Origin of the sequence: Flavobacterium sedimenticola (assembly GCF_030053345.1) — a bacterium.
GTDB lineage: Bacteria > Bacteroidota > Bacteroidia > Flavobacteriales > Flavobacteriaceae > Flavobacterium > Flavobacterium sedimenticola.
Window position 1 is genome coordinate 749,730 of the sequence record NZ_JASGBP010000001.1, and the last position, 57,671, is coordinate 807,400.

Below are 57,671 nucleotides of genomic sequence, written 5' to 3' on the forward strand. Positions count from 1 at the left end.
TCAAATTTTCAAATCTTTCAATTGGCTATATTTGACGGATGAAGATTGAAGCACAAAAAGAACTCGTTTCCGGATTTAAGCATTTGGAATTGCTGGCCAACCAAGTCGTGGAAGGCTTTATCTCGGGCATGCACAAATCGCCTTTCCACGGATTTTCCGCCGAGTTTGCCGAACATAAAGTATACAACACCGGTGAGAGTACCAAGCACATCGATTGGAAACTGTATGCCAAAACCGACCGTTTGTATACCAAGCGATTCGAGGAAGAAACCAACTTGCGGTGTCATCTTATTATCGACAATTCGTCTTCCATGCATTATCCGAAGTTGCAATCCCATGAGCCGTTTTACCACAATAAAATCGGTTTTTCGGTCTTGGCTTCCGCAGTATTGATGAACTTGCTCAAAAAGCAGCGCGATGCGGTCGGACTCAGCGTATATTCGGACACGTATGAATATTATGCGCCCGAAAAAGGCAGCGACCGTCACCATCGGATGATTCTCAATAAACTGGAAGACTTACTCGAAAATCCCAAAGTAGCCAAGTCGACCGATACCATTACGTTTCTGCATCAAATTGCCGAAAAAATGCACCGTCGCTCCATGATTATTTTATTTACGGATATGTTTAATCCCGGAATGCAAAACAAGGAAGCCTTGTTTAATGCGCTGCAACATTTAAAACATAACAAGCACAAAGTAGTGGTTTTTCACGTCATTGATAAGCAAACCGAAATTAATTTTGATTTCGACAATGCACCGCGTAAATTTATCGATCTGGAAACCGGTGAACAAATCAATATTTTTGCCGATTCGGTTAAAGAAGCCTATGAAGCAAAAGTGAACGACTATTTTAAATCGCTTGCTATGACTTGCGCTCAAAATAAAATTAAGTATGTTCCGGTAGCGGTAGAAGAATCCTTTGAAAAAATTTTAACCACGTACTTAGTTGAAAAACAAATGTTTGGTTAGCCTCGAAAAAAACTGTTGATTTTTTTAGAAAAAAAAGTTGCAGGAATCAAAAACGGTTGTATATTTGCAACCGCAATTAAGCGATGGTTTGGTAGTTCAGTTGGTTAGAATACATGCCTGTCACGCATGGGGTCGCGGGTTCGAGTCCCGTCCAGACCGCTAAAATTGGGAAAGGATTTCAGAAATGAAATCCTTTTTTGCCCAAAAAAGGATTTTGAAAAAATACTTTTTCAGGCTCCCAAAAAAGCAAAAGAAATGCATCCGAAAGGTTGAAAATCGGAATCGGGTCATTCAAAATTAGTTGTGTTGTTTCGATACGAATTTGTAACTCGTATCAAGGTTTAGTAGTTAGACCAATGAAAAGCTTTCCCTTTTTAGGGATGGCTTTTTTGCTTTTATACCTTTCGATTTTTTTCTCCGTAATTAATTGAAAATTTGTACCTTGCATTGCTTTATTGCTTCAGACAAGTAATAAATGCTGTTAATCAATCAAACCAAACCAATAAAACATGAAAAAACTACTACTCGTATGGGCGTTGTTTTTGGCTACGTCACTAATGATGGCTCAAAATTTCAATCAGCCGACACAGTTTAACAACGTGTGTGATGATAACAACGACGGAATAGCGTCCTTTTGGCTGGATGAAATCTCTGCGGAAATTATGGGCAATAACAACCCGCAACAGTTTCTCATCACGCATCATGAAACGCAGTTGGACGCACAAACCGGAGCCAATCCTTTGACAAGCCCCTATTTTAATATTAGTCCCAATACCCAAACTATTTTTGTCAGAATAGTGACCATTGCCACCCAGGAAGTACAATATTTAACCTATCAGTTACAAGTCAATGAAGCTCCTGATGCCCCAACGTATACGGTGACGAATTGTGCCGATGTGACTACCAGTTTTCCTTGTTGGAACATCGCTGTGGTTACTCCGGGACCCACACAAATAGTATCTTATTTTGCGACCGAGTTTGATGCAATGGCTCATGTCAATGAGATTCTAAATCCAACGTGCTATATCAGCCAGTTCGCCTCACCCAATCAGCCACCGGTTTTTTACCGCATAGAAGATCCGCTTACCGGTTGTTTTGCCATAGGAGTGATTGAGTTAGCAACCATTCAATGCGAGAATCCTAATTGTCCGGCACCAACGCAAATTACCGTGAGCAATCTGACCCAAACGTCAGCGGTAATTGGCTGGACCTCACAAGGAACCGAAACGTCGTGGAATATAGCCATTTCCTCGAACGGAGGACCTACTATTAGTTTATTTGCCAATGTAAATCCTTATGTGTTAACCGGTTTGTCTTGTGACACGAATTATATTTTCAGTGTTACTGCCAATTGTGACGCCTCGGGTACCAGTGCTGCTTCCGATTGGAGTGAGTTTATGACAATGCCTTGTTCGCCGCAACCCGGACAGCCTATCAATCTAACCCAATGCGGGGATACTGCTTTTGCTTGTTTTGATTTGACCCAAAATGATGCCTATATCATGGGGAATTTAAACCCGGCAGAATACACCATAACCTACCATCAAACGCAAGCCGATGCCGAAAATGGGGTAGCGGCCATCACTAATGAATCAAATTTTTGTGCCCAACACGGACAAGTGATTTATGCTCGTTTGCAAAACAATGCCACCGGGGAGTTCCAAATTTTTGGTTTTGCTTTAGTGGTTGAGACATTTACCAATAATGTAACACCATTAAACAATATGCAACAATGTGACGAGAATAACGATGGTATGGTAACCTTCGATTTAACCACGGTGCAGGCGCAACTCAATACCTCCAATTCGATACAATATTACCCGAGCTTGTCCAATGCGCAAAACCAAGTAGTACCGTTTACCAATCCTGCTGCGTTGAATTTAAGTGTACAAAACCCTATTGTTACTGTTTTTGTTCGCGAGACTGTGCCTAACGATTGCGATAATATCTACAGTTTCCAATTGCAGATTTTTGCCAATTGTAATGTGGCTTACACTTGTTCACAAGCCAATTCCTTGTGCAGTTCTCTGGGTGTTCCATTTGCCAACACCGTCAACTTGGGTAATTCCGGTACTTCAGGTTGTTTGAGTACCACGCCTAATTCGACATGGTTTTATTTGCCGGTCAGCAATGCCGGAACCATCAACTTACAAATTAGCCAAGTGTCTAATCAAAGTGGAAACCAGATAGATGTTGATTACATCGTCTATGGTCCGTTTACCGATCCGGTTACGCCTTGTGCCAATCAAAGCCAATTGCTTAGCAACATAGTTTCTTGTAGCTACTCGACATCCGCTATAGAATTTCCTGTAATTCCGAATGCGTTACCGGGACAGTTTTATTTGATGATGGTGACCAACTTCAGCAATCAACCGGGACTCATTACCATTATCCAAACCAATCAAGGAGGAGGTTCGGGCTCCGGAGCCATCGATTGTACCGGATTGCGTTTGAACGCTTTCTTAGATACCAATAACAACGGCACGCAAGATAGTGGGGAACAAAATTTCCCATTAGGACAATTCACCTATGAGATCAACAGTAATGGCAATGTTCACAATTTAGTTTCACCAACCGGAGTATACAATATTTACGACACCAATGCTTCTAATTCATATCAACTGTCTTACACCATCGATCCGAATTATGCGTCTTCCTATGCAGTCTCTACGGCGTCTTACAGCAATGTTCATGTGGTTGTCGGTGCCGGTATGCAAACCTATAATTTCCCGGTAACCGTTACTCAAAATTACAACGATTTGGCGGTGGCGATTGTGCCGATTAATGCACCAAGACCGGGATTTACCTATCAAAATAAAGTGGTATACACCAATCTAGGCAACCAAACCATAGCCTCGGGGACCGTGAGTTTCACCAAAGATCCGGTAGTCACCATTACAAACAATACACAATCGGGAACTACGCCAACAGCAAACGGATTTACGTATAATTTCGCCAACTTACTGCCTTTTGAAACCCGAGAAATGACGGTGACGATGCAGGTGCCTATCATACCAACTGTAAGTATCGGTCAATTATTAACCCATTCGGCTACTATTGTTCCGCTCGTTGGTGATGTGGTTCCGGCTAATAATGCTGCTTCAAACAGCCAAATTATCATTGGAGCCTACGATCCTAACGATAAAATGGAAGCCCATGGGGAAAGAATTCTTCATTCTTCGTTTACATCGAACGACTTTTTAACCTATACCATCCGTTTTGAAAATACCGGAACGGCCAACGCTATCGATGTGCGCGTAAATGATGTGCTAAGTGCCGATCTCGATGAAAGCACCATTCGCATGATGAGCGCCAGTCATCCTTATGTGATGGACAGGGTAGGCAACAATGTCAATTGGATTTTCGAGAACATTCAATTACCGCCTTCAGTTGCCAATACCAACATCGGAAAAGGATACATCACCTTCCAAATCAAACCGAGAGCCGGCTATGCGGTGGGCGATATCATTCCGAATACGGCTTCGATTTATTTCGATTTCAACCCACCGATTATTACCAATACGTTTAACACCGAGTTTGTGCAACAATTGGGTGTTGATGAATTTGAAAGTGCCGACTTTGTGTTCTATCCGAACCCGGTTTCCGATATCGTTACCATTACCGTGAAAAACAACAGCGCGATTTCGTCAGTGACGGTGTATGATGTGTTGGGTAAAATGATACTATCACAAAAACCAACGGCTGCTTTACCAACGCAAACCATCGATTTCTCCGCGGTTTCCAAAGGAATATATTTGTTGGAAGTAACCACCGAATCGGGGCTCAAAGCCGTTAAAAAACTCATCGTCGAATAAACTAAAATACACCTATCAGATAAGCCTTCTCTCGAGAAGGCTTTCTTTTTTGGGGAAATCGGCGCACCGTGAATTTAATTTCTTATTTTTGAAATTGTTAATCCATTGAAGTCATTCATGAAAAAAGCGGTTGCTTTACTTTTATTGTCCCTTTGTTTTTCTTGCCAATACCTCGAGAAGAAAGTGCCTTCCGAACAAGAACTGCTCGACAAACAAATGAAAGAAATCAATTGGAATGAAGTCGATGAATACCCATCGGTAGACGATTGTGAGAAACTCACCGATGAAAACCTCCGCAAACAGTGTTTTTTCGATTTTATCACCACCACCATTCAGCAAAAACTAGCCGTCGATACCTTATCGACACTATTTCCCAAATTGGATACCATTGAAGTCAGAGTCACCGTTTTGCCTAACGCCACGTTGGAGTTCCAACCCGAATTTCCTAAAGATTCCGGGGCCTACGATACCATCAAAATCGACAGCATATTGCGCGCCCGTTTGGTCGACTTCCCGAAAATAAATCCGGCACTCAAACGCGGTATTCCGGTCAAAACCCAATTCGTGTTACCGGTCATCATCAAGCAAGAATAATCATTTTTAGGAGTTGTTTCCGGCTTTCGTCTTTGTCTTTTTCAGGCAAGGTCTGCGCTAAAGTTTCGCCCTTTCCTAAAAAGGATATCGGATTACGCGAACGAAGCGACTGCCGAAGGAATCGGGGCTATTTTTGAAATTGCCTTCCCTTCCATGTAAAAGTGCCGAAGAGCGAGTAAATGCCAATGAAACTCGCATACAAAGGATATACTATACTGCTTGCCAAAGGCAACAGCCATCGGCCTTTCAGCAAATAGGTGTTGGCTTTAAAAAGCAATCCGTAATCAATGACATACTTAGCCGAAAATACACCCAATAGGATACGTCCCTCTAGTTTTCCCACTATCCATAAGCCGCAGCCCAGCACCAAACTCAGATTCATCAACAAGACCACCACGGCTAAAGTTTTGGCGTAAGTGCTTTGGTAACCGGTAGTCTTGGCGGCCCAACGAACCCGCTGCATGAAGAACGCAAACAAATCGTTTTCGGGTTTGGTTTTTACGATCGTGTTGCGGTTTTTGAGATAATGCACTTTTTCCGGGTTTTGGGCTACTGCTTTCTGCAACAAAAAGACATCATCGCCGGAGGCTATCTTTTGGTTGCCGTTAAACCCGTCGAGCGCTATAAAAAGCTTTTTGGTGTAGGCAAAATTAGCCCCATTGCACATAAACGGTTTTCCCATACCAAAACTGCCTATAGTGGTGCCTTGCAAACTCAACAAATCCAATTGTTGAAATTGGTGAAACCAATTGTTTTTAGCTTTGTAGGCTACGGCGCCGACTATCATTTCAGGCTGATGGCTTTGGATGTAATTATCTATAGTGAGTAACCAATTCTTAGGAACCGTGCAATCGGCATCCGTGGTGATAATCCAATCGTGTTTGACAATCGGAATGGCTCGGGCGATGGCATCTTTTTTAGGGGAATCGGACAGTCTTAGATTTTCCAACAACGTGGTGTCGATAGCGTCATTTTCCATACGCCACCGAATACAAATGCGTTCCGAGTCATCGGTCGAAAAATCATCTACCATAATAATTTCTATGAGCTCGGGCGGATAATTCAAACGCGAAAAAGAAGCTAATAAGTTCGGTAAGCTTTTCGCTTCGTTGCGAAAAGGAACAATAATAGAAAAAGCGGTTTTGGGTGCCGCTCCGTTTCTTTTGTAGGATTTAATTTTGTCAAAACCCAAAATCAGTTGCAGGAGTATGACGATATAAATGAATACGATTGAGGTTAGTAGTATAGTAATCAATTCCATTTCGGTTTAAATTTTAAGACAAAATAACTGCCGATTACTACCGGTAACACGATGTTTAAAAACCACATCAGCATCGATATGAATACCACAATCCATTCGTTTACGCCTAATTTTCCGAAAAAAAACAGCGCTACACTTCCTTTAACGGCAAAGTCCAGAAATTGAAAACTCGGCAATGAAGAAGCCAGAAAATAAACAACTGCTATGGTAGCCATCAGCATTAGATAAGGTAAATCTACATCAAAAGCCAGAAATAAAAAATAATATTGGTGTGAAAAAACCAAATAGCGACCCAAAGCCAGCAGTATGTTTTTTCGATGAATCGGTTTAGGGATTTCGTTGATTTTATCTTTCAATTTCCCCAAGGAATAGCCTTTTATTTTGATTGTATGGGTAAGATATGAAAGCAATCCGGCAAAAGTTAGGATTCCGATAATAGCTAAAACCCATAGGTGGTAACCCAAAATCCATAGTCCGATAGTTCCGAAGAGAATGGTCCATACCATCTGAATTCCGTTGCATATCAAATTCAGAAAGATGATTTTTTTAGTTTTCTTTTTATCAAAAAACAAGGCTTTCCCTGCATATTCGCCCAAACCGTTCGGGGTAAATAGGCCGGCCGTCAGCGCGCCTAAAACTTGCTGGGTTGATTCCCCCATTGTAATAGGTTTGATACACTGAACTAAGTTTTGCCACTTTACAATTTCCAAATACCGATTGGCAACGCTGAACGACAACAGAAAAAGCACTCCTAAAACCGATTGTTTTTGAACCACCAATTGAAAAAACTTTTCCCAATCGAGTTGGGTATTGCTGCTGAGTTCGGTGTAAATAAAGTAAAAACAAAGTAACACTATCGTCAGTTTAGCTGCGAAAAGAAAGGTTTGGTTTTGGAGACTTTTTTTCATGAAGCAAAGTAACGTATATCTGTAATGGTTTCCTAAATTATCTGATACTGATAAACTTAAAGAGGTAAAGATTGTTTTTTTGAAAAAAAAATATACTTTTACGACTTTATTTGAATTATTCTATAAAAACTAACTAAACTACATCCAAAAACTCAAAAGTATCCATGAAAAAAAGTACCTTATTATTTTTCTTTTTGCTCAGCGTTACGGTTTTCGCGCAACACGCAACATGGGAAAAAGTAACAGCACAAAATCTGGTGCCGTTAAAACAAGTGCAACGCACTACTTTTCCAACGGCATTTTCTCTTTTTACGACCAATGTAGCGTCATTAAAATCGGCTTTGCAATCGGCACCGAATCGTTTGACAGCGAAACATTCGGCCACCATCATCACGGTGCCGAATGCCACTGGTGGGACGGAACGATTTCAAATGTTTGAATTTTCCAATTTTGCGCCCGAATTGCAAGCGCAATTTCCGAATATCAGATCGTATATCGGTGTTGGTATAGACGATAAAAAAGCGCAAATCCGAATGAGTTCGGACGATTCCGGCATACAAGCCATGATTTTTCGTACCGATAAGCGAAATGAATTTATTGAGCCGTATACCGAAGGTGGTGCTGTGTATGCGGTTTATGAATCGAGCAGAGTAAGAGGCGAGTTGCCTTTTCATTGTACCACTGAAGATGCTTCTATAGCACACAGTTTGCAAAGACAAACATCGCCGTCTCCTATGTCAAGTTCGGGAGAATTGTTATTGTTCCGATTAGCATTGTCTTGTAACGGGGAATATACCGCTTATTTCGGCGGTACTGTAGCCGGTGCATTGGCAGCAATGAACGCTACCATGACACGTGTTAACGGCGTTTTTGAAAAAGATTTGGCCATTCACATGAATATTATTGCCAACAATTCGGCTGTCATTTACACCAATGCTGCAACCGACCCCTATACGACTATGGGGAACTGGAATAACCAATTGCAAACTACCTTAACCAATGTAATCGGAGAAGCAAATTACGATGTAGGTCATATGTTCGGTTCTACCGGCGGTGGCGGAAATGCCGGTTGTATCGGTTGCGTTTGCGTTGATGGCATTAAGGGAAGAGGAATTACGTCTCCGGCCGATGGTGTCCCTATGGGAGACACTTTTGATATCGATTATGTGGCACACGAATTAGGCCATCAGTTTGGCGGAAACCATACGTTTTCCAATAACGTTGAAGGTTCCGGGGTTAATGTAGAGCCGGGTTCCGGTTCAACTATCATGGGATATGCCGGAATTACAGCACAAGATGTGCAACCTAATTCCGATGATTATTTTGTGTATGCTTCCATCAAGCAAATTCAGGATAACATGGTCAATAAAACCTGTCCGACCCGTGTTACATTAACCAATGTTGCTCCTGTGGTGGATGCAGGTTTGGATTATACCATCCCTAGGAGTACTCCGTTTGTATTGACAGGGATAGCTTCCGATGCTAATGGTGACGAATTGACCTACTGTTGGGAACAAAACGATAGCGCTACGACACAAACCGGTACAGCCAGTGCGGCTTCTGCCACTAAAACCGGCGGACCGAACTGGCGTTCTTACGATCCGGTATCTTCGGCTTCCCGTTACTTTCCGCCTTTGGCTCGAGTGGTAGCGAACCAATCCACTACACAAGGAACGGACATCATTGTTGAGGCATTGAGTTCTGTGGCCAGAACCTTAAATTTTGTGTTAACGGTAAGAGATAATTTTGCCGGTGCGGGTCAAACCAATTCCGATGCGATGCGCGTTACGGTAAACGGCACCGCCGGACCATTTTTGGTTTCAGTTCCTAACACAGCAGTGAGCTGGACAGTAGGAACCAATCAAACGGTAACTTGGGCTGTGGCCGGAACAACAGCAAACGGTGTAAACGCACAATATGTGGATATCTTCCTTTCTACGGATGGCGGATTCACCTATCCGATTCAATTAGCGAGTAAAGTGCCTAATGATGGTTCGGAAACGATTACAGTGCCGAATAATGTGGGGACAACCAACCGCATTATGGTAAAAGGATACAAGCATATTTTCTACGATATCTCAAATACAAACTTTTCCATCGTAGCGCCAACCTCGGATTTTGCCGTGGCTTTCAATGGTGTGGCTGAGGAGCAAAACAAGCAAATTTGTACCGGTAATACTGTTACTTACACAATTCCGTATACAACCTATGGCGGATTTTCGGGAACTACTTCTTTTACTGTCAGTGGTCAACCGGCAGGAGCTACGGCAACCGTTACACCCAATCCCCTAACGGCCGATGGAAATGCCACATTAACCATCAGTAATACCGGTGCCGAAACGCCCGGCTTTTACAGCATGACGGTAACGGCAACTTCGGGTGCCGTGTCTAAAACGGTACCGTTTTATTTGGAGTTATTCAATTCCAATTTCCCTGCGCAGAACTTAACGTATCCGGCTCATTTACAAACCGGAATTCCAACTACTGTGACCTTGACATGGCCGGCCAACGCCAACGCCACGATGTATGAGGTACAAGTAGCTACAGATGATAATTTCAACAACATAGTAGCTTCGGGTACGGTAACGACCAATTCGTTCAATGTAACCGGATTGGCTGATGCCACTCAATATGTGTGGCGCGTGTTGCCTAAAAATAATGCGTGTGTAGGGGCCTTTAGTACGGCTAATTTGTTTAAAACCGGATTGCCCGATTGCAGCGTTTTTAATTCAACCAATGTGCCGATTACTATTCCGACCACGGCGAATGTGACGGTGAATTCAACGTTGAGTGTGGCCTCTACCAACATCATTTCGGATGTTAATGTAACGATGAACATTTCACATACTTGGGTAAACGATATGACGATTACGCTAATTAGTCCGGCCGGTACCCAAGTACAATTGGTCGCACAGCCCTGTGTGAGTGATGATTTACTCAATGTAGATGCTACCTTTGACGACTCCGGTATTCCGTTAGTTTGTGAAGTGAACCCCGCTATTACCGGAACGATTCGACCGTTACAATCATTAACGGCATTCAACGGACAAGCCATGAACGGTACCTGGACACTGAGAGTTTTAGATTCGTATAACCAAGACGGAGGTTCCATTAACAGTTGGAGTTTGGAATTGTGTAGTACGGTTCCGGTGCCATTGAGCGTGGAGCAAAATACCATTCAAGATTTTGCCATCTATCCCAATCCGAATAACGGAAACTTTACGGTTCAATTCAACTCTACTTCTGCGGAAGCCATTCAATTAGCTGTTTTCGATATCAGAGGAAGACAGATTTTTACCAACAATTACAGCAATAACGGAATGTTTAATGAAACCATTCAATTGAATAATTTACAGTCCGGCGTTTATTTGGTAAAAGTAAAAGACGGTAAAAATGAATTGACTAAAAAATTCATCGTGCAATAAGAAATAAAACAAGTGCAAGAAAAGGTCGTTTTTTAAACGGCCTTTTTTTTATGGAATCCATATTTGTTTGCTATTTTTACCAAAGTAAAAAAGCGCACTTTGGCCCACGAACGCATCATATTAGGCATTGATCCCGGAACTACCATCATGGGTTTCGGATTGATTAAGGTTGTCAACAAAAAAATGGAGTTCATCCAGTTGAATGAACTTATTTTGAGTAAATACGATGATCATTATACCAAGCTCAAAGTCATTTTTGAGCGCACGATTGAACTCATCGAAACGCATCATCCTGATGAGATTGCCATTGAAGCTCCCTTTTTCGGGAAAAATGTCCAATCGATGTTAAAGTTAGGAAGAGCGCAGGGCGTGGCTATGGCGGCCGGTTTGTCGCGTCAAATTCCGATTGTCGAATACGAACCCAAAAAAATCAAAATGGCCATCACCGGCAACGGAAACGCCAGCAAAGAGCAAGTAGCCAAAATGCTGCAGCAACTTTTAGGCTTAAAAGAATTGCCCAAAAATCTGGATTCCACCGATGGATTAGCGGCAGCGGTTTGTCATTTCTTTAATTCCGGAAAAGTTACTGCGGGAAAGAGCTACACCGGTTGGGAAGCTTTTGTCAAACAAAATGAAGACCGTGTAAAAAAATAAAAGCCGAACGTTTAGTTCGGCTTCTTTTTTTGTCAGGATTATTAATCTTGGTATTTGTATCGGAAGGTACCGTTGGTTACATTGAAATTCACCGGACCCATTGGATCCAATTCATTAACCGTATAGAACTCAAAAGTTCCTTTTACAATTTTAGTGCTGGTGTTGACTTCCGTAATCACAATAGTTCCGTTTTTAGTGTGCTCTGAGACATCGTTGGCATTGTCAATCAAATCAATAAAATGCGATGGTGGCGTGCTAAAAGTTTCCTGTCCGATAGTGTAAGTACCGACAGCAATATCACTTCTTTTCAGCCAAAGATTGATTTCGGGATTACCCCATACGCCTCCTTGTCTGCCTTGCAGTAAAACATAGTCTTCTAACGGGAAATAATCCCAGATATTAGTGTCCGAAAACAGGTTAGTTCCAAACGGATTATTGGCTTCAAAGGTCACTCCGTTGATTTTTGCGGTCATCGCAAATTGAGAGGAATTCGAATCACTGTTGCTGTCTGAGGAACAGGAAAATAGTGTTAAGGATAACACTAAAAATAAAGCAGAAATTTTTTTCATAAAAGTTGGTTATAGTTTTTGCGAATATATAAGAATAAATTTAACTTCTTAAAAAATAAAAATGTAAAAAAGAATATATTTGTAAAACTAACCTTAAAAACTAATTTATGAAAAAAGCACATTCTCTGGTTTTATTATTCGTTTTAGCCGTTCTAACGGTTTCATGTTCATCCGATAGCGGCTCCGGAGGCGGAGGAGACAGTTTTACCTATGTTTACGATGGCAACAATGTTAATATTATTGATGTTACAGCGCAGAAAGTGGAAAATTCCCTAGTGGTTTCAGGAACTGCAGCCAATGGTCAGAGTATTGAGTTTAATTTTAACAAATTCGGGGATTTGGGAACGGTAAGCTCGTTTTCAGTTTCTGATTTTGATTTTCCGGATACCGAAACGTACCAAAATTTCAGTGGCCATTATTTTACGTTCAATTTGATTTCAATTGATGAAACCAACAAAAGAGTTCATGTGTCTTTCTCGGGAAATCTTTATGAAGAATTCGATAATTTAAACTCCAATTCTGTTCCGGTTAGCGGAGAGTTTGAAGTTACTTACATTGAAACACAGCCCAATGTAGCAGGCTTAGGTGTAGATTGTAAAATTGCCGGTGAAAATTGGTATTCTACCAATTCATATACTAACAACGGATACTCTATTGATGATTTTATTTTACGCGAATTAAGTGATGATGAGAACAGGATAAGTATAGGATTTGATGCTACCAATAACAATCCCGGAACGTATAATTTTACGGCGGCAAGCACCACCAATTTTGTAAAACTGTCTAAGTTCAATACAGCCAGTGTTGATTTTACAGACTATAATTGCGCCGGAACTTTAACGGTAACAAATAAAACCAGTGCCGGTTTCATCGGATATATTATTGAAGGAACGTATTCCTTTACAGCTACCAATCCATCCAATCCGTCACAGGTCATTCAAGTGACCAACGGCAGATTTAAAACATTCTATTCCTGGTAATCAGTATTAGTTCTGTTTTTTTACAACTATATTTGCCAGACTTATGTCTGGCATTTATATTCATATCCCTTTTTGCAAACAAGCGTGTCACTATTGCGACTTCCACTTTTCGACTTCCCTAAAAAAGAAAGAGGAGATGGTTTTGGCTTTAGCAAAGGAAATAGCTTTGCGTAAAGACACGTTTAAAAACGAAGTGGTGGAAACCATTTATTTTGGCGGCGGAACGCCGAGTATTTTGCAAACGGCCGATTTGCGATTTTTGATTGATGCGGTTTTTCGCCATTACAACGTAATTGACAGGCCCGAAATTACTGTAGAAGCCAATCCCGATGATTTATCGGAAGCCCGAATCGTTGAGCTGTCTCAAAATAAAGTCAACCGCTTGAGCATTGGGATTCAATCGTTCTTTGAAGACGATTTGAAACTCATGAATCGGGCGCACAACGTTGCCGAGGCCAAGCAATGCCTGCAAATGGCCACGAAATACTTTGATAATATTTCGATTGACCTGATTTACGGCATGCCCAATATGAGTAGCGAAAAATGGCTCCAAAATATCGAAACCGCCTTGTCATACAACATTCCGCATATTTCGAGTTATGCGCTTACCGTAGAACCCAAAACGGCATTGCATACTTTTATTCAAAAAGAACTCATTCCGCCACTCGATGACGATTTGGCGCAAGCCCATTTTCACTTGCTGGTGGAGACTTTGGAAAACAACGATTTTATACATTACGAGTTGTCTAACTTTGGGAAAGAAGGCTATTTTTCCAAAAATAATTCGAGTTATTGGTTGGGCAAAAAATACATCGGCATTGGTCCGTCGGCGCACAGTTATGACGGTCAAAAGCGAGGTTGGAATGTGGCTAACAATGCCCTTTATTTAAAAGCGTTGGCCGAAAACAAAGTGCCGATGGAAACCGAGAGGTTAACCAAAACGGACCGCTACAACGAGTACATTATGACCGGTTTGCGTACTATTTGGGGCGTTTCTTTAGACCGGATTGCCGCCGAATTCGGGAAGACCTATTTGGACTATCTCCATCAACAAGCGGCCAAATATATCGAAGACCATTTGCTTTTTATCGACGACAATACCCTCAGAACTACCCAAAGAGGGAAGTTTTTGAGCGACGGAATTGCGAGTGATTTGTTTTTGCTAAATTTGGAATGATTTTCAACATTAAGAAGTCAGGTTAAATAAAGGCTTTCTAAAGTCTAAACTAATCTTAGTGTCCATTTCTTAACTCCTTAACGGTTATATTTTGAAAGCAATTATTGACCACCAATATCCTATCGATTTATCAAAACCCATTGATATTTCCATTCCTTTGTCGAATACCGAAGCCAATCCGATTGCGTGGTACATCGAAAAACCGGTGATTGAGCCGGTGCGTTTTGGCGAATGGGTGGGCAAAGTTTCCGAAGGAAGTTCGACGAATTTCAACAATATTTTTTTCAATCCGCACGGACACGGCACGCACACCGAATGCCTCGGTCATATTACAAAAGCCTTTTACAGTATTAATCAGTGCTTGAAGCAATTCTTCTTCATCGCCGAATTGATTACGGTAACTCCCGAAAAAGTAGCGGACGATTGGATTATTACCAAATTTCAACTAGCTACAGCATTGAACGGAAGAACGCCCCAAGCAGTAGTCATTCGAACATTGCCGAATGACATCATCAAAACACAGCAAAAGTATTCGCATACCAATCCGCCCTATTTATCTGAAGATGCAGCCATTTTTATCCGCGAAAGTGGAATCAAACATTTACTGATTGATTTGCCGAGTGTAGACAGGGAAGAAGACGGAGGGAAATTAGCAGCACACAAAGCTTTTTGGAATGTAAAAGATGTGAACCTCCTCAATGCCGACGCACGATTGGATTGCACCATAACCGAAATGATTTATGTGGGTAATGAAGTGCCGGACGGCAACTATCTTTTGAATTTGCAAATCGCTTCGTTTGAAAACGATGCCTCGCCATCCAAACCTATTCTATACGCCTTATGATTGAAGTTTCTACCGATAAAAGTAAGTTGGATGTGCCGTTTGTCCAAAACTTTTTAAAAGACATTTATTGGGCTGCCGGCAGAACCATCGAAGAAGTGCAAACCACCATTGATGCTTCGGTTTGTTTCGGAATTTATCTGAATGAAAAGCAAATTGGTTTTGCCAGAGTCATTACCGACTATGTGGTGTTTGCGTATGTGATGGATGTTTTCATCGATGAAAATCATCGGGGCAAAGGGTATGCTTCTGTTTTGATTGATGCCATGATGCAAGAACCGCAACTACAAGAAGTCAAGATTTGGCGATTAGCCACTTCTGACGCCCATTTTTTATATGAAAAATTCGGATTTAAGGCCTTGGCGCATCCCGAAAAAATGATGGAAAAAGTAATCAAATGAAAACAACAATACAGTTAGAAGAGCTGGGATTATTTCTTTTCGGAATATTCCTTTTCAGCCAGTTGCATTTTGCCTGGTGGTGGTTTTTAGTTCTTATTTTAACGCCCGATTTCTCGATGATGGGGTATCTCTTTGGGAATAAAGTCGGAGCCGGATGTTATAATTTTTTTCATCATCGTGGTGTAGCCGTTTTGGTTTATGTAGCCGGATTGTATTTTTCAAACGAAACTATACAACTCATAGGGATTATACTTTTTGCACATGCTTCAATGGACCGAATGTTGGGTTACGGATTGAAATACGAAACCGGATTCAAGTTTACTCATTTGGGTGAAATAGGAAAAAATCAAAAACAATGAATATTCAGCAACTTTATGAATTCTGTCTCTCCCAAAAAGGAGTTACCGAACACTTTCCGTTTGATGAAGATACGTTGGTGTTTAAAGTCGGCGGTAAAATGTTTTGCCTGACTTCTTTGAAAGAATGGGAAAAAGGTTCGCCTTCACTCAATTTAAAAGGAAATCCCGAGCGAAATGAAGCACTGCGAGCCGAATACGATGCCGTCAATCCGGGTTATCACATGAGCAAAATTCATTGGAATACAGTCGCTTTTAACAGCGATGTTTCCGATACGATGATGCGTGAATTGATTCGGGATTCTTATGAATTGGTTTTCAAAAGTTTGACTAAAAAAATTCAATCCGAAATTCTTCAAAGTGAGAATTAGGCATTACTTTTGCAGAAAATTGGTGTCGAACAAAAACCATAAATCATGTTAGATAATTTAAAGAAGATACTCAACGAAGACCAAGATCCTAAAGCCATTGAGAAAATCACAGGCAAATTAAACAACTTGCTGATGACCAATGAAACCGTGGGCTATATTGCCGTGCAAAAGAAACCGGCCGTGACTATTTTCCCCGACAGTATTGTGGTAACCAACAAGCGTATCATTTTATGCAAACCCAAAAATCTGGGATTGTCGATGGAGTTTATCGATTACGATTGGGACGATATCGAAGCGAGTTTTGTAAAAGAAGGCATTTTGGGAGCCGATTTTACATTTTCCACCAAATCCGATTTGACCCATACGGTAGATTATTTGCCGAAAAATCAAGCCCGAAAATTATACACTTTTGCCAAGGAGCAGTTGGATTTACTCAAACATCCTAAAGCCGAAACAATAGTACAAGAACAACCTGAAACAGCTGAAGTTGTTGCGGAAGTACCGCTTACTCAAGTACCCGAAATCATTGAAGAAGTAGCTACAGAAGAAGTGACCGATTTTGCCGAGATTATTCCGGTAGCGCAATCGGGTTACCGCGACGAAAAACAATTTCCCGATGATAAATCGGGCTTAGCCGAATTATCACAAGACGAATTGTTTGAAAAATTACAGTCGTACAAAAAATTATTGGACAACGGACTCATTCTGCAAGGCGAATACGATGCGTTGAAGAAAGAGATTTTGAGTCATATGTAGTATAGGGAATTAGTAATAAAGGAAAAGGGAATCGTTAAAATGATGCTTAACGATTCCCTTTTTGCTTTTCTTTCAGGGTTGTTTTTACATTGACTTCTTTTGTTTGTCCACAAAACCATCGGCTTGTAACTTGAGCAATTCGATGGCGCCTTTTTTCTTGTATTGGTACAATTCCTTATCGTCGCGAATGTCGGCATATACTTTATCGTAAATTGCCGCATCGGTTTTTTGCTGTAAGTCGCTTTGGTAGCGGTTTTGGGCCAACACGTTTTTGATACCCATTTCGGCTTCTTCCTGTTTTAAATCGTATTCGCCTTTAGGCGATAGTAATTTGGCAAAAATCGGTGAGGTTTCGATAGCTAAAAACAACAGAATGATAAAGAACGAAGGTAACCAAGGCAATTTTCCCAACGCATTAATGCGCGCCATCAAACCATCGAAACGATCAATTACAGGTTGCGTCTCGGATACTTTTTTATCCAAATCGGCCTGCAGGGTTTGGGCTCTGCTTTCCTTTTCGGCTATAATTTTGGCATTGGTTGCTTTTAACGAATCGAGTTGTTGGACCGCCAAGTCATGAGCGGCGCGTTTTTCTTTATAAATCGGACCTTTTCCCATTTTTTTGGTGCCGGCGGTACCTTCAGCTTCGGTGATGTAGGAATTGTAAAGGGTCGCTACTTCTTTTTCTTTTTTGGTGATAGCCGATTTCAAGCTGTCGATTTCAGTCTTGTTTTTATCCACATCATTTTTGAAATAACGGGTCACCTGATTTTTATTGGCAATAGCCAATTCATTTTTTTCTTTCAATAAAACCGCTTCAATTTCTTTTTGAAAGATTTTGATTTCCAAAGGTTTTGATATCACAATGGCAATAATCACGGCCAAAATAATTCGCGGGGATGCCTGAATCAATTCGTCTGAAAAACGCTCCCTTTTTTTGATGGTCGAAACAATAAAACGGTCCAAATTGAAAATGAGTAATCCCCAAATCAAGCCAAAGAAAATAGCCGTGTAAAGGTTGTCAAAAACAGTGTACAGCGCGTAACTGCCTGCAATAAAAGCCATGACGGCGGTAAAGAAAACAGTGGCGCCGATACCGGCATATTTGTTTTGTTCTCCGTTAGAACACGAGTTCACAATATCACAGTCGACACCGGAGCAAAGAAGGAAGAAACGTTTGAGCATGATGATTGATTTTTACACCGAAACGAGTTCGGAAGATTTTGATTGATGATTTATACAAATATAACGCCAAAACGCGAAACTTTCGTTAAGGGGTTGATTTTTAACACTAAAGAATTTATGGATTGGAAATAACCTGGACTTCAGTCTCTGACAGCAACTCGCCTTTGTCGTATTTTTTGATGCCGATGACTTGACCTTTTGCATCGAAAAAAGTCCAATCACCCACAATATACCAATGGGTTCCGTCGGCCTCTTCTACCATGATAGATTGACCGGTGGATGAAATTCGTCCACGGTTGTCGAACGTTTTTATATTGCAAATGCCGTTTTGGTATTGTTCTGTTTTGACTAATTTTCGGTTTTCATAATACCGCCATGTTCGGGTTTCAATACTTTTTCGGTATCTCCCTTTGGATTTGTAGCGAATCCCGTTTACGGTGTCTTTGTATACCCATTTGCCTTCCCGATGATGGTTAATGGTTTTGTTAATTTTACAGCTCTGTAAAAGCATGACGAACAAAACAAGTATCCCGAAAATGAGTCGTTTTTGATTCATAAGCATAAAAAAATCCGTTTTACAATAAAACGGATTTTTTCAGATTTTAGTATTTAGCGGGATAGTTCCACAAAATATTTATAGAATAACGGTATCGTTTCTATCCCTTTCAAATAATTGAAAATGCCGAAATGTTCGTTAGGCGAGTGAATCGCATCGCTATCCAAGCCAAAGCCCATCAAGATGGTTTTGGATTTCAATTCTTTTTCAAACAAGGCTACAATCGGAATACTGCCACCCGAACGTACCGGAATTGCCTGAACGCCGAAAGTTTCGGTGTACGCTTTATTCGCTGCTTGGTAACCAATGCTGTCGATAGGCGTAACATACCCTTGACCGCCGTGATGCGGGGTAACTTTTACTTTTACCGCTTTGGGAGCGATGCTTTCAAAGTGTTTTTGGAATAATTCGGTGATTTCTTCCCAATCCTGATGTGGAACTAAACGCATCGAAATTTTAGCGTATGCTTTACTGGCGATAACGGTTTTCGCGCCTTCACCCGTGTAACCACCCCAAATACCGTTCACGTCTAAGGTTGGACGAATGGAGTTTCTTTCGTTAGTAGTGTAGCCGGTTTCACCATACACCTCTTCAATGTCTAATGCTTTTTTATACGCGTCTTCGCTGTAGGGACGCTTAGCCATCTCGGCTCTTTCGGTGGCCGATAATTCTTCTACTTTATCATAAAAACCGGGAATGGTTATATGGTTGTTTTCGTCGTGTAACGATGCAATCATTTTAGTCAACACATTAATCGGATTGGCTACCGCGCCGCCGTATAAACCGGAATGTAAATCGCGGTTCGGTCCGGTCACTTCTACTTCTACATAGCTCAAGCCGCGCAAACCTGTTGTGATAGACGGTTGTTGGTTGGAAATCATACCGGTATCGGAGATTAAAATCACATCACAGCTGAGTTTTTCTTGGTTTCTTTCTACAAACCAGCCCAAACTTTTAGAGCCGACTTCCTCTTCCCCTTCAATCATAAATTTGACGTTACATGGCAAACAGTTGTTGGCTATCATGTATTCGAAGGCTTTGACATGCATGTACATCTGGCCTTTGTCGTCGCAAGCACCACGGGCAAAAATAGCGCCCTCCGGATGGATTTCGGTAGTTTTGATCACGGGTTCAAATGGTGGTGATGTCCACAATTCCATCGGGTCCGGCGGTTGCACATCGTAATGGCCATACACCAAAACAGTGGGTAAGGTTTTGTCGATGATGTGCTCTCCAAAAACAATAGGATAACCGGGCGTTTCGCAGATTTCAACGAAATTGCAACCCGCTTTTTCCAAACTGGTCTTCACAGCTTCGGCCGTATTGATGACATCTTGAGCGTAAGCGCTGTCGGCACTTACCGATGGTATTTTTAAAAGTTCTATAAGTTCAGAAATGAATCGTTCTTTATTTTGTTGAACGTAATGTTTAATGGTGTCCATAGTATAATTTTGTTGTGCTTCAAAATTACTAAAAGACATTCAAAAAAATTTATAATTCATCATTTATAATTGATAATAATATTTATATTTGCACTCACAATTCTCCGCGGGTGTGGCGAAATTGGTAGACGTGCCAGACTTAGGATCTGGTGCCGCAAGGCGTGTAGGTTCGAGTCCTATCACCCGCACAGCAAGTCCAAACGAAAGTTTGGACTTTTTTTATGCTTTAAAATAGATTAATAATATGTTTACAGTTTGTTGTTTTTGAATGTTTTAGATTTTAAAAATTCGATTATTTTTATAGCAGGATAATGATTTGATTTAATAATCCTCTATTACAATGAAAGGGGAAAAGCTTATGTTGACTTCAGTATTGGTTGAGTTCTCACGTTAAATATAAAATCAACCCCTTGTAATTAAAAATATTGATTATGAAGACTACAATCAAATTATTATTTGTGTTACTATTAACGTCTAGTTGTAAAGCACAAACAATTGACATTTCCCAGCAAAATGGGGAAAATGCAACAGGAGTATATTACAAAGACATTCAGAACTTATTAAATACTTTTGAAGGAACCTATCTTTATTCTGAAGGGACAGCTTCTCTTAAAATAATTTTTCGTAAGCAGGTAATGTCATCGCCGGCAAATAACAGGTTTCGTGAAGATTTATTGGTTGGGGAATATCAATACATTGAAAACGGAATAGAAAAATCAAATACGCTTTCTAATTTAAATATTTTTCATTCAAACGGATGGAAGTATAGTATAGATGGAAATACTGTTTTAGTTCAAGGGGATCCTGGTTGTCAAGACTGTTTACCAAACGAGAAAGCACTGAGATTAGGGATTGTTGAAGAATCAACTAATAATTCTGGGTTTTTGATTGTAAGAAAGACTAATGTCGCTGGACAAGAGGCTATAGAAGTTAGAATTATTTGGGATGCATTAAAAACAGTGGGAGCTAATAATCCTGCTCCGATTGAACCTACTATACCGGGAGAACTTTTTGTTTTGCTGAAACAGTAAAATATAAAGCTTTAGTGTTTTGGCTGTATTCACAAGCACAAAAGCTCTAACGTTCGTTAGGGCTTTTTTATGCTTTACTATTGGTTAATAATATGTTTACAGTTTGTTGTTTTTGAAACTGTTAAATCTTGAAAATTCCTTTATTTTTACATCGTCAATGATAATTTGATGTAAATCTTTTATTCTAATGAAAGGGAAAAAGCTTATGATAACTGTGGTTTTGGCGATTATTGGTTTTGTTTTATTGGCATTATCCGGCTATTTGCTGTACAGAAACAACGCGAATTCCATGTCGGCCGAAAAGCAGAAACAATTAGAAGAAGCCATCAAGCAAATTGAAGTATTAAACGCCGAGATTGTAGAAAAAGATAAAATTGTCGATGAAGCCGAGCAAAAATTAAAAAGCCACAAGTTTGATGCTTTTACGCTGGCTCCGGGTCAAAACATTCCCATAGTTGAAATTGTGGATAACGATTTGAGTGAAAACAGCACGGTGGAAGAAGGCAACAAAAAGGTACACAAACTGATGTACCATCATCAAATTCGGTTTTCTTTAGTCAATGCCGGGAAGAGTGCCTTAAAGGATGTCATTTTTTCCATCAAGGACGATTACAACAAAGGCAAAGAGAAAATGAAAAATGCCAAAGCGGTTTCCAGTATCAATTATTTAGGCAAGAAAGTGGATGACAATGAAATGGGCGAATATGAAAACTTTGAAATCACGACACTCAATTTAAAATCTAAAAAGTTACTGTATACCAGTAATCTGCCCAGTAGTTTCGGCGTAGGAGATTATCAGTACCATATAGTGGTCGAATGGAGTCAAGGATTTTATCAAATGTTAATTAAAATTGATGAAGTGGACGGGAAGCTAAAATATACCTATGAGTTTTTTGATGTCAACGGTCATACTATCGATTTTAACAAGCTCGAAAGCAATATCACCAATTAAAAAAAGCCTATCCAAACGGATAGGCTTTTTGCTTAGTTTTCATCGGCAATCCAACGGTTTACTTTCTGTTCCAAAAGCGCTAACGGCATCACGCCCGATTCTAATACTTTTTGATGGAAGACTTTAATATCAAAGCGGTCTTTCATTTTTTCCTCGGCCTTTTTACGAAGTTCCAGTATTTTCAATTGACCTATTTTATACGATAACGCTTGCCCGGGAATTGCCATGTAGCGTTCTACTTCAGCGGTAATACTGGCTTCGCTTTCCGCTTCGTTTTCTAAGGAATATTGTATGGCTTGTTCGCGGGTCCATCCTTTGGCATGAATTCCGGTGTCGACTACCAAGCGAATGGCACGGTGCATTTCATTACCTAACATTCCGAAATATTGGTAAGGATCGGTATACAAGCCCAATTCTTTCCCCAAACTTTCGGTGTACAAAGCCCAGCCTTCGCCATAGGCGCCAAACCAGTTAAACTTTCTGAAATCGGGTAATTGTTCGTTTTCTTGTTGCAACGAAATTTGGAAATGATGTCCCGGAATGGCTTCGTGCAAAAACAAATCTTCATCGCCATACATATTGTACGCGGCAATATCGGGAATCGGAACGTAGAAAGTGCCCGGGCGGCTTCCGTCTGCCGAACCTTGTACGTATTCGGCACTCGCCGATTTTTCACGGAATGCTTCCGTGCGTTTGATTTGAAACGGTGTTTTAGGTTGTAACGAGAAGAACTTATTTACATTGGGTTCAATAATTTTGTGGATGCGCTCAAAGTTGGCAATCACTTCTTCCGGTTTTGTAAACGGCTTAAGTTTCGGATTGTTGCGCACATGGTCGAAAAATTCAATGATAGTGCCTTTGAAACCCACTTGGGATTTCACTTTCTCCATCTCGGCTTTAATACGTGCCACCTCTTGTAATCCTAATTGATGAATTTCTTCAGGGGTTTTATTGGTGGTGGTCCATTGTTTGACATACACTTTATACAATTCGTTACCGCCTTTAATACTGCCTATGCCGCTTGTCGTTCTTCCGGCCGGCAAGTATTCGTCTTTCAAAAAGGCAATCATTTTACGGAATTGCGGCGTGAGTTTTTGATTAATCAGATTGGCGTATGCTTCCGACAGTTCTTTCTTTTGCACAGCGCTGAAATCGGCCGGGAATTTTTTACAGGCCGAATAGTACAAATTGTCTTCCACTCTAGGCGTAATGATGTCTTCGAACTGCGGAATCACCTTTTCGGTTAATGCTTTCGGCAAGACTACTTTTTCCTGTATTCCCTTTTTCATGTACACAATAGCGGAATCAATCCAAATCGTGTACGTGTCCATTCTTTTCAGAAAATCGCGGTAGTCTTTTTCGGTTTTGAAGGGTTGTGAACTTTCGGCACTGGCAAATTGGCCCATGGTTAAATGGGTTCCCCAAAACTGATGAATGGGCGTCAGATTCGCATTTTGTTGCAGCAAATCTTTGCCTATAGTAATTTCCCAACGGATAATGTCATAGCTGTTTTTTTGCTCGTCAGTGAGCGAAGTCGTATCGATGGTAGCCAGCTCTTTTTCGTATTTGTCAAAAAAAACCGCCTGCTTTTTGCGATGAGAGTCGGTCATTTCAAAAACCAATTTATCATTAAATTGACTTTGGCCGTTTTGTGTCGCTTCCAGCGGATTAAAAGCATTTTTATCGTTAAAATAGTCTTGGGCAATTTGGTCGATGTTGCCGGTTTTTGGTTCCGATTTACAGCTGTACAACAACAGGGTTGCAGCGGCTACGATTACAAGAGAAACTATTTTTTTCATGAGCTATGGTTTAGGTAAAGTAAAACTATCGGTTTTTTTGCCATTGATTTGTTAACAGAATGATAAATTATCCGTGATACACTCTTGAAGCGATGATGGAACCGTCTTTAATTTCGAGGACTTCGGCCACTAACATATCGGGTTCGTTGGCTACTGTTCGGATGTATTCCATAAAAACCCGATCCGGATTGGCAGTGAGTGAAGTGACTTTGTAATGCAAGGTCGGCAATCGGTCGAAAGCGTCTTGCCACCAAGTGCGTAAGGCTTCTTTTCCGGTGACCAAACCGTTGGTTTCGGGTTGACGGATTTTGAGTTTCGGGCTGAAATGTTGTGCTTCGTCGTCATACAACGACAGGAGCTTTTCGAGGTTATGCGCGTTAAAAGCGTCAAACCAAAGGTGTGCAATTGCTAAGTTTTTTTCTGTTGCCATGGTGTTAGAAATAAAAAATCCCAAGGATTTGGGATTTTTGTAAAGGTACTTATATATTTTTCAAATTGATGATTTCCTGCTCGGTTAAGAAACGCCAATTGCCGCGAGGCAAATTCTTTTTGGTTAATCCGGCAAAAGCGACGCGGTCTATTTTGAGTACGTCGTATTTAAAACTTTCAAAGATGGCGCGTACTACTTTTACGTTAGGCGTGCGGAGCTTTAACCCGATTTCAGTTTTTGGTTCGCCATCGATATACGAGATTTCATCAATAAACAATCGGTGACCGTCGAGCGTTACACCGCCGGCAATTTTCTCCAAATCTTCAAACTTTAAGTTGCGGTCTAAAGACACCTGGTAAATTTTAAAAGACTTTTGATTGGGTAAACTGAACTTGCGAATCATATCGGTATCGTTGGTAAATACCAACAATCCGGTAGTGTTTTTATCCATACGGCCAATAGGCTGAATTTTGGCTTTGGTGGCGGCGCGTACTAATTCGAGTACATTGCGGTGATCGGCATCGTCTTCGTTAGACGTCGTGAAGTTTTTCGGTTTATTGAGTAAAATATACTCTTTGCGTTCGGGGGTTAACACCGTGCCGTCGAAGTTTACGACATCGCCCGGTTTTACTTTATAGCCCATTTCGGTAATCACTTCGCCGTTGACTTTTACATTCCCCGATTGGATGTAAATATCAGCATCGCGACGCGAGCAAACACCCGAATTGGAAATGTATTTGTTTAAACGAATATCGTCGGATTTCAACGGTTTCGGGATATTGTTAACCGGTTTACCAGTTTTTTGCGGTTTTTTGGCATCGCCTTCAGCCGCTAGAGTGGTGTTCTTTTTCGGTTTTTGCGAGCGTTTCGGCATCGGCGGCTTAGGCTTATTCGAATTAGGGCGCGCACTGTTTGGTCGCGAGCCGCCTCTTTTGTTGCCATCCTTCTTGTTCATACATTCTTAATTTAGGGCAAAGATACGGTTTTAATGGGAACAAAGCCACGGATTGTTGTTAGCCCCGACAGCAGCGATTACCGTGTAATGCGGATGGCGGGAATAGGGTGTAGCAATTGCCCGAACTATTCGCTCCTAACGGACCATGGTTTCTACTATTTTTTTGCCGTGGATGAGTACCGACGGATTGATGAGTACGATGCAGAAAACACCCGAAACGACCAGGAATTTCAAGATATTGTGGAGTTTGAGGTAATCGGGTTTGGTGGCCGATTGCCACAGTTTTTGCAAGAAGAAAATCAGCACAATCATGCTGATGTAGAAATAAATGTCCATGTAGCCTACTTCGAAAACTTCGACCAGGTAATAAATGGGCACGATGGTGGAAAAGGTGAGTAGTGTGATGATTTTTTTGGCAAAAGTTTCGCCATAGAGCACCGGTATGGTTTGGTAATCGTTGGCAATATCGCCTTTGAGGTTTTCTAAGTCTTTAATCATCTCTCGGATGAGAATGAGCAGGAATAAAAACGTAGCGTGTGCAAAAATTTGCGGGTATAAATTTTTATAGTACAGCAATATGGCAAAAAACGGCAGTACGGCCAGGAAGGCTGCGGTTAAGTTGCCGATAACGGTTATTTTTTTGAGTTTGTGCGAATAAAACCAAATGAGGAAAATATAGGCGGAGAAGAACAGTACGGCGCGCAGCGATACGAAAAAAGCCAATAGGAATACAATAAAATTGACGGAGAAATACACCTGCAATTTGGTTTTTTGGCTCACCAAGCGATCGAGCTGCGATTTGTTGGGCCGATTGATTAGGTCTTTTTTGCTGTCGTAAAAGTTATTGATAATGTAGCCCGAAGCGATGGTAAGCGAGGAAACCAGTACTATGATGAATAAGTTAAAATCGAGTAGCACCTCGAGTGCTCTTTTATTTTCGGGTGCCAGGATAAAGATAGCCGATAAGTATTGTGCCAATACAATAATGGGAATGTTATAGCCGCGCACCACAGAAAACATACTGACAATTTTCAGTAGGGTGTGCTTTGTTTTTCGGCTTAACATGAATGAGGCATTAAAACTGATAAACTACTTCGAGTTTATAGTCTTTGAGCGATGCTTTGGCTTTTTCCAAATCTTCGGTAAATCCGAGGATATAACCGCCGCCGCCCGAACCGCACAATTTTAAGTAGTAATCGTTGGTTTCGATGCCGCGTTGCCAAACGCCGTGAAATTGCTCGGGAATCATGGGTTTAAAATGATTGAGCACGACTTTGGACAACTGTTTGGTATTGGCAAAAAGCGATTTCATATCACCATGCAGAAAGTTCTCCACACAGGCATCGGTGTATTTCACGAATTGGTTTTTGAGCATTTTACGGAAGCCTTCCTCTTTGAGGTTTTCCATAAAAATTTGCACCATCGGTGCGGTTTCGCCTACGATACCGGAGTCGAGTAAAAAGACAGCACCTTTGCCGTTAGTGCTTTGAGAAGGAATGCCGGTTGCTTCGATGTTGTCTTTGGAATTGATGAGAATCGGGATGCTCAAATAGCTGTTGAGCGGATCGAGACCCGAACTTTTGCCGTGGAAAAACGATTCCATTTGGGCAAAGATATTTTTAAGTTGCAACAACTTTTCACGCGTCAGGTTTTCCAAAACGGTGATTTTATCGTTGGCATATTTGTCGTATACTGCCGCTACCAAGGCGCCGCTACTGCCTACGCCATAGCCTTGCGGAATACTGGAGTCGAAATACATGCCGCGGGCTACATCGGCTTGTAAAGCTTCCATATTAAAAGTGACCAACTCGGGTTGGTTGTTTTGCAACTCTTGTAAATAGGTTACAAAACGACGCAGACTGGCGTTGGATTTCAGCGCTTCTTCCGACGGGTTTTCGTCTACTTTGAGCGCGCCGTTGTAAAAGTTGTACGGGATGGATAAACCTTTGGAGTCTTTGATGATTCCGTATTCTCCAAAGAGAAGAATTTTTGAATAAAATAGGGGTCCTTTCATATTTTTATACGCTAAGGTTTATGGCTCCTTCGCCAATTTGATCACAAATATACTGACCATTTTGACAATAGCCAACTAATTCGTCCTGAATAAATTGCAAAACGGTTTCTCTAACGTTTTCGGGATATAAAACGTGTACATTGGCACCGGCATCCAAGGTAAAACAAACCGGAGTTTGGGTTTGAGTTCTGAATTGCCAAATTTTGTTGATGATTTCCAACGTATTGGGTTTCATCAGGATGAAATAAGGCAACGACGTCATCATCATGGCGTGCAGTGTTAAGGCTTCGCTTTCTACCAATTGGATGAACTCGGTTAAGTTGCCGTTTTCCAGCACTTTTTTGATGGTGCTTAGGTTGTTGTGCGCCTGTGCAAAGCGTTGTTCCGCAAACGGATGGTTGTGCATTAAGTTATGGCCTACCGTACTTGAAACGACTTTTTCTCCTTTGTCGACCAACAAAATCGTGTCTTGGTAGTTTTTGAAGTTGGCGTGTAGGCGCGTTGGTAATTCCACACCGTAAATATCTGAACTGCCGTCAATTTCCGCGTGATGGCCCCAAATCACGACTTTGCCTTTTACACTTCGGCAAGCACTGCCCGAACCTAAGCGAGCCAAAAAGGACGCTTTTTGGTAGAAGAAATCTTCGGTCATGTCGGGATACAATGCTTTTTCCAAACTCATGATGTTTATGGCCAATGCCGCCATACCTGAGGCGGAAGAGGCGATTCCGGAACTGTGCGGAAACGTATTTTGGGTAGCTATGGTAAAATGATAGTCTTTTAAATACGGACAATAGAGGGCAATTCGCTCCAAAAACTTTTGAATTTTAGGTTTGAACTCTTCTTTGGGTTGGCCTTCGAAAAGCAAGTCGAATGAAAAATTGTTGCGGTTTTCTTTTTTTTTGAAATCCAATAGGGTGATGGTTTTACAATGATCTAACGTAAAACTAATCGAAGGATTGGCCGGAATTTGTTCCGAGGTTATGGAGTTAATCCTATGAACATTTTCTTTTTTACCCCAATATTTTACTAAGGCGATGTTGCTGGGAGCGCTCCATTGAAAACTTCCGTTTTCGATTTCCGTAACGGTTGGTTTGGCAATAAAATCCTTTTCGGATAGCATAGATGAAAATTTAGTAATGTCGGGTGAAAAGGTATCCGACAAAGCAAAGATACTTTTTTTTTGGAAAAGATTTTCTTTTTGTTTAGTATATTTGACAAAAATTTAAACAAAATATGCAAAAGTTCTTAAGAATTGCCGTAGTTGTTTTTACTTGTTTAGCGGTTGGTTATTTATCGGGCATGGTAACCCGTGAAAGTATTGCAACTTGGTATCCCACTTTAGTGAAGCCGGTTTTTAACCCGCCGAATGCTGTTTTTGCTCCGGTTTGGACGGTACTTTATTTGATGATGGGTATAGCCGGTGGTATGATTTGGAATCGAATTGAAACCGAGGAAACTGCCGTGAAAAAGGCCTTTTTGTTTTTTATCACGCAATTGGCGTTAAATGCGCTATGGTCATTTCTTTTCTTTGGGATGCAAAATCCACTGTTGGCTTTGATTGAAATTGTGTTACTGTGGTTGCTGATATACGAAACCTATCATCAATTTCGAAAGATTGATAAAACAGCCGGTATGTTATTGATTCCGTATTTGGCCTGGGTCAGTTTTGCCACGGTGTTGAATGCTTCGATTTGGTGGCTGAATAGATAAAAAAAGCCCGACTTACAAGTCGGGCTTTTTGGTATCATTTGGCTATTGAATCATTAATTTTTTAAGGGTACCCGAATGGTTTTCGGTACTTATTTCCACCATGTAAAGGCCTCGTGACAAATCGGAAACATCTACGGTTACGTTGTTGGTGTTAGCCGTCACGGTTTTTACCACTTTTCCAACGACATCATAAAATGTAATTTTCTGAAGTGGTTCTGAAGTGTTGGCAAGTGCAATTTGGACTTGGTTATTAGCCGGGTTTGGATACATCACCAAGTTTCGATCATCAAAATCGGCAGTGCTCAATGCATTGATAAACTTAGTCGTAAAGGTATTGGTGACGATGGCCGGATTGGTATCGAAATAAATTGATGCGTTGTTCGGTATCAAATCACCCAATTGGAAGCCCGGATTTACTTTTACCTGAAACTGTACGTATCCGGTGCTGGCGGTTGCACTTACAATGGATGAGGGTAAATAGATGTTTCTGAATTCCCACACCAAATGATTGTCTACTTGCGTCATGGTGTAATTATGACTGGCGCTTACCATACGCACACTGGTTTCGTCCAATTGGGCATCCAGCAAGTCCTCAATGCGAATATCGATGGCACTGGCCGTTCCGTTGTTTTGGAATCGGATGGTATAGAACAAATAATCATTGGCGGTGAATTGGTTAATCGGAATCTTGTCGCCGTGTGCTTCCATCTTATCATTCGGATCCCATGAATTCACCACAATCTGGGAATTGGTACTGGTATTGTTGGCCAAATTGATATCTCCGGACGGAGCGGTAATGGAGGCGCTCGCTGTCAATAAGTCGTTGGCATTCACCGTAGGTACCGCAGGCACATTCATGGTTACAAAAATAGTTCGGGTTTCGTTGGGCGACAGATTGGTAAAGTTATACGTAAATCCGGCCGTATTGTTTGTGGTTCCGGTTTGGCTGACATTGGTTATTGTTATCGGAGTCGGTTTGGTAAAGGCCAACGTTCCGTTGGTGGCAGTTACGCCCGTATTTCTGTACGTAATTTTGTTCAGGTAAGTAAGACCCGGTCTTGGGGCTGTAACTCCGGTGACAACTACCGATACATCGTTGTAAGGTTGGGTCAAGGTTACCGGGAAATATAAGATTTGAGGCCCGCTTCCCACCGGAATATTGATGTTGCTGTAGGTGTTACCGGTTGCCGCATAGTAGGCTTGGTATTCCGGTAAAATTTGATAACTGATGTCATAGGTGTTCGTTGGTTCACTGTCGTAAATCGAAAATTGCCCTGAAGGAGAATAACCATCGATATTGGTACCCGAATCATTAACCTGGTAGATGAAATTCCCATGAGGGAATAGGTTTTCACCCACATCTCTAGTTCCGTTATTGTTACTATCGACAAAGGCCACTAAAACAATTTTATCGGCATCGGGGGCGCAAGTTACATTAGCAACCCAACCCGGTCTGTTTAAAGTTGGGTCACTTCTAAAGCGGAAAGTTAAACAGCCATCCGGACTTGTTGACGTAAACGGTCCCGGGATTGTAGTTCCCCAATAGCCTCCGGGTAAACCACCCGGAACATTTCCGGCTCCGTTACTGCTTGCAATTTGAGGGGCTGCAATAGAGCTTCCGTCAAAAACGTAGAGCGCATCCCAGTTGGCCTCAGTGTCAAAAGCCGAAAAAACAACGGTCACAATCTCTCCGGGATTAGCAGGACAAATGATGTAAACGTTATCAGAGCTGGCGGCATAATTAGCATTAGGCCCGCCATTATCAAAAAACTGCCCTCCACAACCCGGTGGTAGTGCAGTAGTACATGTTGATGCGGCCACCGACCAAGTACTCCAATCGGTTTCAGAGCAAAGCGCACGAACATATACATTGTAGCAAGTAGAAGGGAGTAAACCGGTGATAACAATTGGATTAACTGAAACGACTACGCCGGTGGAGTTGGCCGTAGGCTGCGGACTTCCCGCAGGAACGATGTAATATTCCCAAGCAGTAGCATTACTATTGTTTAGCCATCCCAAGACAAAACTTGTAGGTTCCACATTAGAAATAGTAAGCGCTGTAGGTTTCGGGCAAGTTGGCGGGATGCCGCAAGTAACATTCGCAATCCACCCCGATTGATTAATTGTTCCGTCACTTCGGAATCTAAAAGTTAAACAACCGTCTTGACTGGATGAGGTTAACGGCCCGGGAATTGTGGTTCCCCAAAAACCTCCGGCTAGTCCACCGGGTACATTTCCTGCAGGATTGGTACTGGTAATTTGTGGTGCCGCAATGGAGTTTCCGTCAAAGACGTACAAAGCATCCCAGTTTGCCTCAATACTAAAAGCCGTAAAAGTTACAGTTATCGCATCTCCCGAGCTGGAGGGACAGATTGTTTGTGTGAAATCGGTATTGTTGGCGTAATTGGCATTGGGACCACCGGGATCCGTAAAAGTATCCCCGCAAGTGGTTTGCGCCAATGTACTTGAGGCAAATGAAGATACTAAAATTAAAAAGAAGAGTAGTTGTTTTTTCATATGGGTTGGTTTTTGAACTATCAAATATAGTTTAAATTTTAGTTGGTTTAAAACGGTATCTACTTAATAATTAGCTTTTTGGTTATTTTCTGATGGGTGTCAGTCATCACTTCCAGCAAATACAAGCCTTTAGCGAAATTCGAACTATTGATGCTGACTTCATTTGACAAGACATTGGAAGCGTTGTAAATTCGTTTACCCGTAATTTCATAGATAACTATCGATTTTATACTTTGAGACGCATTGGTGTTCGATAGGGTAATCATTTCATCCGCCGGATTCGGATACAATAGAATAGTATCCTGATCAAAATGGGGTACACCTAAACTTTCAACAAATTCCGTGTTGAAGGTATTGGTCACAATAGGCGGGTTGTAATCAAAGAAAATCGAAGCTGTATTCGGAATAATATCTCCAATGACATAGCCCGCTCTTGGTTTGAGACGGAAATGGATATAACCGTGACTGTCGTTTGGATTGGTGGCTGTTGGCGGTAAATTAATGTTATAGAAATGCCAAGTCAGTTGGCTGCCGGCACGTCGGGTATTTACGGTATGGCTCGAAGCAAGCATTTCAAAAGTGGTTTCGTCTAAATCGGCATCGAGAACATCTTCTACCCGAATGAACTCGGCTTCAGCGGTTCCGGTATTTTCAAACCGAATAGTGTAATACAAATAATCATCGGAGGTAAAATCATCAAAAACAATCCTGCCGCCATGCGATTCGGCCTTATCATTCGGGTCGTAGGAACCCACAATAGTTTGTGATAAACCGGCGTTGTTATTGTTTGGAAAAGCATCGCCAATCAATGGTTCTATGCTCACCGCATGGGTTACTATGTCTCCTAATGACACCGTTGGAATCGTGGGAACTTGCATTAGGATATAAATATAACGCTCTTCATTTGGCAACAAATTGCTGAAGGTATACTCAAAACCGGAAGCCGTTGCAATAGTGCCGGTTTCCGAAACACTCACTATAGAAACTACCGGACTTTTTGTAAAAGAAATGGTTCCTGTATTTACTGTTTCAGTTCCTTTGTTTTTATAGGCTAGGGTAATACCGTACGTAAACCCCGGTCTTGGATTTCCGTTTGGAGTTATTCGTACTTCTAAATCGTTTAGAGTTTGAGTCTGTAGGATAGGGAAGTAGAGCGTATTGCTGCCGCTTCCTGTAGGTAACGTAATGTTGGTGTAGGCTGTTGCCGAATTGAAATAGGCCGCATATTCTGTATTAAACGAGTAAGCTATGTCATAGGAATTCGTGGGATTGGTATCAAAAATGTAAAAAACACCATGATCAGGATAGCCGAAAAGCGTTGTTCCGGAGTTATTAATTTCATATTCGAAATGCCCAATATCAATCCCGCTTTCACCTACATCTTTACTGCCGTTATTATTGATGTCTAAAAAGGAAACCAATGTTAAACTTTCGGGACACATTCCATTGTTTGTACAATCATAAGTACAAAATTCGAGAGCACTACTCCAAGTTCCGTTTATGGTATTGGCACAAACGGCTCTTACAAAAAACAAATAGCAGGTTTGTGGGTTGAGTCCGGTAATCGTAAAGGGATTGGTTTGTGTAAAAATACCGTTGGTTGCCGATGTTGGATTGGGAGAACCAATCGGAAGCACGAGTACTTCCCAGGTGCTGCTGGTGCCCGGGCTAGTCCAACCGAGCGTAACAGTGGAATTGGTTATCGAGGTAGCTGTCAAATTCGTTGGCGGTTGGCAGTTTTCAAAGCAATTTTGCGTATTCAAAGTTAATGTAGTAATCGCAAAACACCCGGTTTCCGGTCTTTCTACTCGGGCAAATAGCGTTTGTGTCCCCGGATTAACTATAGGAATGTATACGGCTGGCAAGGGGTTAACACCTAATTGAGCATTGGTCAAAGTATCATAATAGGTAATAACGACGTTGGTATTACCATTACTTATCATCAGATCAGCCTGTTCCAAATTATAGATAGCCAACTCCGTGGGATCACAAAAGAAAAGTTCTCCGGGATTGGCTACCGGTATGGGCAAAACGCGAATATCTACGGTTGAGATATTGACTACGCTCGTTGAATTGTTTAGAATTCTAATGCCTATGGTTTGGATTGCCGCAACGGTGTTTACAAAACTATTGGGTGTTGTAATGATGCCGGTATTGTTTTGAGCAGCTACAAAAGATTCATGATACGTTAGGGTATAATCAGTCGGGTTCACAGTAGCCAAAATGGTCGAATTTAACTGCGTCAAATCAAAAACAGCAAATTGGTCATTGTTGTCATCACACACTTCTAATGGAGGATAAGCCGTTTGAAATTGGGCATTGGCCGTTACAGTAAAAAGGAAAAGAAGTAGAAGTTGTTTCATAAGTCAGTTATTTGAAATTCAAATTTAACTGATTCAGAATTAACTACTTCAAAATCATAAGAAAATTTTTAATGTAAACTTACCACTTTGGCTATCTTCCATTTCCCATTAATTTGTTTCCAAAAAATGGTAAAGCGACTCACTTTTTTGGGTTCATCGGGCGGATTGGTAGTGTTGCTGAAAGAATGAAGACCAATCTCTACAGCGCCATACTCTTTAATAGGATACACTTCTATGCTACCGGGAACAAGCGCTCGCGTGACTTTACCACAAATGTGTTTTTGGGTTCCTTCGAGGATGTCTTTTTTCGAATGGGATAAACCGCCTTGATCGTGGTAAAACTCGATGTCCTCCGTGTAGAAATCAGCATAGACTTCAAATTTTGTGTCGCAATGATTGTAAGCATCAAAGAAAATGCTGTCTTGTTTAACAATAGTCCGGTACAACGCAGGATTGTCCGGAATATAGTTTTTAGTCAGTTGATAATCATTTGATTTTGAGGAGCCACAACTCACCAATAACGGGAACAGGGCTACTAATAAGATAATCTTTTTCATGATGCTGTAATGGAATGAGCTACTATAAATCCGCCGGTCCAAGCGTTCTGAAAGTTGAATCCGCCCGTAATGGCGTCGATATTGACAATTTCTCCGGCAAAGTAGAGGTTTTGGTGTAATTTACTTTCCATCGTTTTGAAATTAATTTCCCGTAAATCGATGCCACCCGCCGTTACAAATTCTTCTTTGAAGGTGCTTTTACCGTTCACCTGAAAATGGGCATGGGTGAGTTGGTTGGCCAAATCGGTCAGTTGCTTTTTCGACAAATCAGCCCATTTGGTTTCGTTTGAAATGCCGGAAGCCAACACCAAACTTTCCCACAGCCGATTGGGAAACTTGAAAGGCGATTTTTTACTCACTGCTTTCTTGGCATGTTCTTGTTTGAGTTCTTTTAGCGTTTCCATCGCTTCCTCAACAGTAATGTCGTTAAGCCAATTGACTTCCAATACAAATTGATAGTTTTTCTCTGCCAATAGTCGGGCGCCCCATGCCGAAAGCCTCAAAATTCCCGGTCCTGACATTCCCCAATGCGTAATCAATAATGGTCCTGAAGCTTCTAATTTGGTGCCTTTGACTCTCACATGAGCTAAAGCCGAAACACCCATCAAATCTTTGATGCGGGCATCTTTGATATTAAAGGTAAATAACGATGGCACCGGAGGGACAATCGTATGGTTCATGCCGGCAAGCAGCTCCCAAATCTTAGGGTTGCTGCCCGCAGTCAGTACTACTTTTTGGCACGAAAAAGTCTCGTGATGGGTTTCGACTTTCCAAAAGTTTTCCCCATGAAAAAGCGATTGAACGCTTTGACCGGTTAAGACTTCTATTTTTAGTTTCCGGGTTAAGCCCAAAAAGCAATCGATGATGGTTTGTGAGGAATCAGAAGTAGGAAACATGCGCCCGTCATCTTCAATTTTTAATGCGACACCGTGTTTTTCAAACCATTCAATGGTGTCACCCGAGCAAAATTGATGAAACGGACCGCGCAATTCTTTTTCGCCTCTAGGGTAAAACTTGACCAACTCATTCGGCACAAAACACGCATGGGTCACATTGCAACGTCCGCCGCCCGAAATACGCACCTTTTCCAATACGTTTTTGCCGCGTTCGAGTATGGCAATCTTCAGCTTCGGATTTTGCTCTGCGATATTGATAGCGGTAAAAAAACCGGCTGCGCCGCCGCCTACAATGATAATGTCATACTTTGCGTTCATAGTCTTTCCGGGAAATCAGTAATAATGCCGTCTACTCCTAAGGATATAACAAAGGTAATATCTTCGGGCTCATTTACCGTCCACGGAAAAATTTTAAATCCTTTTTCTTTGATTTTTGCGGCATTTTCAGCCGTTAGTAAATGAAAGTAAGGATGAATGGAGTAGGCTTTGATGAATTTGGCATAAGCCAATGCCAAGTCCAAATCAGTTTCGGTTAACACGCCTATTTTAAGGGTTTCGTCGTGAAAACGGATTTCCTGCAAGGCATTCCAATCGAAACTGGAAATGAGGATTTTGCTTTTGTCGAAGGTGCTTTGGGTTATCAAATCCAAAACAGGTTGCGTAGCCGAAAAGGTTTTGAGTTCCACATTAATTTCACAACGGTTATTAACCAATGTAAATACATCTAGTAAAGTAGGAATGTCTACTTGTCGTAATTCTTTGGCACTGTAATCAGTTACCAATCCGGTTTTCGAAGTGGTTCGGTCAATGGTTTCATCATGGATAACTATCGGAACTTTATCCAAACTGAGTCGGACATCCAACTCAATCATATCCACGCCCAATTCTATAGCCTTTTGGAAAGAGACCAACGAATTTTCGGGCGCATGGCCTTTCGCACCGCGATGACCTATTTTGAGCATGATTATAGTTTCTCCAACAAAACTAAGGTAAAATTGGTTTCTAAAGTCACTTTTCCGTTTTCCACGGTAGCTTCCGTGTTCGAATACGTGTCTCTGACTTTAGAGCCATTGGCAAAAATGGTCCCCACAGCGATTTCTTTTTTCCCTTTGGGTAAATCCAAACCTACCACTATTTTGTCGCTGAAATTTCCGCTGGTATAACTTCGGCTGAATACATAGGGCGAAGCTGAAATCATTTGGTGAACGCCGGCGCCCACAGCGGGATGGTTTTTGCGGAACATACCCAATACTTGATAGTGCATTAACAATTGGTTTTTAATGCGGTCGATTTGCAAATCATCCCAATTCATAAACGAACGCAACGTGGCATCGCCTTGTGCGCCTTCAATATCCAACGGACGTGCCGTTTCATCGCCGTAATACACTTGTGAAATTCCCGGAGCCAGCAACAATTTGGTTCCGGCTTCAAAAACGCGTTCTCTTTTTTTGTCGAAGGGATACCCGTCATCGTGCGAAGTCGTGTAGTTCATGACGGTATGACCTTTTAGCTCGTTTTGTAAAATGTTGGCATACTTAGAGAACAATTCTTCGTAACCCATCTTGGCTTCATTTCTGAAATCGAAATTGATTAAACCGGAAAACCCATTGGCATAATAATCGACTTTTTTATCGCCAAAATCGTAAAGTCTTTTGGCTCCGATATTGTAACCGTAAACCTCACCAACCGTAAAGAAACCGTTGTTGTCCAAGACTTTTTTCGGGTTGTTCTTTTTGTATTCGGCAAAAGCCAAGTCACATACTTTTTTAAAATCCGACCAAACGTCTTCGGTAGTATGCTTGGCGGTATCTACCCGGTAACCGTCTATACCGTAATCGGTAATATAATCCGAAAGCCATTTCATGATGTAATATTTCGGTGCTCTCGGATAGCCGGTTTTTTTGAAGAAAGCATCCAGTTCGGCTACTTCTTGGTCGTAGCGACCTTCTTTTTTCCATTTTTCTGCCAGCATTGGCGGTAAAGCCACATTAGCATTGCTTTCGGTTTTTACATCGGGCAAGTTTTCCACCAAGGTGCAATTGATGTAGGTATCATACGATTGATACGTACATTTAGGCGAAGTCCGAACCCAATCGCTCGGATAAACGGGGTCGAGTTCCGTAACCGGTCCGGTGTGATTGATAACCGCGTCTAATAAAATTCGGATGCCTTTGGCGTGTGCTTTTTCGATTAACTCTTTCAGATCTTCTTTGGTGCCGTAACTCGGGTCGACAGCGGTCCAATCTTTAGTCCAATACCCGTGAAAACCATAGGTGTTTCCGGTGCCTTCATCTACCGAACCGTGAATTTGTTCTACCACCGGTGTCATCCAAATGGCATTGATGCCTAAATTGGTGAAATAGCCTTCGTCGAGTTTTTGAATCACCCCGCGGATATCGCCGCCTTCAAAACCACGAAGTTTTCCGGTAGGTTTGTTACGGTTGATGATGTTATCGTTGTTGGGATTTCCGTTTTGAAATCTGTCAATTAAAAGAAAATAGACATTGGCACTTTCCCAAACAAATGGCGTTTGAGTGGTCGGAGCTTCTTTTTTTACTGTTTCTTTGGTACAATTACAACCCAACAATAGGAGCGAAGCCGATAGGGTAAGGAGGATATTTTTCATAGGTTTAGTATTCAATTTTAATTTCGGGCGCTGCGCCTTTTTTCCAGGTTACCGAAAGGGATAAAGTTTCGTCGGTGGTTTTGAAGCTTGCTTCTTGTCCGTTAACAAAAACACGTTTGGCCTTGATGTTGTGCACGAGTACCGTCACATTTTTGTCAGTCGCACTGTAGTTTTTACCAACGGTTGAAGTGAATTTCAGCATCAATTCTTTGCCATTGTTATTGCTGTTGAAATACAATAGTTCGTACTGCCCTTTTTCAAAAGCTTGCGGTGTTTCGCCGTTGTCGTGGTATACTTTTCCGGTCGACGTTTTTACGGTGGCATCAAAATAAAAATGCAAGTTGAACTTGTTAAGGGAATATTTTGTAGTGTTCTGAATCGTCTCAATCATCGGCACAAAACTACCGCCTCGCACGAAAGTCGGAATCGAAGTTTCGGCTACCGTTATAGTTTCGGTCGAACCGGCGGCGTATTTTTTACCCGAATAAAAATCGAACCAATTGCTGCTTTTCGGAAAATAGACTTGGGTTGTCGTGACACCGGCTTTGGTAATCGGTTTGATTAAAAAGGCATCACCCCAAAGGTAACTTTCCTTTTCGTTGAGCAATTTTTCATTGTTTGGTTCTTCAAAGAATAACGGTCGCATGAACGGTGTTCCTTTTTGGTTGTTGTCGAAAGCCAACGTGTAATTGTACGGCAATAGTTGGTAACGTAGTTCCACTGCTTTTTTGGCTTTAGCCAAAGTAACGATGTCTTTTCGTGCAATTTCTGAAGCGACTTCCTCTTGTGCATGCGGACGGAAAATCGGGTTGAAAACACCGTATTGCAACCAGCGCAAATACAACTCGTTATCGTTGTAATCGCCGGCAAATCCGCCCAAATCAGAATGCATGTACGCCAAGCCTTGCATTCCCATTTGCAGAGAAATTTCCATTTGCGATTGTAGGCCGCCCCAACTGCGAGAAACATCGCCGCTCCACGGAATCATCCCAAATCGCTGTGAACCCGAATAGCCGGCGCGCATCAGAATAAAAGGACGTTGGTTAGGGAAATCTTTTTGGTACCCTTCGGCGATTAATTGCGCCCAATGATGTCCGTAAATATTGTGTACTTCGTCGGCCTTGCCGGCTGCGGTAATGACTTTAGACGGAAATACTTCGGGTTCGCCCAAATCGCCCCACATACCACCAACGCCCTGATTGATGAGTCGTTGGTATACCTTCCAAAACCATTGCTTGCCCTCGGGTTTAAAAATGTCAACCACACCGGTATTGCCGAAATAAAAATCCCAAGTGGCCGGTTTGCCCTCTTTGTCCTGTACCAAGATATTTCGAGAGGCTGCTTCTTGCCATTTGGAGGAAGTGGTTAATATGAAAGGTTCCGTAATTACAATGGTTTTGATGCCTTTGGCATTCAAATCGGCCATCATTTTTTCGGGATTGGGGAAGTTATCGGTGTCCCAATCGAGGTTGCCCATAGTGCCTTTTATGGTTTTTCCGAACCAAAATAAATCCAAAATAACGGCATCGACCGGAATGTTTTCCTGTTCAAATTTGCGAATCGTTCCTTCTAAAGATTCCTGAGAGCGATAGCCAAAACGACTTGAGAAGTTGCCAAAGCTCCATCTCGGCGGTAAGGGTTGTTTTCCGGTTAAATCGGTATAATTGGAGATCAAATCGTCCCAAGTATCGCCTACAATCACTTGGTAGGTCTTTCGTCCCGAAATGGTTTCGTATTCTAACGTATTGTTCTTTTTGCTGTCTAAATCCAAGTAGCCAATCGCGGCATTGTCGAAGTGTACGGCGTATAATTTGGAAGACAAAACCAGTGGGATACAAAAGTTCATCAATTCGGCTCGGGTTTCATAACCATAATGGGCTCTGTTGTATAAGGCCAAACGATTGCCCCGACGATTCATGCCCAAAGCACGGGCACCACCGCCGTATAACACTTCCGAATTGTCGAGGTTGAATTGCAGCACTTCGGTGCTGTCTTTTTTGAGGTAACCGTTTTTTTCCGAGAGCAACACTTTACCTTGGTTGGAATAAGTGATTTTAAAAGGCGATTTATTAATCACAACCATGAGGTCCGGCGTGGCCAATGAAACGGAACCTGCTGTTTTCGATACCGTAGCCTTGACTTTCTCGGGAGTTTTGATAACGGCATGCGAATTAGGATTGAATACTTCTCCGTTGGGCACAAATGAAGTTTCTATGATTTTATTCGAGTACGGTTTGATGCGATAGGTGCCGTCTGAGGTTTTTACTTCCAACAAGTTGTTTTTCCAACTGTGGGACACATAGTTTCGGTTCGCATTTTGGGCGAAGGTAACAGCGGATAGAAATAGTAATAAAAATAGTTTTTTCATGCGGGATTATCGGACAGGTCTTTGGGTTAACTCTAAAATTAAAGCCGATTTCGGTTCCAGTGTCAAATCATTGGTCAAATCAAATCGCTGACCGCTCAGGACGTCATTACCTATGGACAACTTTTTAATGTTTTCTTTGAATCGTGCGGTTTTTAGTGTTTGTTTTTCGTCGCTATTGTTTAGGATGACCATTACGCTTTCTTTTTCGTTGTAACGGAAATGCACGTATACATTGTTCTCGGGAACGTATTGGGTTGTTTTTCCGGTATGGATGACTTCTTTTGATTTTCTCCAGTTGAATAATTTGGCTGTGAAATCGTAGAATTCGTTCTGGAATTTGGTTCGCCCTTCTTTGGTAAAAGCATTGTTGGTGTCACCTTGCCAACCACCGGGGAAATCCCTGCGAATGTCGCCATCACCGACACCTTTATCTCCGGCCATACCGATTTCGGAACCGTAATAAATTTGCGGAATGCCGCGAATGGTAGCTATTAAAGTCATGGCCATTTGGTATTTTTTGAAGTCGCTGCCATAGGCTTGGTTAAAGCGATTGGTGTCGTGATTTTCGGCGAAAACTAAAATATTATTGATGTTCGGATACAGAAAATCGTTGGCGAAATTTTCATAAAGTTTGATGATTCCGCTATCCCAGGAAGCTTTGTCTTCGTTGAAAACACCACCGTTAATGGCATCGTGCAATGTAAAATCCATGACGCTCGGCAAGTAGGAGTTGTAACTCTGAATGGCGCCAATTTTACTGTCTTTTTGCCAATACGCCATTTGCGCTTGGTCGTGCATCCAAACTTCGCCTACAATGTTGAAATTCGGATATTCATCGGTAATGGCTTTGGTCCATTTGGCAATACCTTCTTTGTCGTTGTACGAATAGGTGTCAACGCGGAAGCCATCTAAATCGGCGTATTCAATCCACCAAATCGCATTTTGAATCAAATAGTTCAGTACCAAAGGATTGGATTGATTCAAATCGGGCATCGATTTTACAAACCAACCATCGGCACATTTTTGATAGTCGCTTTGAGAGGCATTCGAATCAAACTGTGTTGTCATTCTGAAATTGGATTGGGTGAATTCGGGCCATTGATGCAACCAATCGCGTGTCGGCAAGTCGTTCATCATCCAGTGTTTGTAACCCCAGTGATTGGTCACATAATCCATAATGTTTTTCATGCCGCGTCGATGCAATTCGGCACTCAGGCGCAGGTAATCTTCATTGGTGCCGAAACGCGCATCAATTTTATACACATCCGATTGGCCGTAGGTGTGATACGAGCCGCGCTCATCGTTGTCTTCGCAAAGCGGCGTCGGCCAAACGGCAGTGGCACCAAGCGATTGAATGTAATCGAGGTTTTTGATCATCCCTTCGATATCGCCGCCGTGACGGCCGTCTTTATTGCTGCGGTTGGCTTTTTCAAAAAGTTTGTCGTTGCTGTCGTTGTTGGGATTTCCATTGGCAAATCGATCCGACATGATGAGATAAATCACATCCGAACTGTCGAAACTTTTGCGGAAGCGGGAGTTTTCTTTTCTTGATTTCAGCACATAGGATTGGGTGAACGATTTTTTGCCGTTTTTGAAAGTGAACACCAAGTCCTGGGCCGGAACATTTTTAGTATCGATGGTTACGAACAAATAATTCGGGTTTTCGGTTTTTTGAACACTTTTGATACTAATTCCGTTAGAAACGGTGACTTCGTTTAGAGCAATGTTTTTGCCGTAAAACAGAATTTGTAAATCGGTATGGGTCATATCGTTCCACCAAAAAGGCGGTTCTACTCGGTCTATTTGAGCCAAAGCCGAGACGGAAATCAGGAGAAAGAAAAGAAGTTTTTTCATTGTATTAGGTTTTCATTTTGTTGTTTTTTTCTTTTCGACCATGGAGAGAAATCTCACAATGCCGGGTTGATCAAATAGAATCGCTAAATAAAAAACCCTCTCAGAGTAGTATCCGAAAGGGTTTGATAATTTTAATTATACCGTCACCAAACTATTCGGCTCCACCAAAACCGCTTTGCCGTTGACAAAAACGGTAATCGGGGAATTGCCTTCTAACGTAAATTTGGTTTCATGTTGGTGAACCGAAACTTTTAGAATTTGGTTTCTGAAATTGATTTTAAACGAATAACCGTTCCATTCATTAGGGATTCTCGGTTCGAAATGTAAGGTATTATTTTTAACCCGCATACCGCCGAAGCCCTCTACGATACTCATCCAAGTGCCGGCCATAGACGTTATGTGTAAGCCTTCTTCGACTTCTTTGTTGTAATCGTCTAAGTCCAAACGCGAGGTTCTTAAATAGAACGTATACGCTTGCTCCATTCGGCCCAAAACAGCGGCCTGAATCGAGTGTACGCAAGGCGATAGCGAACTTTCGTGAACGGTAAACGGCTCGTAAAAATCGAAGTGTTTTTCCAATTGTTCTTTGGTAAAATGATCTTCAAAGAAGTAGAAACCTTGCAGCGTGTCGGCTTGTTTGATATAAGGCGAACGCAGGATTCGGTCCCAAGACCATTTTTGGTTAATTGGGCGTTGCGATTTGTCTAAATCGTGTACTTTGACCAACTCTTTATCTAAGAAACCGTCTTGTTGCAAGTATACGCCGTGTTCTTCCGAATACGGGAAATACATGTGGTCGGCCACTTTTTTCCAATGCAGCATTTCGGCATCGTCTAAATTGACTTTGCTCATGATTCTGGCGTAATCAGAAGCGTATTCTTGTTTTACTTTTTGGATTTGCTCGATGGCGTAATCGATACACCATTTGGCGATATAATTAGTGTAGAAATTATTGTTGACGTTGTTTTCGTATTCATTCGGACCGGTCACACCCAAAATCACATATTGATTTCTGTAGGTAGAGAATGTCGCTCTTTGGTGCCAAAAACGAGCGATGCCAATCAACACTTCCAATCCTTTTTCGGGAATATAACTGTAATCACCGGTGAATCGGTAGTAGTTGAAAATAGCAAAAGCGATAGCGCCGTTTCGGTGAATTTCTTCGAAGGTGATTTCCCATTCGTTGTGGCATTCTTCCCCGTTCATGGTTACCATAGGGTAGAGAGCCGCACCGTTTTTGAAACCTAATTTGGCTGCATTTTCGATAGCTTTATCCAATTGATTGTAACGATACGCCAATAGATTTCGGGCGACTTGTTGGTCTTTGGTAGCCATATAAAACGGAATACAATAGGCTTCGGTATCCCAATAGGTGGAACCGCCGTATTTTTCTCCGGTGAATCCTTTTGGTCCGATATTTAAGCGGGAATCTTTTCCTAAGTAGGTTTGATTCAATTGGAAAATGTTGAAACGAATCCCTTGCTGTGCTTTGACATCGCCTTCGATAGTAATGTCGCTCATCTCCCAAATTTTCGCCCAAGCGTCAATTTGGTTTTGTAACAAACTGTCATAACCCAAGGCCAGTCCTTTTTGAATCACTTTTTGGGCTGCCGGAATTAAGTCGGCCGAAGCATGATTCATAGAAACGGTATAACCGCCCAGTTTTTGAAGTGCAATGGTTTGTCCTTTGGGAACCAATTGTTCGTAGGTAAAAATTACTTTATCAGAAGTGGTATCGGTAAATACCGGTTCGGCATTTTGATTTTCGTTGTTGAGGTAAATGCTGTTGTGCATAAAAGTGGCGACTTCAAAATGGGTTTTGAACGTGCGCGCTACCACAAAAGCTTCGTTGATATCGTGTTGCGTTTGTAACGGTTCCCAAAATTTCTCTTCCCAGTTGGCATCTTCGTTGTGTACACCGGCATCCAAATAGGGCTTGAATACGACAGTGGCATCTTGATTTTTCGGCGTGATTTCGTATTTGATGACACCCAACTCATCCATATCTAAAGATAAAAATCGTCTGACGTTGACCTCTACTTCGATACCGTTGTGTAAAAGTGCGGTGAACGAGCGATGGTACCAACCTTCTTTCATATTCAGTTCCCGTTTGAAATCAGACACTTTACAAGACGCTAAATCGAGTGTTTCGCCATTGATTTCGACTAAAACGCCAATCCAATTCGGGGCGTTTAACACTTTAGCGAAATATTCGGGATATCCGTTTTTCCACCAACCCACTTTGGTTTTGTCCGGATAATAAATACCGGCTATGTAGCTTCCTTGGAAGGTTTTCCCTGAATAGAATTCTTCAAAATTGGCACGTTGCCCCATGGCACCGTTACCAATACTGAATAAACTTTCCGAGGATTTCACTCTGTCTAAATCAAATCCTTCTTCAATAATCGACCAGTTGTCTGGTTTGATATAATCTTGGTTCATTGTAATTTTTTTATTGTCCTTTTGTCATTCAATTTTTAGTCGATGAAGGCTTCTATAAAAGCCAAATCCATAAACGTAAAATCTTTAAAATTATATTTTGCTTCATGTAAAATCGTGGCATCTCCGATGCCTACGCTAATCATGTTGGCGATGTTGGCGGCTTGAATTCCGGCTACACTGTCTTCAAAAACGATGGCGTTTTCGTTGGACACGTTCAGTAATTGCGCGGCTCTGAGAAACACTTCCGGATCCGGTTTGGCATTTGACACATCGTTTCCGTCAACAATAGCATCAAAAAAATGCAAGATTCCGGTTTTTTCTAAAATGGGTCGTGCATTTTTACTGGCGGAACCCAAAGCGATGAGCTGTTTTTTTTCTTTTATAAATTCGAGTACATGCAATACTCCGGGCAATATTTCGCTTTCGTCCATATCGACCAAGTAGGATAAGTAATCTTCATTTTTTTGAATCAACCATTTATTCTTGTCTTCTTGAGAGGCTTCAATATTGCCCAAAGCCAGGATAATGTCAAGGGAACGAACGCGGCTGACTCCTTTTAATTCTTCGTTGTGTTCGGGGGTAAATTCGATGCCCAATTCCTGAGCTAATTTTTGCCACGCTAAAAAATGGTATTTAGCCGTGTCAACAATTACGCCGTCGAGATCGAATATAAATGCTTTTTTACTCATTAAATAGTGTCTTTACTGTCTTTCACTTTAAGGGCTAAATAGGCCGCAATAATAAAGCTTACGCCGCTCATTACTAAAGCATAGATAGCGTGGTCGCCGTAAACATATTTTACCAGCGGACCGCCGATTAAAGCATTGATAATTTGAGGGATTACAATGAAGAAGTTAAAAATTCCCATGTAAACGCCCATTTTTTTCGGGTGAATAGCACCGGCTAATATGGCATAAGGCATGGCTAAGATACTCGCCCATGCAAAACCGACCAATACCATAGAGAAGATTAAAGCTTCTTTATTAGGCATAAAGTACATTGAAATTAATCCGATTCCACCCAAAACCAAGGATAAGGCGTGTGTTTTTCTTCGACCGATTTGTTTGGCTATGTAAGGAAGAAGAAAGGCTACAATAGCTGAAACAAAATTGTAAACTCCGAAAATGATTCCGACCCAATCTCCGGCCGATTGAAATTCAGGACTTTTGGTATCGCCAACAGACAAGCCGTAAATGTGTTGGGCGATGGCAGGCGTAGTGAATACCCACATGCCGAATAGTCCGAACCAGGAGAAGAATTGTACCCAACTCAACTGACGCATGGTCTCCGGCATTTTGGCAAAGTCGGTAAAAATATCAGAGAGTTTGGATTCTTTTTCTTCACCCATGGCTTCAAGATGTTCTTTTTCATCTCGAAATTGGGCTAATTCTTCCGGAGAATACTCTTTTGTGGTAATGACTGTTATTACGATAGAGCCAATTAAAATTAAGGCACCGATGATAAAGGAATAGATTAGGTTGTCGGGAACTGCCGAGTCAGCGGTAGATTGATTGCTAATGCCAAACCATTCGTTTAACACGTAAGGGAGCCAAGAACCTACAACGGCACCAATGCCTATTAAAGCCGTTTGAACGCTAAAGCCCAAGGTGTGTTGGTCTGCTCTTAAATTGTCGCCGACCAAGGCTCGGAAAGGTTCCATGGCAATGTTGAATGAGGCATCCATAATCATTAGCATTCCGGCACCAACCCATAAGGCCGGCATGAAAGCGATGAAAATTTCGGCTTGCGGCATCAATATCAAACCAATGGAGGCCAATAAAGCACCGGTTAAAAAATACGGTTTTCTTCTCCCGAATTTTCCCCAAGTGTTATCGCTGTAATGACCGATTAAAGGTTGGACAATCAATCCCATTAAAGGTGCAATAATCCAAAACCATGATAATTCATGAACATCGGCACCAAAAATTTGAAGAATTCTGCTGGCATTAGCATTTTGAAGGGCAAAACCCATCTGTATTCCCAAGAAACCGAAACTCATGTTCCAAATTTCCCAGAAACTTAACTTACGCTTTTCCATTTATCGTAATGTATTGATTTATAATACGATAAGCGATTTGCTTATCAAAACTTAATTGGGTTCGAAGTAAAAGTATAAGCTTTGATAATTGCGGTAAAGATAATAAAGAATTTATAATGTGACCATCCGACCCCAAAAAAATGAGTTTAGAAGGTAACGCAAACGTTTTTTGTTGATAAGAAATCTTTACTTGGTAGATTCTCTTTCCACTAATTCGGTCTCGATTACTTCTGTTCGGTATTGTTCTTCCTCTTCTTCCTCTGCTTCTAATCTTTCAATAAGCATTTTGGCTGCTTTGCCGCCCATTTTTACGCCGTTTTGACTCACTGTTGTGATGCTGGGAGAGGAATATTTCGAAATGATTCCGTCGGTAAATCCGATTACAGAAATATCGTCAGGGACTTTTTTGCCTAATTTATGTGCTTCTTTGATGGCAGTGACTGCAAACAATTCATTGACGGCAAAAACAGCATCAATTTCGTTGTTTGTCAAAAGATTGGCGATGCTGTCTTCGAAGTTTTCAGTATCTTCAATTTTCAAGATCAAATTTTCGTCAACTTTCAGGTCGCTGTTTTTTAAGGCTTTGATGTAGCCTTCTGTTCTTAATTTGCCTACGCTGACATAGTCGACCGTTGAGATTAAGGCAATCTTTTTGAAACCTTTATCAATAAAATATTGCGTGGCATTAAAGGCAGCCAAGCTGTCGTCAATGATTACTTTGTCGCATAAAATTTCATTGGTGATTCGGTCAAACATGACAACCGGCATACCTTGGTTGATTACTTCGGTAATGTGATGAAAGTCCTTTTTTAATTGTGTTTCTTTGGATAATGACATGATAAAACCGTCGATACTGCCATTGGCCAACATTTCCATGTTAATTACTTCTTTGTCAAAAGATTCGTCTGACAAACACACCAAAACATTGTATCCGTTTTCATTGGCCACATGTTCTACACCGCTGATGACGGTGGCGAAAAAATGGTGTATGATTTCAGGAATAATGATGCAAATCGTTTTCGTCTTTTTATTTTTTAAACTAAGAGCGATATTGTTGGGTTTGTAGTTATACAACTTGGCAAATGCTTGTACTTTTTGACGCGTGTCTTCACTAATTTCCATACTGTTTCGCAACGATTTGGAAACGGTCGATATGGACACATCCAGTTCTTTGGCTATTTGCTTTAAAGTTACTTTTCTTTTCATTCTGGGGATGTCGTAAATATTGTTTTCCGAATAAAGATATAGGTTATTTTTAATTCTGTCAATTTTATACTTAAAATAATGAATTAACGAAAAAGTTTTCAACACGAAAACGTTTTCGGCTCATATTTAACAGCTGTTTATTCCGGCGATTGAAAATTTTGCATAAATTTAACATTCGAAGTATAAAGTATAAGCACAAAATTAAATTTTTTAACCTAAACAAAACGTATGAAAACAATTTACAAAAAGTTGTTATTTTTATTCTTGCTACTACCGTTTGGAGCTATCGCACAGAGTGCTTTGAGTGGGGTTGTAGTTGACGGAAAGTCAAAACAACCATTGCCGGGAGTAAATGTAATTGTTCAAGGTGCGCAAAACAGCACCTCAACTGATTTTGACGGGAAGTTTCAATTGAATGGTCTGAAAAATGGAGACAAAGTGGTCTTTTCATTTATTGGTTATGATTCAAAAACAGTGACTTTCAGCGGCCAAAAATCGGTTAATGTTAGCCTTGATGAGAGCGCTAACCAACTACAAGAAGTGGTAGTACAAGTGGGTTACGGTACCGTTAAGAAAAAAGACGTAACCGGCTCTGTGGCTACTTTGACTACAAAAGACTTCAATAAAGGAACAAATGTAACCGCTGAAAATTTACTCAATGGTAGGATTGCCGGTGTTACAGTGAATTCCGGCGGAGGTGCTCCGGGTACCGGTTCACAGATAAGAATCAGAGGGGGATCATCTTTAAGTGCCTCAAATGATCCGTTAATTGTTATTGATGGTTTGCCAGTTACAAACTCAACTAATTCAGGGTCTACATCTATTTTGGCTGCATTGAATCCTAACGATATCGAAAGTTTTAATGTTTTAAAGGATGCTTCTGCCTCTGCGATTTATGGTTCCAGAGCTGCCAATGGTGTTATCATCATCAATACTAAAAAAGGATCCAAAAAATTTGGGGTAGAGTATAATTTTCAATATGGCTCAGGTAAGTTGTACAATCAAGTAGATGTGTTTAATGCCAAAGATTTCATTTCGCAAGTTGAAGCCAATACTATTAATGGAATTTTATCTGCAGGAAGCACCAATTTGTTGGGGGTTGATGATCCTAATACCTCTCTGACTGATGATTTGTCAACCCCGGGAATCATAGAAGGTCGAATTCTCTACAATACCGATTGGCAAAAAGCAATCTACAGGAGAACAGATTTTGTTGATAATTCATTAACAGTTAAAGGCTCTCTTTTCAATAGAATTCCTGCTAGGTTGACCATAGGTAATACTTACCAACAAGGATTAAGATTAACTAATCATTTCAACAGAAATACCGCTTCAGTTGTATTAAATCCTAATTTTTTCAACGATCATTTAAAGTTGCGATTTAATGCAAACTTTGCCAATGAAAATAATCGTTTTGCTGATGGAGTAGAAGGGACGGCCATTAGATTTGATCCGACTAAGCCAATTTACGATGCAAGTTCGCCTTATGATGGTTTTTTTGAATACAGAAACGGAAATACTACTGCCGATTTCTTAAATCAAGTGCCAAGAAACCCTGTTGCTCAGTTAAGACAGACATACGATACAGGGATGAACAATAGAGTGTTAGGAAATTTTGAAATCGATTATAAATTTCACTTCTTTCCTGATTTGAGAGCTGTTGTTAACCTGGGATTTGACGAAGCTAATGGCGAAAGAACTCGTAAAGTTGGAACCACTGCTTTGACAGGATTTATCAACGGGAATACCCTCTACGGAACTAATGAATATTCGGAAGCCACCAGAAGAAACAAGCTGTTAGATGCTTATTTTGTTTACAATAAAAAATTTAATAAAATTAATTTTGAGTTGACCACAGGTTATTCGTATCAAAAATTCCAAGTGTATGGTTACAATACATTTAACGTAAATAACCCAACGGCTCAGCCACCAAGAGCATTTGCTAATCCAGACGAGGTTTTATTAGGCTTTTTTGGTAGAACAAACATCTCAATCAATGACAAGTACTTGTTTACTTTCTCATTGAGAAGAGATGGTAGTTCAAGATTCAGTGATGCAAATAGATGGCTTAATTCTCCCGCAGCGGCGTTTGCATGGAGATTTGGACAAGACTTATTCAAAGATTCAAAAGTGGTGAGCGATATGAAATTGCGTTTGGGTTGGGGAGTTACCGGACAACAAGATATCCCGGTTGGCGATTTCTATCTTGAAAGATACAACGTCGGAGATCCAAATTCACAATACTATTTTGCTTCATCACCTTATCCGGTCGGAATTCCGGCACCAAGAAATCCGAACTTGAAATGGGAATCAACCACAACTTATAATTTAGGTTTGGATTATGGTCTTTTCGATGACAGAATTACGGGTGCTATAGATGCTTTCTATAAAAAGACTAATGATTTGTATTTTGGAGATACACCCTATGCCGATGGAAGTAACTTTTCTAACTCGGGTCCGGCTAATATCGGAAGTTTCTCCACAAAAGGTATCGAATTCAGTTTGAACGCCGATGTAATTAAAAGAGATAATCTGAATTGGAATATTAATTTCAACGCAACCAAATTTGAAAGACGTATCGATGAACTACCGGCTGGCTCTGATGTGTTCTTTGGTCAAGCCGGAGGAACCGGAGGAACCGTGCAAATTCATAGAGAAGGTTATACACCGGGTTCATTCTTTGTCTACAAACAATTATACAGTACTGATGGTTCACCAATTGAAGGTGCCTTTGCCGACTTAAACGGAGACGGAATTATTAATGGTGATGACCGTTATATTTACAAAAACCCGGATCCGGATTTAGTACTTGGATTTGCATCTAGTTTTAATTACAAAAACCTTGACTTCTCATTTAACATGAGAGCCAATTTAGGGAACCGAATTTACAATGCATTGAAAGCCAACAGAGCCTACAGAGCCTTATTAAAACCGGATGCTGAACTAGGAAATGTTTTGACTAGTGTTTTAGACACCAACTTTACCAACGTTAATGGTGAAAATGTAATTTCGGATATTTATATTGAAAACGGATCATTTTTGAGAATGGATAACATTACAGTTGGTTATACTTTCCCTAAATGGTTAGACGGGAAGGCCTCATTACGATTATTTACAGGTGTTCAAAATGCCTTTATCATAACAGATTATGATGGTTTAGATCCCGAAATTAATAATGGTAGAGATGATACTATTTATCCGAGACAGCGTCAGTTTTTATTTGGTGCTAACGTAAAATTTTAAATAAAAAACTATGAAAAAAATTAAGTATAACATAATGCTGATTGCAGGAGTTTTTGCTCTTGTAATGAGTTCGTGTACCGATGATTTAGATGTTAAAAGTGATGATCCTTTAGTGTTTTTATCCGATGAGTTTTTTGAACAGCCTGATGCATACCGACAAGGATTAGCAGGGGTTTACGGAAACTTGTCTTTAACAGGTACTACCGGAGCCGGTTCCTCGAATATTCAAGGAATTGATGCCGGAACGAGTCAATACGGAAGATGTCTGTGGTATTTAGAAAATCTCTCCACAGACGAAGTAATTTGGAGCTATGAAAATGACCCGGGAACAAGAGAAATTCAAAGAAACATTTGGACGGCTTCAAACCCAATTTTTAGAGGGATGTTTGGTAGAGGGATGTTTCAAGTAGCACTTGTAAATGAATACCTGAGACAAACTACTGCCGATAAATTGGCCTCAAGAGGGGTTACGGATCAAGCTCAGATTAGTGAAATTAATGATTTCAGAAATGAAGTCAGAGTATTGAGAGCATTGGCTTATTATCATTTGATGGATTTGTTTGGAAAAGCGGCGTATAATGATGAGAACTCAGCTTTAGGAGTTGCTGGACCGGAATATAACAGACAACAACTTTTTGATTACATCGAAAGCGAGTTGAATGAAGTGATACCTTCTTTGAAAGCACCACGCACTAATGAATACGGAAGAGTTGACCAAGCTGTTGCGCGTATGATTTTGGCTAAAATGTATCTCAACGCCCAAGTCTACATAGGACAAGACCGTTATGCGGATTGCGTTACACAATGCAATCAAATTATTGCCGGAGGTTATACTCTTAACCCGACTTATTTGAACAATTTCAAAGCCGACAATCATACTTCTTCAGAAATGATTTTTACATTACAATCTGATGGTATTGCGACTCAAAACTATGGTCCGACAACGGTAATGGTAAACGGTCAAGTAGGTTCTATCGAACAAAACGGTGTTTCTCTTGGAGTTGGTTCCGGTGGCTGGGGAGGAGCATTACGTTTGAGAAAGCAGTTTGTTCAAAAATTTGACGGTAGTGATTTTGATAATGATACCCGCAAAACTATTATTTCCGGAGTAAGAGATATCGAAATTAGTGATATTGCAAACAGAGACCAAGGTTATATTTTGGCAAAATTCTCTAACAGAACTTCAGCGGGTATTGCAGGTCCAAACTCAACTTTTGTGGACACTGATTTTCCATTATTCCGATTGGCAGATGTGTATTTGATGTACGCGGAATGTGCCGCAAGAGGTGCTGCAGGAGCCACCATGTCACAAGCTGTAACTTATGTTAATTCACTCAGAGAAAGAGCAAATAGCGGTAGTACAGCAGCTAACATTTCGGCAAATGAACTCACATTGGATTTTATTTTGGATGAAAGATCAAGAGAGTTGCATTGGGAAGGTCACAGAAGACAAGACTTAATTCGCTTTGGTAAGTATACCGGAGGTAGTTACAATTGGGCATGGAAAGGAAATGGGTCTAATGGAATCGCTATTTCAGCCAACCTTGCATTATACCCGATTCCAACGGCTTCTTTGGCGGCCAACCCTAACCTAACTCAAAATCCAGGCTATTAAAAACATTATAAACTATAAATTACAAAAGAAATGAAAAATATATTTAGAAACATTTTAGCTGTGGCACTAATAAGTGGTTTTGCTTCTTGTACAGATGAACAAGATTTAAAATTTTTAGACAATGCCGCTGAGTTTAAAATTCTTTCTCCGGTATCGGGAGAAGGTGTAGTCTTAAGTCCGGAAACACCAACCAATCCTGGTTTATCCATGACATGGGAAGATATGGATTATGGTACTCCGACTCAAGTAACTTACACCGTACAAGTCGATAAATCAGGAGATAATTTTGATACGCCATTCGATTTAGTGAGTACTAATAATACTTATGTAACGGTAACTTCTGATGCTTTGAACGGTGCTACTTTAGCCGTTGGATTAACACCTTTTACTCAAGGTGGACTCGAAATCAGAGTAAAGTCAACAGTAGGTCAACCGGCCAGCGAAGAGAAGTTTTCAGATGTTATAACCTATTTAGTAACTCCGTATTCATCTGAATTGCCAAAATTAGCCGTTCCGGGTAATCACCAAGGATGGAACCCTCCAACAGCACCAAGAATTGCCTCTTCTGCTTTCGGTCAAACCGATTATGAAGGGTATATTTGGTTAGACGGTGGATTCAAGTTTGTTGGTCCGGATCCATCAGGAAACTTCAACTGGGGGAACACTGATTGGGGCGATGACGGATCATTCTCTGGTGTTTTAGTAGAATCAGGAGAGTCAGATTGTACCGCTACAGCCGGCTATTACCGAGTAAGAGCCAATACCACTACGTTGCTTTACACTGTTGAACCAACCACTTGGGGTATTGTAGGCGCTGCAACTCCGGGAGGATGGGATAACAGTACAGCATTGACCTATAATGCTTCAACTCAAAAATGGGAAGGTGTTGTTACGTTATCAGCAGGGGAGTTTAAATTCAGAGCGAATAACGCCTGGACAATCAATTTTGGTGGAGATCCGGACGGAGACGGTTCTATGAATTATGATGGTCCGAATTTGTCTGTGGACGCCGGTGGTACGTATAATGTAGTTTTGGACTTAAGTAATCCAAGACAATATACCTACTCCGTTACACTTCAATAAAAGAATAAACAATTAAAAAAGGGTTTCCTTTGGAGACCCTTTTTTTTAAATTTAAGGCTATGAAAAAAGTTTTTTTATGCATTTTAGTCGGTTTAATAACCAACTCAATCTTTGCCCAGGTTTCTTGGCAAGGGGGTTCTAATCCCGATCAAACAGCTTCCGCAACCATTTTATTTGACAAGTCTACCACACCTTTGTCTTCCTACAGCGGGACAATTTATGCTCATACAGGTGTTACCCTTAACGGAACCCCTTGGCAAAATGTGATTGGTTCTTGGGGAAATAATACGACCCAACCCGCATTAACTTTAGTTTCGGGAAGTATTTACAAATTAGATTTGACACCAACAATAATGGCTTTCTATGGTCTCGGATCCGGTTCCGTTACCAAGATTAATATGGTGTTCAGAAATGCAGTAGGAAATGCACAAACAGCTGATTTGACATTAGATGTTGGTGCTTTTCAAGCGGCTTTGCTGACTCCCAATGAAGGCAGTAATACTATCATTAACAGTGGTCAAAATTTAACGATAACGGCTTCCAACACTAACGGAACAGCGAATTATAATTTGTTGGCTAACGGCGTAAGTATTAATACGTTTTCCGGAACAAGTTATAGTTATACCGATACTAACATAACGGTAAATAAAACGTACGAGTTACAAATTACTCAAGGAAGTACATTTTTCTCAAAATCTTTCGGAGTTATCGTAAATGCCGGAACAGTTAATCAGGCAATGGCAGGAGGATTAGAGGACGGTATTAATTACAATACTTCCGACAACACTAAGGCTACATTAGTTTTAGATGCTCCGGGGAAAGACTTTGTTTACGTTGCCGGAAGTTTTAATAACTGGCAACCCGGAACCGATTATTTAATGCGCAAAGACCCTTCAACCGGAAAGTTTTGGTTAGAACTCACAGGATTAACGGCCGGCCAAAACTATACCTATCAGTATTGGGTGGTCGATGCAACTCCTACCGCCAATTCACCAGCGGTGGTAAAAACAGCGGATCCATATTCTACGTTGGTCTTATCACCTTTTGATGATCCCTACATTTCTCCGGCCAGTTATCCAAACTTACCGGCATACCCTTCAGGACAACAACGGGAAGTTACAGTATTGAAAACCGGTCAAGTACCGTACAATTGGAGCACAGCCACGACTAATTTCGTGAAACCAAAAAAAGAGGATTTAATCGTTTACGAAGTTTTAATTCGCGATTTCGATGCCGATAGAAACTATCAGGATTTAATTGATAAAATTGACTATTTTAAAAATTTAAAAGTAAATGCGATTCAGTTAATGCCTGTGATGGAGTATGAAGGCAACGAAAGTTGGGGATACAATACATCATTCCATATGGCTTTAGATAAATTTTATGGTACGGCCGACAAGTTCAAAGAGTTTATCGATTTATGCCACCAAAACGGTATCGCTGTGATTCTTGACGTGGCACTAAATCATGCCTTCGGAAGAAATCCGATGGTGAGAATGTGGATGAAAGATCCGGATGGCGACGGATGGGGTGATCCTGCTGCTGACAATCCTTATTTTAATGAGTTTGCAAGACATAGTTATGGAGTTGGAGCCGACTTTAATCACTCCCAAGCCAGAACAAAATACTTTACTAAAAGGGTAGTAAAACAATGGATTCAAGAATTTAAAATTGACGGTTTCCGTTGGGATTTAACGAAAGGATTTACGCAAGCTTGCTCTTCCGGAGATGATGCATGTACCAATTCTTATCAGAGTGATCGCGTTGCTGTTCTGAAAGAGTATGCCGATTATTCATGGTCGCTCGACCCAACCCATTATGTGATTTTTGAACATTTGGGTGCTGATAACGAGGAACAACAGTGGGCTAATTACCGTATCAATGAAACGCCAAGCAAAGGGGTTATGATGTGGGGCGAATTGCATGAAGCCTATAAGCAATTAATCATGGGGTATTCTACCAATGCCGATATTACCAGAATGGGTCACGTGAGCAGAGGTTTTACCGCTAAAAGGCTATTGGGTTACCCTGAAAGTCATGATAAAGACAGATTGGTTTATGAAGCTGTGACTTATGGTAACGGTGGAGGAACCGCACCGCCACTTAACAATTTAAACAATGCAGTTCCAAGAATGTCAGCTATCGGTGCCTTGTCAATCTTAGTGCCGGGACCCAAAATGATTTGGCATTTTGGCGCTTTAGGGATGAATAATTCAATCTATACGTGTAATAATGGTACTGTAAACACAGAATCAGATACTACGCCGGGCGACTGTAAATTAGACACCAAACCACAGCCGCAGTGGACAAATAATTGGTTAACAATGACTACACCAAACCGTCAGCAGGTTTATAACGATTGGAAACGTTTGATTCAACTTAAAATTACTGAGCCGGTTTTCGAAGGTGATTACGCTATCAGTCCGGATGGAAATAATATCAGACAAAGAATTTACGTGTACGACAATGCTTTGCCTGCCAATACATTGAAAAATGTGGTAGTGATTGCCAATATGTCGGTGGCGAGTCAGAATGTTAACCCGAGTTTCCCTTACACGGGAACATGGTACAATTTGATGGATAATACTCCTTTCACTGTAACCAATACTACCGCGACCATTACTCTGGCTCCCGGAACATTCAGAGTATTCGGGAATCAACCGGCTACTTTAAGTAATGACGAATTCAATGCGGTGGCTAATGTGAGCTTGTATCCTAATCCAACTTCGGGTAGTTTTTCTATTGCAGGCTCGGTGGCAAAGGTAGAGGTGTATTCTATCACCGGTCAATTGGTAAAATCATTTGACAATATTACGTCAGAAGATTATCAGTTTGACATTAACGACTTAAACAGAGGTGTGTATTTGGTAAAAGCGTTCGACGCCAACAACAATACCAAAACCATGAAAGTCATCAAACAATAAGGTTAGATTAGTTATATAATTAAGGGCAAGAGCCGCGTTTTCAATAACGCGGCTTTTGTTTTTTATAAAAAAATTCCCCTTAAATTTTTTTTGTAAGTCTCGTGCGTTGTATTTTTGAGGTATGAAAAAACCGCGAAAGGCCATCATAGTCAAGATTTTAAAGATCACTGGAATCTCTCTGGGGACTGTTCTGCTTTTGATGTTTTTGATTCCGATTCTGTTTCCCGGGAAAATTGCCGAAGAAGTCAAGGTTTTTGCCAATAAAAAACTTAACGGAAAACTGAATTTCAAAGAAGCCAATTTGTCTTTTTTTAATCATTTTCCGTCTTTAACGTTAACCCTTACCGACTTTTCACTCAAAGGATCGGCGCCTTTCCAAAAAGAAACCTTGGTATCCGCTAATGATATCTCGTTTGGAATCAATATCAAATCACTTATTTTCGACAATACAGTGATTATAGATGAAATTTATGTGTCAAAAGCTCTTATGAATGTTCGGGTGAATGAAAAAGGGGAAGCCAATTATAATGTGTATGTCGCCGAAGAAGAGACCAAAGCCAAAGACACCACTGGTTCTACTTCGCTAAGATTGAATCGTATCGCCATCGAAAACAGTCACCTGGTTTACGATGACAAATCGACCAAAATACGTATCGATGCCAAAGGATTTAATTATGTGGGCAACGGCGATTTAGACCAAGCCATATTTGATATTTATACCGAAGCCGAAATCGAGGCGTTCGATTTTACCTATGATGGGCAGCAATACCTTAAGAATAAAAG

The 57,671-nt window shown here is 41.1% G+C and carries 44 protein-coding genes and 2 tRNA genes (1 of these 46 only partly in view); 22 read left to right on the top strand and 24 right to left on the bottom strand.

All coding sequences use genetic code 11. The annotated features are described in order from the left end of the window. Positions 1-38 precede the first annotated feature (38 nt). The 4 genes from QHT84_RS03430 to QHT84_RS03445 all read left to right on the top strand — a co-directional run bounded on the left by QHT84_RS03430 (position 39) and on the right by QHT84_RS03445 (position 5,380). Positions 39-971, top strand: coding sequence for a DUF58 domain-containing protein (locus tag QHT84_RS03430; protein ID WP_283238136.1), 933 nt, complete (start codon positions 39-41; stop codon positions 969-971). A gap of 85 nt (positions 972-1,056) precedes the next feature. Beyond that, positions 1,057-1,130 (top strand) — tRNA-Asp (locus QHT84_RS03435). A 350-nt stretch (positions 1,131-1,480) separates the two neighbouring features. Continuing rightward, positions 1,481-4,786 (top strand): T9SS type A sorting domain-containing protein, encoded by a 3,306-nt coding sequence (locus QHT84_RS03440; protein ID WP_283238137.1) that lies wholly within the window; start codon positions 1,481-1,483, stop codon positions 4,784-4,786. A 117-nt stretch (positions 4,787-4,903) separates the two neighbouring features. Beyond that, positions 4,904-5,380, top strand: a complete 477-nt coding sequence (locus QHT84_RS03445; RefSeq protein WP_283238138.1) for a hypothetical protein — start codon at positions 4,904-4,906, stop codon at positions 5,378-5,380. A 127-nt stretch (positions 5,381-5,507) separates the two neighbouring features. On the opposite strand, the gene QHT84_RS03450 is transcribed toward QHT84_RS03445, so the two are convergent. Together QHT84_RS03450 and QHT84_RS03455 are read right to left on the bottom strand one after the other, a co-directional pair. Beyond that, the gene (locus QHT84_RS03450) at positions 5,508-6,641 is read right to left on the bottom strand and encodes a glycosyltransferase family 2 protein (protein WP_283238139.1); all 1,134 of its coding nucleotides are present in this window, start codon (positions 6,639-6,641) and stop codon (positions 5,508-5,510) included. Next, on the bottom strand, positions 6,632-7,549 hold the full coding sequence (locus QHT84_RS03455; RefSeq protein ID WP_283238140.1) for a hypothetical protein: 918 nt from the start codon (positions 7,547-7,549) through the stop codon (positions 6,632-6,634). The genes QHT84_RS03450 and QHT84_RS03455 overlap by 10 nt, the downstream gene beginning before the upstream one ends. Before the next feature lie 164 nt (positions 7,550-7,713). Here QHT84_RS03455 and QHT84_RS03460 point away from each other — a divergent pair, with 164 nt between their 5' ends. Continuing rightward, the gene (locus tag QHT84_RS03460) at positions 7,714-10,974 is read left to right on the top strand and encodes a zinc-dependent metalloprotease (RefSeq protein ID WP_283238141.1); all 3,261 of its coding nucleotides are present in this window, start codon (positions 7,714-7,716) and stop codon (positions 10,972-10,974) included. 99 nt (positions 10,975-11,073) lie between these two features. After that, positions 11,074-11,628, top strand: a complete 555-nt coding sequence (gene ruvC / locus QHT84_RS03465) for a crossover junction endodeoxyribonuclease RuvC (RefSeq protein WP_283238142.1) — start codon at positions 11,074-11,076, stop codon at positions 11,626-11,628. Positions 11,629-11,669: 41 nt separating this feature from the next. Here ruvC and QHT84_RS03470 read toward each other — a convergent pair whose 3' ends face one another. Further along, the gene (locus QHT84_RS03470) at positions 11,670-12,197 is read right to left on the bottom strand and encodes a DUF6252 family protein (RefSeq protein ID WP_283238143.1); all 528 of its coding nucleotides are present in this window, start codon (positions 12,195-12,197) and stop codon (positions 11,670-11,672) included. 107 nt (positions 12,198-12,304) lie between these two features. Between QHT84_RS03470 and QHT84_RS03475 the strand changes: the two genes are divergently transcribed. The 7 genes from QHT84_RS03475 to QHT84_RS03505 all read left to right on the top strand — a co-directional run bounded on the left by QHT84_RS03475 (position 12,305) and on the right by QHT84_RS03505 (position 17,079). Then, positions 12,305-13,177, top strand: coding sequence for a hypothetical protein (locus tag QHT84_RS03475; RefSeq protein ID WP_283238144.1), 873 nt, complete (start codon positions 12,305-12,307; stop codon positions 13,175-13,177). Positions 13,178-13,220: 43 nt separating this feature from the next. Further along, positions 13,221-14,354: a radical SAM family heme chaperone HemW gene (hemW, locus tag QHT84_RS03480; protein ID WP_283238145.1), complete on the top strand. Its 1,134-nt coding sequence runs from the start codon at positions 13,221-13,223 to the stop codon at positions 14,352-14,354. A gap of 91 nt (positions 14,355-14,445) precedes the next feature. Further along, positions 14,446-15,198, top strand: a complete 753-nt coding sequence (locus QHT84_RS03485) for a cyclase family protein (RefSeq protein WP_283238146.1) — start codon at positions 14,446-14,448, stop codon at positions 15,196-15,198. After that, positions 15,195-15,596, top strand: a complete 402-nt coding sequence (locus tag QHT84_RS03490) for a GNAT family N-acetyltransferase (protein ID WP_283238147.1) — start codon at positions 15,195-15,197, stop codon at positions 15,594-15,596. The genes QHT84_RS03485 and QHT84_RS03490 overlap by 4 nt, the downstream gene beginning before the upstream one ends. Further along, a complete protein-coding gene (locus tag QHT84_RS03495; protein ID WP_283238148.1) occupies positions 15,593-15,955 on the top strand; it encodes a DUF4260 domain-containing protein in 363 nt (120 codons plus the stop codon). The genes QHT84_RS03490 and QHT84_RS03495 overlap by 4 nt, the downstream gene beginning before the upstream one ends. Continuing rightward, entirely contained in the window at positions 15,952-16,323 is a 372-nt protein-coding gene (locus QHT84_RS03500) for an MmcQ/YjbR family DNA-binding protein (RefSeq protein WP_283238149.1), read from the top strand. Before QHT84_RS03495 ends, QHT84_RS03500 begins: the two co-directional genes overlap by 4 nt. 45 nt (positions 16,324-16,368) lie before the next feature. Beyond that, a complete protein-coding gene (locus QHT84_RS03505; RefSeq protein WP_283238150.1) occupies positions 16,369-17,079 on the top strand; it encodes a PH domain-containing protein in 711 nt (236 codons plus the stop codon). 84 nt (positions 17,080-17,163) lie between these two features. On the opposite strand, the gene QHT84_RS03510 is transcribed toward QHT84_RS03505, so the two are convergent. The 3 genes from QHT84_RS03510 to QHT84_RS03520 form a co-directional block, all read right to left on the bottom strand. Continuing rightward, positions 17,164-18,264, bottom strand: a complete 1,101-nt coding sequence (locus tag QHT84_RS03510) for a DUF4407 domain-containing protein (protein ID WP_283238151.1) — start codon at positions 18,262-18,264, stop codon at positions 17,164-17,166. 115 nt (positions 18,265-18,379) lie between these two features. Then, the gene (locus QHT84_RS03515; protein ID WP_283238152.1) at positions 18,380-18,826 is read right to left on the bottom strand and encodes a toxin-antitoxin system YwqK family antitoxin; all 447 of its coding nucleotides are present in this window, start codon (positions 18,824-18,826) and stop codon (positions 18,380-18,382) included. Positions 18,827-18,873: 47 nt separating this feature from the next. Further along, complete coding sequence (locus tag QHT84_RS03520; protein ID WP_283238153.1) at positions 18,874-20,262, bottom strand: dipeptidase; 1,389 nt, start codon at positions 20,260-20,262, stop codon at positions 18,874-18,876. A gap of 106 nt (positions 20,263-20,368) precedes the next feature. On the opposite strand from QHT84_RS03520, the gene QHT84_RS03525 reads away from it, so the two are divergent. The 3 genes from QHT84_RS03525 (at position 20,369) to QHT84_RS03535 (ending at position 22,245) form a co-directional block, all read left to right on the top strand. Continuing rightward, a tRNA-Leu gene (locus QHT84_RS03525) sits at positions 20,369-20,450 on the top strand. Positions 20,451-20,693: 243 nt separating this feature from the next. Further along, complete coding sequence (locus QHT84_RS03530) at positions 20,694-21,293, top strand: DUF6705 family protein (protein ID WP_283238154.1); 600 nt, start codon at positions 20,694-20,696, stop codon at positions 21,291-21,293. 187 nt (positions 21,294-21,480) lie between these two features. Then, positions 21,481-22,245, top strand: a complete 765-nt coding sequence (locus QHT84_RS03535; protein ID WP_283238155.1) for a hypothetical protein — start codon at positions 21,481-21,483, stop codon at positions 22,243-22,245. 32 nt (positions 22,246-22,277) lie between these two features. Here QHT84_RS03535 and QHT84_RS03540 read toward each other — a convergent pair whose 3' ends face one another. From QHT84_RS03540 to QHT84_RS03565, 6 genes are all read right to left on the bottom strand, one after another. Further along, positions 22,278-24,044 carry a DUF885 domain-containing protein gene (locus QHT84_RS03540; RefSeq protein ID WP_283238156.1) on the bottom strand — a complete coding sequence of 589 codons (1,767 nt, stop codon included), beginning with the start codon at positions 24,042-24,044 and terminating at the stop codon, positions 22,278-22,280. Positions 24,045-24,111: 67 nt separating this feature from the next. Next, positions 24,112-24,474, bottom strand: a complete 363-nt coding sequence (locus tag QHT84_RS03545) for a nuclear transport factor 2 family protein (protein ID WP_283238157.1) — start codon at positions 24,472-24,474, stop codon at positions 24,112-24,114. A gap of 49 nt (positions 24,475-24,523) precedes the next feature. Beyond that, entirely contained in the window at positions 24,524-25,429 is a 906-nt protein-coding gene (locus QHT84_RS03550) for a pseudouridine synthase (RefSeq protein WP_283238158.1), read from the bottom strand. Between the two features lie 135 nt (positions 25,430-25,564). Continuing rightward, positions 25,565-26,494: a geranylgeranylglycerol-phosphate geranylgeranyltransferase gene (locus tag QHT84_RS03555; RefSeq protein WP_283238159.1), complete on the bottom strand. Its 930-nt coding sequence runs from the start codon at positions 26,492-26,494 to the stop codon at positions 25,565-25,567. A 10-nt stretch (positions 26,495-26,504) separates the two neighbouring features. Continuing rightward, a complete protein-coding gene (locus QHT84_RS03560) occupies positions 26,505-27,443 on the bottom strand; it encodes a mevalonate kinase family protein (protein ID WP_283238160.1) in 939 nt (312 codons plus the stop codon). Positions 27,444-27,447: 4 nt separating this feature from the next. After that, a complete protein-coding gene (locus QHT84_RS03565) occupies positions 27,448-28,566 on the bottom strand; it encodes a diphosphomevalonate/mevalonate 3,5-bisphosphate decarboxylase family protein (protein ID WP_283238161.1) in 1,119 nt (372 codons plus the stop codon). Between the two features lie 113 nt (positions 28,567-28,679). Here QHT84_RS03565 and QHT84_RS03570 point away from each other — a divergent pair, with 113 nt between their 5' ends. Then, positions 28,680-29,156 carry a TspO/MBR family protein gene (locus QHT84_RS03570; RefSeq protein WP_283238162.1) on the top strand — a complete coding sequence of 159 codons (477 nt, stop codon included), beginning with the start codon at positions 28,680-28,682 and terminating at the stop codon, positions 29,154-29,156. Between the two features lie 42 nt (positions 29,157-29,198). On the opposite strand, the gene QHT84_RS03575 is transcribed toward QHT84_RS03570, so the two are convergent. The 12 genes from QHT84_RS03575 to QHT84_RS03630 form a co-directional block, all read right to left on the bottom strand. Beyond that, the gene (locus tag QHT84_RS03575; RefSeq protein ID WP_283238163.1) at positions 29,199-31,673 is read right to left on the bottom strand and encodes a DUF7619 domain-containing protein; all 2,475 of its coding nucleotides are present in this window, start codon (positions 31,671-31,673) and stop codon (positions 29,199-29,201) included. Positions 31,674-31,732: 59 nt separating this feature from the next. Further along, positions 31,733-34,036: a T9SS type A sorting domain-containing protein gene (locus tag QHT84_RS03580; protein ID WP_283238164.1), complete on the bottom strand. Its 2,304-nt coding sequence runs from the start codon at positions 34,034-34,036 to the stop codon at positions 31,733-31,735. A 68-nt stretch (positions 34,037-34,104) separates the two neighbouring features. Further along, the gene (locus tag QHT84_RS03585) at positions 34,105-34,593 is read right to left on the bottom strand and encodes a nuclear transport factor 2 family protein (RefSeq protein ID WP_283238165.1); all 489 of its coding nucleotides are present in this window, start codon (positions 34,591-34,593) and stop codon (positions 34,105-34,107) included. Further along, complete coding sequence (locus QHT84_RS03590) at positions 34,590-35,807, bottom strand: BaiN/RdsA family NAD(P)/FAD-dependent oxidoreductase (protein WP_283238166.1); 1,218 nt, start codon at positions 35,805-35,807, stop codon at positions 34,590-34,592. Before QHT84_RS03590 ends, QHT84_RS03585 begins: the two co-directional genes overlap by 4 nt. Next, positions 35,804-36,451: a glycerophosphodiester phosphodiesterase gene (locus QHT84_RS03595; protein ID WP_283238167.1), complete on the bottom strand. Its 648-nt coding sequence runs from the start codon at positions 36,449-36,451 to the stop codon at positions 35,804-35,806. Before QHT84_RS03595 ends, QHT84_RS03590 begins: the two co-directional genes overlap by 4 nt. 2 nt (positions 36,452-36,453) lie before the next feature. Next, entirely contained in the window at positions 36,454-38,115 is a 1,662-nt protein-coding gene (locus QHT84_RS03600; RefSeq protein ID WP_283238168.1) for an alpha-amylase family glycosyl hydrolase, read from the bottom strand. A 4-nt stretch (positions 38,116-38,119) separates the two neighbouring features. Then, positions 38,120-40,483, bottom strand: coding sequence for a TIM-barrel domain-containing protein (locus tag QHT84_RS03605; RefSeq protein WP_283238169.1), 2,364 nt, complete (start codon positions 40,481-40,483; stop codon positions 38,120-38,122). A gap of 6 nt (positions 40,484-40,489) precedes the next feature. Beyond that, positions 40,490-42,337, bottom strand: a complete 1,848-nt coding sequence (locus QHT84_RS03610; RefSeq protein ID WP_283238170.1) for a glycoside hydrolase family 13 protein — start codon at positions 42,335-42,337, stop codon at positions 40,490-40,492. A gap of 135 nt (positions 42,338-42,472) precedes the next feature. Further along, a complete protein-coding gene (locus QHT84_RS03615; RefSeq protein WP_283238171.1) occupies positions 42,473-44,779 on the bottom strand; it encodes a glycoside hydrolase family 65 protein in 2,307 nt (768 codons plus the stop codon). A gap of 35 nt (positions 44,780-44,814) precedes the next feature. Further along, positions 44,815-45,468, bottom strand: a complete 654-nt coding sequence (gene pgmB / locus QHT84_RS03620; protein ID WP_283238172.1) for a beta-phosphoglucomutase — start codon at positions 45,466-45,468, stop codon at positions 44,815-44,817. Beyond that, a complete protein-coding gene (locus QHT84_RS03625) occupies positions 45,468-46,817 on the bottom strand; it encodes an MFS transporter (protein ID WP_283238173.1) in 1,350 nt (449 codons plus the stop codon). Before QHT84_RS03625 ends, pgmB begins: the two co-directional genes overlap by 1 nt. Positions 46,818-47,003: 186 nt before the next feature. Continuing rightward, on the bottom strand, positions 47,004-48,023 hold the full coding sequence (locus QHT84_RS03630; protein ID WP_283238174.1) for a LacI family DNA-binding transcriptional regulator: 1,020 nt from the start codon (positions 48,021-48,023) through the stop codon (positions 47,004-47,006). A 228-nt stretch (positions 48,024-48,251) separates the two neighbouring features. Between QHT84_RS03630 and QHT84_RS03635 the strand changes: the two genes are divergently transcribed. The 5 genes from QHT84_RS03635 to QHT84_RS03655 form a co-directional block, all read left to right on the top strand. Then, positions 48,252-51,266, top strand: a complete 3,015-nt coding sequence (locus tag QHT84_RS03635) for a SusC/RagA family TonB-linked outer membrane protein (protein ID WP_283238175.1) — start codon at positions 48,252-48,254, stop codon at positions 51,264-51,266. Positions 51,267-51,276: 10 nt separating this feature from the next. Continuing rightward, the gene (locus QHT84_RS03640) at positions 51,277-52,881 is read left to right on the top strand and encodes a RagB/SusD family nutrient uptake outer membrane protein (protein ID WP_283238176.1); all 1,605 of its coding nucleotides are present in this window, start codon (positions 51,277-51,279) and stop codon (positions 52,879-52,881) included. 30 nt (positions 52,882-52,911) lie between these two features. Continuing rightward, positions 52,912-53,964: a SusE domain-containing protein gene (locus QHT84_RS03645; RefSeq protein ID WP_283238177.1), complete on the top strand. Its 1,053-nt coding sequence runs from the start codon at positions 52,912-52,914 to the stop codon at positions 53,962-53,964. 59 nt (positions 53,965-54,023) lie between these two features. Then, positions 54,024-56,888: an alpha-amylase family glycosyl hydrolase gene (locus tag QHT84_RS03650; protein ID WP_283238178.1), complete on the top strand. Its 2,865-nt coding sequence runs from the start codon at positions 54,024-54,026 to the stop codon at positions 56,886-56,888. Positions 56,889-57,009: 121 nt separating this feature from the next. Next, positions 57,010-57,671: the 5' portion of an AsmA family protein gene (locus QHT84_RS03655; RefSeq protein ID WP_283238179.1), read on the top strand. 2,116 nt of this gene lie beyond the right edge of the window; 662 of the gene's 2,778 nt are visible here — the first part of the coding sequence; the start codon lies at positions 57,010-57,012; the stop codon falls past the right edge of the window.

Coding starts and splice junctions, on each gene's coding strand:
- QHT84_RS03430 (WP_283238136.1), top strand. CDS start 39: ATGAAGATTGAAGCACAAAAAGAACTCGTTTCCGGATTTAAGCATTTG.
- QHT84_RS03440 (WP_283238137.1), top strand. CDS start 1,481: ATGAAAAAACTACTACTCGTATGGGCGTTGTTTTTGGCTACGTCACTA.
- QHT84_RS03445 (WP_283238138.1), top strand. CDS start 4,904: ATGAAAAAAGCGGTTGCTTTACTTTTATTGTCCCTTTGTTTTTCTTGC.
- QHT84_RS03450 (WP_283238139.1), bottom strand. CDS start 6,641: ATGGAATTGATTACTATACTACTAACCTCAATCGTATTCATTTATATC.
- QHT84_RS03455 (WP_283238140.1), bottom strand. CDS start 7,549: ATGAAAAAAAGTCTCCAAAACCAAACCTTTCTTTTCGCAGCTAAACTG.
- QHT84_RS03460 (WP_283238141.1), top strand. CDS start 7,714: ATGAAAAAAAGTACCTTATTATTTTTCTTTTTGCTCAGCGTTACGGTT.
- QHT84_RS03470 (WP_283238143.1), bottom strand. CDS start 12,197: ATGAAAAAAATTTCTGCTTTATTTTTAGTGTTATCCTTAACACTATTT.
- QHT84_RS03475 (WP_283238144.1), top strand. CDS start 12,305: ATGAAAAAAGCACATTCTCTGGTTTTATTATTCGTTTTAGCCGTTCTA.
- hemW (WP_283238145.1), top strand. CDS start 13,221: ATGTCTGGCATTTATATTCATATCCCTTTTTGCAAACAAGCGTGTCAC.
- QHT84_RS03490 (WP_283238147.1), top strand. CDS start 15,195: ATGATTGAAGTTTCTACCGATAAAAGTAAGTTGGATGTGCCGTTTGTC.
- QHT84_RS03495 (WP_283238148.1), top strand. CDS start 15,593: ATGAAAACAACAATACAGTTAGAAGAGCTGGGATTATTTCTTTTCGGA.
- QHT84_RS03500 (WP_283238149.1), top strand. CDS start 15,952: ATGAATATTCAGCAACTTTATGAATTCTGTCTCTCCCAAAAAGGAGTT.
- QHT84_RS03505 (WP_283238150.1), top strand. CDS start 16,369: ATGTTAGATAATTTAAAGAAGATACTCAACGAAGACCAAGATCCTAAA.
- QHT84_RS03510 (WP_283238151.1), bottom strand. CDS start 18,264: ATGCTCAAACGTTTCTTCCTTCTTTGCTCCGGTGTCGACTGTGATATT.
- QHT84_RS03515 (WP_283238152.1), bottom strand. CDS start 18,826: ATGCTTATGAATCAAAAACGACTCATTTTCGGGATACTTGTTTTGTTC.
- QHT84_RS03520 (WP_283238153.1), bottom strand. CDS start 20,262: ATGGACACCATTAAACATTACGTTCAACAAAATAAAGAACGATTCATT.
- QHT84_RS03530 (WP_283238154.1), top strand. CDS start 20,694: ATGAAGACTACAATCAAATTATTATTTGTGTTACTATTAACGTCTAGT.
- QHT84_RS03535 (WP_283238155.1), top strand. CDS start 21,481: ATGAAAGGGAAAAAGCTTATGATAACTGTGGTTTTGGCGATTATTGGT.
- QHT84_RS03540 (WP_283238156.1), bottom strand. CDS start 24,044: ATGAAAAAAATAGTTTCTCTTGTAATCGTAGCCGCTGCAACCCTGTTG.
- QHT84_RS03545 (WP_283238157.1), bottom strand. CDS start 24,474: ATGGCAACAGAAAAAAACTTAGCAATTGCACACCTTTGGTTTGACGCT.
- QHT84_RS03550 (WP_283238158.1), bottom strand. CDS start 25,429: ATGAACAAGAAGGATGGCAACAAAAGAGGCGGCTCGCGACCAAACAGT.
- QHT84_RS03555 (WP_283238159.1), bottom strand. CDS start 26,494: ATGTTAAGCCGAAAAACAAAGCACACCCTACTGAAAATTGTCAGTATG.
- QHT84_RS03560 (WP_283238160.1), bottom strand. CDS start 27,443: ATGAAAGGACCCCTATTTTATTCAAAAATTCTTCTCTTTGGAGAATAC.
- QHT84_RS03565 (WP_283238161.1), bottom strand. CDS start 28,566: ATGCTATCCGAAAAGGATTTTATTGCCAAACCAACCGTTACGGAAATC.
- QHT84_RS03570 (WP_283238162.1), top strand. CDS start 28,680: ATGCAAAAGTTCTTAAGAATTGCCGTAGTTGTTTTTACTTGTTTAGCG.
- QHT84_RS03575 (WP_283238163.1), bottom strand. CDS start 31,673: ATGAAAAAACAACTACTCTTCTTTTTAATTTTAGTATCTTCATTTGCC.
- QHT84_RS03580 (WP_283238164.1), bottom strand. CDS start 34,036: ATGAAACAACTTCTACTTCTTTTCCTTTTTACTGTAACGGCCAATGCC.
- QHT84_RS03585 (WP_283238165.1), bottom strand. CDS start 34,593: ATGAAAAAGATTATCTTATTAGTAGCCCTGTTCCCGTTATTGGTGAGT.
- QHT84_RS03590 (WP_283238166.1), bottom strand. CDS start 35,807: ATGAACGCAAAGTATGACATTATCATTGTAGGCGGCGGCGCAGCCGGT.
- QHT84_RS03595 (WP_283238167.1), bottom strand. CDS start 36,451: ATGCTCAAAATAGGTCATCGCGGTGCGAAAGGCCATGCGCCCGAAAAT.
- QHT84_RS03600 (WP_283238168.1), bottom strand. CDS start 38,115: ATGAAAAATATCCTCCTTACCCTATCGGCTTCGCTCCTATTGTTGGGT.
- QHT84_RS03605 (WP_283238169.1), bottom strand. CDS start 40,483: ATGAAAAAACTATTTTTATTACTATTTCTATCCGCTGTTACCTTCGCC.
- QHT84_RS03610 (WP_283238170.1), bottom strand. CDS start 42,337: ATGAAAAAACTTCTTTTCTTTCTCCTGATTTCCGTCTCGGCTTTGGCT.
- QHT84_RS03615 (WP_283238171.1), bottom strand. CDS start 44,779: ATGAACCAAGATTATATCAAACCAGACAACTGGTCGATTATTGAAGAA.
- pgmB (WP_283238172.1), bottom strand. CDS start 45,468: ATGAGTAAAAAAGCATTTATATTCGATCTCGACGGCGTAATTGTTGAC.
- QHT84_RS03625 (WP_283238173.1), bottom strand. CDS start 46,817: ATGGAAAAGCGTAAGTTAAGTTTCTGGGAAATTTGGAACATGAGTTTC.
- QHT84_RS03630 (WP_283238174.1), bottom strand. CDS start 48,023: ATGAAAAGAAAAGTAACTTTAAAGCAAATAGCCAAAGAACTGGATGTG.
- QHT84_RS03635 (WP_283238175.1), top strand. CDS start 48,252: ATGAAAACAATTTACAAAAAGTTGTTATTTTTATTCTTGCTACTACCG.
- QHT84_RS03640 (WP_283238176.1), top strand. CDS start 51,277: ATGAAAAAAATTAAGTATAACATAATGCTGATTGCAGGAGTTTTTGCT.
- QHT84_RS03645 (WP_283238177.1), top strand. CDS start 52,912: ATGAAAAATATATTTAGAAACATTTTAGCTGTGGCACTAATAAGTGGT.
- QHT84_RS03650 (WP_283238178.1), top strand. CDS start 54,024: ATGAAAAAAGTTTTTTTATGCATTTTAGTCGGTTTAATAACCAACTCA.